This window comes from Rickettsia honei RB (assembly GCF_000263055.1).
Classification (GTDB): Bacteria; Pseudomonadota; Alphaproteobacteria; order Rickettsiales; family Rickettsiaceae; genus Rickettsia; species Rickettsia rickettsii.
Map to the genome: position 1 here is coordinate 57,672 of NZ_AJTT01000006.1, position 44,268 is coordinate 101,939.

The following is a 44,268-nucleotide window of genomic DNA, read 5'->3' on the forward strand; positions in this document are numbered from 1 at the left end:
TACCTTAGAGACGGTATCTTTAGTAGCACAAGCAAACTCTGTAGGCGGTATTATAGGCGGTTTGGTAGCAGAGGTGCTATTGGAGGAGGAGCGGAGCTAATGTAATAGGTGAAGGAGATGCTAATTTAGTGCGTATGGAGCGAAAAAAAGATAAAATAAATCAAATAAATAGTTTAAAACAGCAATAGGAAATTATGAAGATAAGAAAGACTTGCTTGAAAAAGAAAGGCAAGCAAAAATAGATACCAAAACATTAGAAGAATTTTTAACTATACCCCCTAAAATTGATCAATTAAGTGAAGGGCAGCTAAGAGAGCATTTTAATGTAACTAGAGCAAAGGTTGCAGCGAGACCTGAATTTGCTCCTCCTGCTGAAAAAACTAATTTTGAAAAAGTTAAATCGGCAGTAAAAGTAGGAGTTGGTTATTTTGTTGAATCGCAATTTGGTGATTTAAAAGAAATATACGGTAAAAAAGAAGAAATATTTCAATCTTTTATAACTCCAAATGTTAGAAAGTAAAACCTGAGCAAAATAAAGCTCATGAGCAAGCCAACATATGCAAGAGAATTTGTCACGCGGCAATGGGGTTCATTATGGTGCTAGCTCACCATCATCACAATCAACACCGAATGCTTCTAAACACCATGAATCTTCAAGAGGATTTTAATTGTTAATAAAGACTTATAAAATTATCTTATAGATTATATCTTGCCGCAGAGATGTTTAAGCGGTGCGGAAATACTAGGGGGAGCGGTGAATTTTGTAGCGATTGTTGGAAGAAGCTAGAGTTTATAGCAAGACCCTATTGTAGTATATGTGGACAAAGATTTAGTATAAAAATCTTAGATAACTGCATTTGTGGAAATTGTTATAGCAACAAACCTAATGATGAGTTTGCTCGCAGCTTATTTAAGTGTAATGAGCATAGCAAAAAAATAGTTCATCAGTTTAAATATCAAGATAAGACGATATTTGCTAAGACCTTTGCTAAGCTTTTATATAATAGATATAGCAGCGAGGATATAAAAGATATTGATTTAATCATACCTGTACCTACGAATGTATAATCCTGCTCATATTTTAGCTATGGAAATTGCAAAAGTTACCGATAAAATGTTAAAAGCTGAGATTTTAACTAAAGCAAAATCGACTAAGTCTCAGACTTTTCTCTCACGAAAACAACACAAAAATAATATAAAGGGTAGTATCAAATTTAACACAAAGTATAATATTGTAAGTAAAAAAATCTTATTAGTCGATGATGTCGTTACCACTGCTGTTACTATAAATGAATGTGCTAAAATGTTACGACAAGCCGGGGGTGGCGTCGGTAAAAGTCTTAAGTGTTGCTATGACATAACGTTATTGCAAGGGGACATGGTTGTGTGTATCGAAAAACACACTCGATGTCATCCCTTGGCTTGACCACGGGATCCAAAAAATAATAAAAATTTTTATTATTTTTAACTGGACCCCATGGTCAAGCCAAGGGGTAACACAGAAGGTAACTTATGCAAAATGAAATAAAAAAAGTTTGTGTTATCGGTGCGGGAGTAATGGGTTCAGGGATTGCAGCGTTAATTGCTAATTCCTCTTATACAGTAGTGCTGCTTGATATTATCGCTAAAGATTCCGATGATCCTAATAAAATAGTTAACACCGCTAAAGAAAATTTGCATAAACAAAAACCTCCACCTTTATCTTGTCCTGATAAAGCAAATTTCATTACCATCGGTAATTTAGAATATGATTTAGATTTAATTAAAGAATGTGATTTAGTGATTGAAGTTATTGTTGAGAAGTTAGAAATCAAACACCAATGATATAATAAAATTATTCCTTATCTTAAAGAAGATGCAATTATTGCTTCTAATACCTCTACATTACCGCTTGAAAGACTCAAAGAGAATTTACCAGATAATATTAAATCTAGGTTCGTTATTACGCATTTCTTCAATCCGCCAAGATAATATGGAACTGCTTGAGTTAATTATAGACCCTATGATAAAGGCTGAAGTAATAGAAAGAGTATCAGAGTTCTTAACGAAAACGCTTGGAAAATTATAGTAAAATGTAATGATAAGCCTGGTTTTATTGCTAATAGAGTAGGGTATTTTTTACTTGAATTAGTAGTCCGTAAAGCGATAAGTCAGAATCTTGATGTTGCTACTATAGATAAAATATTTACTACATTTTTGGGGCTGCCGAGTACCGGAATTTTCGGTTTATATGATCTAATCGGGTATGACGTAATGAAGTTAATTTCAAGTTCATTACTTGCCTCTCTTCTTGCAAATGATGCTTATCATAAAATAATATGTAAAAGATCCCTGTTTTTGATAAGATGTATAGAGAAGCAGTTAATTGGACGTAAAGGTGACGGTGGATTTTATCGTTTATCGGTATCAAATGGCAAAAAGATTAAAGAAGTTATCAATATAAACGACTTATCATATAGTCCTGTTCAAAAAGTAGATATTTTAATCTTGATGCGCTTCTTGTAAGTGATTCGGTTTACGGTAAATTTTTTACTGAAATTATCACGGAATTTTATGTTTATTTAGCAGGTCTAGTTCCGTCGGTTACGGATAATATTTATGATATCGATGCTGCTATGAAGCTTGGTTACAGCTGGAAATATAGTCCATTTGAATTTTGACTATAGCGGCTAAAAACGGTTGGAATTCGGTAATTACAAATGTCGATTTAATGCATATCCCACTTCCGCAATATTTAGCCAATAAAGAATATCAAAAAATCGATAAACAAAAATTTAATTCTCACAAAGATATTTTACAAGAAAGTCAGATAGTATTAGAGAATAGCTCGGCAAAATTAATACTTTATCAAGATGTTTTGATTTTTGTTATTACTATAAAAATGAATTGTTTAAATCATGAGGTGTTTTATTTACTACAAGAAGCAGCAAGTAAAGCCGAAAATGACGGTAAAAATCTTTATATTTATCCGCAAGGAAATAATTTTTCTGCCGGTGCTGATTTAAAACTTCTTCTTTCTTATATTGAAGATAAGAATTTTCACGATCTAGAGAATAAAGCTGGGACAGCAAACCATGCTCCACTTAAAATATTTCTCTGTACATGTTATTAGCTTGTGGTCTTGGTGTGGCACTTGGAGGTGGATATGAGCTGTTATTGCACTCAAGCTTTATTATAGGAAATCAAGAACTTAACGCAGGGCTTGTAGAACTTGGTGTTGGTTTAATACCCGGGTGGGGCGGTGTTACCGAAATGTTTGCTCGAAGTAATGGTAATAAAACTAAACTAATTGGAAATATCAGCAATATTATAGAGTAGAGCAGAATAAAACAAGTTCAGCCGGATTACTTTAAAGCAGATTATGATGTAGAGAATATGCACGTAAATATGAACAAGCATTATATTTTAGAGGAAGCTTTAAAATTAAACCTACCTAAAAAGATAGTACCGATTCCGCATAAAAAAATTACTTTGCCTAAAATAAATTTAGCAACAGCAATAGATACATCAAAATATAACGATCTACAAAATAAGGTGCTTAGCAAATTTCAAGATATTGTTGATACACATAATGAAACAAATGAAGAAGAGCTACTTGCCTATGAGCAGGAAATATTTTTAGAACTTGTAAAAGATCCAAAAACTATAGAGAAGCTGAAAGTAATTGTGGGATAAACTCCTACTATGTCATTCCTGCGAAAGCAGGAATAAAAAGTAGTCTTAATATTGACAAAATAAACCTAAAAAAACAAGTTTTTTGTAGGTTTTATTGGATTCCTGCTTTCGCAGGAATGACATAAAAACCGTGCGGGTAATGCTACTCCACAATAATATTGCCTATAACACCACGATAGTAAGTTTGAGGGTCGTACATAGCTTCACTGTAAATAGCAGGAGTAGAGAATATGCCCTTATTAACTGCTTTGATTTTATACTGATACGTCATTTTTTGATCAGAAATAGTACCGAAAATCATAACTCTATCATCACGATTATTTATATATATCGGTTTCCATATCATTACTTCCTGCGTGCGTTCTAATATATTTATGTGGTTGTTATCCGGTAAAAGCTCGAAGCCTGCCGGTAATAAATCAAGTAGCACCATATTGCTCAAGGTTTTATTACTACCTGAACGCATGGTGATTTCCACCGTAATATTATCACCTAATTTTACTTTGCTAACCTCTTTATTATTTTCATCGAGATATTTTTTTGTTATTTCTATGCCTTTAACTATCTCTTTATTTTCTGTTAATTGCTTATCATAGCCTGAAGTTAAAAGCTGATAGAAAAAGCCGTTACTTGAGGATGTTAAGTCGATATTCTTATTTTCTACCGACAGCTCAGCAATCATCACTTTATTGCCTGTTAAAGTAACTTCTTTATCTGTAGAGGTTACTTTAATAGTCGCCTCATCTACATGATTTATTTTATCGGCATAGGCAAGACTTGCCATAATAGCATAGCTTGCGGATAGGCTATTATAGTTATCTTTAGCAAAAAGAGCGATATCCTGTACAATTTTTGGGTCAAAGTCTTTTAACCGTTCTGGAAAATGCATAGAAATTAAGTATAAATACTGACTATATTTTATTAGAGGATTGTAATACTGATAGTCTGTTTTTGATATAGGTTTATTTAGAGTAAATCTGTCTAATAATTTCTCCGCTTCTTCATTCATTTGCAGCATTTTATAGCTAGCTGCTAAATAAACGCTAGTCAAATCATCTTGCCATGTATTTTTATGGTACTCGTCTAAATATTTTAAAATATTTGCAATATAGCTTGTAGTAATAACGCTGTTTTGCGTCAAGATATAAACCGCATATGCCTTTTCTCTTGCTTCATCTAAGGAGTTTATTGATCTGTTAGCCATATTCTCTAAATAGTAAATACCTTGATTAAATGTATCACTTGGAACGGCTAAATATCTAGTTGCGCCCTCGCTTAAGAAATGCATAGCATAAACGGAAATAAATGGATCGGAATCGTCATTAAAATTGTTCCAATATCTAAATCCACCGTCATAATTTTGACGTTCTGATAAAGTTTGGAATATTTTTGATAATGATTCATCCATTTTTTTACGATCAGTTTTAAGAATCTGAACTAGCTCTTGTTCATTATATAATAAAATATTGGCAAAATTTTGGCTTATTAATTGTTCAGTGCAACCATAAGGATAATTATCTAGGAAATCTTTAAAGCCAGAAATAATAGCTAGCGGTGATTTAGAAGCGGAAATTTGTAGTTTAGCAAATTCAGGATATATATCCCGTAAGATTTTTAAATTAGTCTTGTTGTCTGTAATAAAGCCTGTATTAACTGTTGTAACGCTCGGACTAGCAGGGCGAACGCTCGTAGTACTAGTTAATTCGGAGCTATGTACTACTGCCATAGATATTATATCCGGCTTTAGGTGATTTATAGAAGCCACAACCTTTAAATCTGCCGAACCGAGTTGATCAGTCGCTTTTAATTTAACATTAATAGTAGCTTCCTTATTTTCGTCTATCGGGATCTCTTTAGGATAATCTAATATTTTAAGTCCTTCACTTGTTTCAATATTTAGAAAAACCTGAGCATTTCCTGAATCTTTTAGGTTATTAAATATTGTTACCGGTACTGTAAATTCATCATTTGGAGCTACAAATAAAGGTAAATTTGGATTGATAATAAGATCGGATTGGACTAATAAATCAGCTTTGGAAGTTCCTATAGAGTCAAGGCTTGAGGCTACCCCTATAACTCTTAAAGTGCCGTTAAAATAGCTTGGTATATCAAATGTGACTTCTCTCTCATCAAGATCTGCTTCTAAAATTCCTGACCAAAATGCTACGGGAGGTTGGTTTTTTCTTTTAAACGGATTAAGGTTTCGAGCGACATTTATACAACCGTCTCCGGCAGGAGCCGCCATATAAGCTTTCATTAATAAAGGATGCTCAGGTAATATTAAATCCATGATTTGTGATGTTCGGACTTCCAAGGCTTTATCGTTAATAAAGTAATTAAGCGGATCGGGAGTCTGATAACCAGCAAATGATAATATCCCTGCATCAACAGCAAATATTATTATTTTACCGGGATTTGTAGTACGGTAACGAATTGCTAGCTTTTCTCCCGATTTGATTTTTGCAGGAAGTGTTAATCCAATATCTTGTTTATGTTTATAAATGCCCGCAGTAAACGGTACTACTGCATAACTAAACGGTGATATAAAGATTTCCGTAGCTTCTATGTCTCTTATAAATTGTACATTTACATATCCCTTACCCTCAAAGCCGTCAGGAATTTTTATTTCTTGAATGCTATTATTTTCATCAGCTTTAAACCATTCAAAATTATGTACTTTATCGGTCTCGATAGTAATTAACCCATAACCTGTATAAGGAGTTATAATATTTAAAAGAATAGTATCGCCGGCTTTATAATCATCTTTATCAAGTTTAACTTTTAAATTTGCTTTGTCTGTTAAATTAGCCGTAACATTTCCTTCACCTATTACCGAAAATTCAGCTTGGGCAAAGATTGTATCTTCTTTATCGGTTAAGTAAATAACGTAATCGCCTGCTTCTTTAGTAGGTACTTTATAAATATAACTTTCGTTTGCCGTGATATTAATTTTGTCAGAAGATATATTAGTCTCAATAGGTACTGAACTGTAAGAATAATTACCGTTACTATCTGCTACTAAGTTATTTACATAAGTAATCTTTTTTAAGTTAAGAGTTAAATTAGGTGCAGCTACTTTTTCTGCTTTATTTGATATGGCTATGAATTCTATTGCCGCGCTTGTTTTTGTCTTAATATATTTTAGATCGCTATCGCTTCTAAATCCTATAATATAAGGCAGAGGTGACACTATAAGCGATTTGCTTGCGTTTACGCTTCTTCCTGAATCAGGCTCAAATCCTTCTGCTGAAAATGTTAGATTAAAAGTAGCGTTATAATATTTCTCAAGGTTAAGGTCAAAGTTTGCCGTACCTTTAGAGTCGGTAGTAATATCTCCTAAACGTTCGTTAAAAAACTCTTTATTTCCTTTGCTACTATAAAATTTATATTCTTTAAATCTAGGTACGAAAAACTCGGTAGGTCTAATATCAATAAAGCCGCTGACTTTTCTATTTTCTGCAGGAGTGCCGTAAAGATTTATGAGATTAACGGTTGCTTTAAGCTCTTTTGGATTCGTCCATAGCTCATCTTGTGAGTTATTGAAGTTTATGTTTATTTTCATGCGGTCAGGCTGAAAATCACCAACCCTGACAGACACGCTATTAAGATAGTTATTGCTGCCTTTATCTCCTACTAAATATAAGCTTATATTGTATAAGCCGGTTAAGGCATCATCAAGCGTTGAGAATAAATATTCGCCGAATCCTTCTGCATCTAGCACTATTTTACTTTTATCTATTACTTTTCCTCTAGGGTTAGTTACTTGTATTTCTAAAGGTAAGCCGTCAAATTTTCCTTGCCAGTCGGTTTGTTTGAGCATAATGCCTATGTGACCTTGCTCGTTTGGTCTATAGATGCCACGATCCGAAAATAAATAAGCTTTTAACCCTTGATCAGAACTAACGGCTCCTGCTACATCAAACCGAGAATAATTAACTTGTCTATCAATTCTACTATACGGCATAAATGAAAAATCATCCTTAGTAGTTAATATATAAGCCACTGGAGTTTTTTCTTTTGAAAAATCATTTATATTTGATAAAACGGCATGTCCTTTACTATCGGTTTTGCTGCTTACTAACACCTCACCGTTAAGTCCTATAATATCTGCTTTTACGCCTCCAGCCGGTTTACCGTTACTGATATAAGAAACAAAGATATGATGCGTCCCGGTTTTATCGGTTTTTACTATACAACCAAGATCGGTAACTAAAATTAATCTTTTATCTTGAGATATAATGTTATTATTGTCTTTAGCATAAACTTTTGCTAGAAATAACCCCTTGGAATAGCTGCCTGCTTCTTCTAAATTAAAATATTTACTGAAATCTAAATCGGTATAATGAGGTAAATTTAAATTTTGAGAGTTCACTATTACTTCCTCTTGAAATACCTCGGAAATATTATACTCATTAAAGGTATATTCATTTATAAAAGTCGGGTTTTGGAAAATATTATATCTATTTGTTTGGCTGATTAAATGATTAACTTCTTGCTGATTAATCTTATCGATTTCTAAATATAATTTATCTATGCCAAGTGAATATACGGGAAGCTTTCTTTCGCCGGCTAATGAAAGAATAGAACCGTCGGACATTAGCTTAACTTCTTTAGGGTTACCCGGTATTTGTACGATTTGAAAATAATCTGAGCCGAGTGTTAAATTATCCGATGTTTTAACACCTTGATTTACTTTAACAAGCAAAGCTCTTGAGGCAAACGTATCTACTTTAAAACTATGCATAGTAGTAATGCTTGGGACGGAAGATAAAAGCTCAAAATTTATTTTTTCACTCGATTTAAGAATATCATCGGTTATTTCTTTCGGATTTTGCCATTTATAGTTTTTTTTGCCTGCAACTCCTAAGAAAGCCGGCTTATCCTGCGGTAATAAAAATAACTCTAAATGTTTTTTTATTTCCTCACCCGACACCGGTGTATTTGTGGTAATTATAATTATCTGTTCCGGTTTTAGTTTATCATCTTTAACAATGGTAGCAGTACTATTAGTGATTTTTAAATATGAGGATAGACTTGGAATTAATACATTTTCTTTATAAGAATATCTTATGTTATTTGGCGTCTTATTATTTTGATCTTTTACATTTTTATATGTGAAAACTTCTCCGCCATGTAGAGGTTTAACACCGTCTTTTATAATTACGGAAACTGTGTCTTCTTTATCTGTAAGCGGTGGTATATTAGTAATAATCGTAGCTTCCGTATTATTGGTATTGAATTTGATAGAAAACGGTAATTTTTCTTTAGTTGAAGATTTTATAAACTCTATTCTTTCCTCTAGAGTTTTAGGATCGATAGGATAGTTAAAAGCTATTTTAGTTTGAACGAATTTTTTGGAAATATCGATATTATCCTGTAGATAATTCATTTCTTTAATAATAGGAAGTAGTGGTAAAGTCGTGAAACTTATATTATTACTTTTTAAACCGACAAAATTAGGGAATATATAATCTTCGATAGTAATCTTATAAGTTTGATGAGTTACAAAATTGCTTTCTGGAGTAAAATTTATGTTATACCACCAGCCAAATCGCCATTCTCCTTTAATATCAGGTGAAATAGATATGTAATCATTTATTTTTTTTCCGTTAAGCCCTAGCTCTCTTTGTGGCTTTGTACACCATTCTTTAATTCTAGAGTCGCAAAGGTCAATATTTAACGCATTTTGTCCTGCTAACAGATTTTCGTTAGTTAATTTAAAATATAAAGGTATTTTTTCGTTAAAGCTTGCAGCAATTAGTTGTACATTTATTAAACATACGAAAATAGTAAATACAAATTTGCGGAAAATATTTTTCATATCTATAGCTTATTATTTATGATAACTTCAATTATATATAAATAAAATTAAGTAAAGTAATGAATAAGGATATTTTTTTCAATATTCAGCAAAAATTTTTTTGTTATTTGGACAAGAAGAGTGTTATGAGATTATCATAATACTCGGATTTACTATATTAGGAGGCAACTATTTGCACAAGCTATTTGTGTATTACTTTTCACTACAATTTTATAAATATATTGTTAAAATCTAAGTACAACGGAAAGATTTAAACGATCAGTCAAAAAGCAATATCTCAACTGGGAGATAACTCTATATAGAAGAAAAATCTTTATTTCCCGGGAATAAATGTGTTTCTTTCTTGCTTAAATCTCACTTGGTAAAGCTAAATCCACCTCGCTCAAAATATAGTCCGTTCCAGCTTACGGCATTTAACTAAGCCTTTAAGTTCTTTATCCTTTACATAGGTAATTGTGTTTAAGAAGTCAAGATAAGAGCTAACTTTTTGGCTTTTCCTTTTTTTACAAGTCTTTTATAAAAAGGTTTAACTGCAGAATTATATCTTACAGACGTAACAGTTGCCATATATAATGCTTGCTGCCCGCATCGTTTTTCTACCACCTTGAGTTTTTGCTAACCTAACACTTAAACCTGAAAAGCTTGATTTTATGCTGCGTCCACCGTTTGATTCATTCATAAAAGTGAAAGAAATTGAAGAATGGCGCACCCGAGAGGAGTCGAACCCCTAACCTTATGATCCGTAGTCATATACTCTATCCAATTGAGCTACGGGTGCCTAAGTTTGAAGTACTTATTTCTAAGCCTTATTTCTTTTTGCTAATATACGAAGAAGCATATATAAAAGCATAGCATTTGTCAAGAAACATAGAGTGTTCTTATGTTTTTCTGAATAATAAAATATAAAAAATTACAATCAATAGTTGAATTATCGTATTATATATTGTATTAGAGGTTCATAAATTGATATGAGAAAAAAATGAATAAAATAAAATTAATCATAATTTACTTACTTTGCATTAATATGACTGCACAAGCAGACAATATATCAGAAAGTGCTAAAAAATTTAGCAGTAATTAACTCTTTAAATGTTGAGGAAAAGTGGCAGAAAGGTAATGTAATAAATTGTAAGTCGGGAGAAACTTTATTAGAAGAAACAGAAAAATATAATTCTCCTAAGTTAAAGCGTTTGACTCATTGTAGTTGTTTTGCGTATGTTGCTAGTGCAGCCTTGGGGCTTCCAAATCAGTCTCTACCATCCTGAAAGCGATAAAATTTTTATACCTTACTTTATCAAATAAGCAAGCTGAGTGGCTTGAAACAGACCGAATAAAGAACGAATGGCATTTTGTTAAAGCAGGAAATCGTGATGATAGTTTTATTCAAGCACAAAAATTTGCTAATCAAGGATATTTTGTTGTATCCGTATATAACAATGCTAATCCAACAAGAGCAGGGCATATTGCCGTTGTAGTACCAAGTAGTAAGGATATAGAGAAAATAAAAAATGAAGGACCGGACACGGGTCAAGCCGGTAATATTAATTTTTCCTGTAGCTCTTTGAAAAAGGGTTTTAGGAATAAAAAAGATGCATTTAAAACAACGAAATAAAATTTTATTATTATAAAATATAACAGATATCAGTAAGGTAACCGGACAGTTTTTATTCTATGTTATTCCCGTGGGGCATTGCCTGTATGGATCGATTTCCTGTTGTCATACCGTGGCTTGACCACGGGATCCATAAATATGATAAAAAAAATACTAGTATTTTTAACTGGACCCAGCAGGTACAGGCTACGGGGTGACAATGGTGGAATCGATCTACGCAGGCAATGTCTTCCTGCAGCAGCGGGCATCCCCAGTGTTTTAAGTTATTTTTTTGGATACCGTGGTCAAACCACGGTATGACACAGTGGATTTTACTGATTCATGCAACAATATCTTGCGGGAATGACACCGATTTATGCAACAACGTCGTCCCTGGTTTGCAGGAATGACATAATCAGCTTTTTTAGTTATTGGCTATTTTAGAGATTTATGCAACAGCATCTACCCATGAAATTTCTATGCTACCGACTAGATCAACTTGAGGAGTTTCGCTGTAGCTTGGTAAGTTATCATACACAAGATGAGCTAAGCCGGCTATTCTGTTTACTATCCCTGCTGTATTTTCATAAGCAAATTTTGCTGCTTCTATTCCTGTATAAGTCGTATTTTTTAATAACTCAAATGTGTTCTCCGGCGAATATGCAAGAGCTGTTCCAACACAAATCCCCATAGCAACTGTAGGATGAGCATAAAATCTTCATCCAGCCGTTGATATTGCTGCTTTTACAAATATTCGGATGATAATCTAATATATCAAGTATTGACAAAGTACTTACATTCTTTATAACATTGAAAATGTTTGTATTATGAGTATCAAACTAGATTCTTACGAACAAGATATTGAAGATAATTTTGAAAAGCAGCAAAAAATTGATGATAGAAGTGAAATAGCTTTGCTTCAAAAATTTGCAAAAGCACATCTTAGTAAAAAAAGATCTGTTACTATTAGGATTGCAGAACATGACATAGAAGTAATAAAAATTAAAGCTTCTAAGCATGGTTTGCCTTATCAGACCTATCTTAATATGCTAATTCATTCAGACACTACTCAACTCTAAATATTATGACCAAGTATAGATATAATCATGAAAAGAACGTTAAGTTATTGAATGAGCGTGGTATAGGCTTTGAAGAAATAATACAGTCGATTGTTGACGGTAATTTATTAGATATTAAATTACATCATAATCAAGAGAAATATAAAGGTCAAAAAATTTTATATGTTCAAATGATTGCGCAAGTATATGCAGTACTTTATATAAAAGGTGATAAAGATGCTATTTGCCTTAACACTTTATTTCCTAGCAGAAAAGCAAAAAAGGAATTTTTAAAAAATAAGAAATAATATATGCGTTTTATAGAAGAATTTATAAATAAAGGATATTTCCATCAATGTACCGATTTGGATCGGTTAACTGCTATAACGAAAGAAACAAAAATAGCTGCGTATATAGGCTTTGACTGTACTGCTACATCACTCCACATCGGTAGTTTAATGCAGATAATGATTCTGCGATTGCTTCAGCAGCACGGGCATAAGCCTATTGTAATTATCGGTGGCGGTACGAGTAAAATCGGTGATCCTACTTGGAAAGACGAAGTGCGCAAAATTTTAAGCAAAGAAGATATAGCTAAAAATGCCGAAGGTATTAAAAAATCTTTGTCGAAGTTTATCAAATTCGGTGACGGTAAAAGTGATGCTATTATGTTGGATAACGCAGAGTGGTTAGATTCGTTCAATTATCTAGATTTTCTACGGGATTTCGGTAGCTATTTCTCGGTAAACCGTATGCTGACTATGGATTCGGTAAAACTAAGGCTTGAGCGTGAGCAGCATTTAAGCTTCTTAGAATTTAACTATATGTTATTGCAAGCCTATGATTTTTACTATTTAAGCAAGCATTACAATTGCAGCTTGCAGCTTGGCGGTAGTGATCAGTGGGGCAATATCGTAATGGGAGCGGATTTAATTCGTAAAATAAGCGGCAAAGAAGTATTCGGTATGACGACACCGCTACTTACGACTAGCTCCGGTGCTAAGATGGGCAAGACTGCTGCGGGAGCGGTATGGCTTAATGAAGATTTGCTAAGCCCGTATGATTATTACCAATATTGGCGTAACTGCGAAGATGCCGACATAGTTAGATTTGCCAAATTGTATAGCGAGTTCACGCAAGAAGAGCTTAATAGGTTTGAGAGTTTAGCGGCAGAAGATATTAATGCAGCTAAAAAACAGCTTGCTTATGAGCTAACTAAGCTTTGTCACTCGGAACAGGCAGCAAAATCAGCTCTAGAAACTGCAGTAAAGATATTTGAAGAAGGACAAATCGATGAGAATTTACCTACCGTTGTTTTAGAGCAGGAAGTATTACAAGCAGGTATTAGTGCATATGAATTATTTCATGAAGTAGGGCTTGCTACTTCTAAATCGGAAGCACGCAAGCTTATAAGAGGGAATGGTGCTAAGATAAATGATAGATTAGTCGAAGATGAAAATATGATAATTAACACTAATTTCTTACTCGATAAAAAAGTTATAAAGCTCTCTGCCGGCAAGAAAAGACATATATTGGTTAGGGTTTGAATATTTTTCTAGATTACCATGTTCCCTTCAGTTGCAGCATTATTGTATGGCTCAAATATATTATGTCTAATTAAAACTGTAACTTTCAATTAGGCAAATTGTATATTTTCTATCTAATGGGCCCTTATAACATAAGTTAAATTCAAATTTAAACAGTAATGACTAAAATAAGGCTTGATGAATATTTGCTGCAAAAAGGTTTTGTAACAGATATTACCATAGCACGAAGTTTGATTATCCAAGGTAAAGTACATAATAAGCATGAGCAGTTAATTAAGCCTGGGATACAGGTTAATATAAATGATACCGACATTAAGGTAAAGCTACCGCAGCATAATTATGTTTCAAGAGGGGCATTAAAATTAATTGCCGCTTTGGATTATTTTAAAATTGATCCCGAAAATTTAGTTTGTATTGATATCGGTAGTAGCACCGGCGGTTTTACGGAAGTGTTACTTGAGCGTAAAGCAAAATTAATTTTTGCCGTAGATGTCGGTTATGGCGAACTTCATCCTAAATTACGCGACAATCCACACATTAAGGTGCTTGAGAAGACTAATGCACGATATTTAACCGATAAACAAATAATAACGAAGCCTGATTTAATTGTTTGCGATGCCAGCTTTATTAGTTTAACTACTATATTACCGACTGCACTAAATTTAGTTAAAGAAGATTGCATGCTTATTGCTTTAATAAAACCGCAGTTTGAGGTCGAAAAGCATGAAGTAGAGCAGGGAGGAGTTATTAAAAATCCTCTCTTACATCAAAAAGTATGCGATAAAATCAAAGATTGGCTTGAGAAAGAGCATAATTTTAAAATATTCGGTATAATAGCAAGTCCAATACTAGGAGCTAAGGGGAATCAAGAGTTTTTAATATGCGGAAAAAGAAAAACGCTTATTTTTCTATAGTTTATCCTTAATTTGAATTGTTTTAGTAATCATTGCATCTTCTAATGTATAATTATTCAATGTTTTTATAAATGCTTCACTTGCTTCTTTAATAAAATGTTTAAATTGGCATGAATTTGTAATTCTGCAGCTATTAGTATTTTTATTGAAACATTCTACTATATCCATATTAGGTTCTAATTTTTCTATTATATCTCCCAACTTCATGGAAGAAGGGCTAAATGCTAGCTTAATTCCTCCTCCTTTTCCTTTACTACTATTAATATATCCTAATTGTGCTAATCTATGAATCACTTTCATCAAATGATTAAGGGAAATATTATGGTACTCTGATATCTCTTTTACACTACAAATTCTTTCCGGTTTTGAAGCAAGATATATAAGGCTACGTAATCCGTAGTAGGTAAAACTTGTTAACTGAACTGCATAAAAATTTTATTTATTTTTACCTTGAATAAAAAAACGTCTATATAAGTCTAGTTACTATAATATGTATTTTAAATGCATATGTATAGTAAAGGTTATATTATTCAAAAAGGAGTAATTATGTCTAGAACAACTATAGTGAGAGAAATAAGAAAAACTGCTGAGCTATTTAAGAATTTTGATATTACTAAATCTTTAAATTTTTATGGAAATTGAGCAACTAAATATGAAGCAGTGGTAAATGAATTTTTTAATAGTAAGAGTTTTAATACTGAAAAACCTGAGAAAGGAATACAGCCAAATGCAATGAAAAATTTTTTAAATCTTACCGGCAGTAGTATTCTAAAGGTTTTAAGTGCATATAGCGAAACAGATGAAGTAGATCTTTTAGAAGTGATCCAATCCAAGCATTAGAGAATGATCATAAATGTAAAAGGGCGGTATCAAAAATTGTTGGTATACATGTAGGGCGTAATATTCCTTCAGAGTTATATCAACCTGTTGCTGAAGAGCTTATATCAAATGTAGATGAGGGTAACAAGCTGGTAACGGAAATATTAAATATAGTAGGAAAGCATTTTGTAAGTGCTGAAAAGAAGCAATATGATGAATTAAAAGCAAAGTATAATATAGCGAGTTTTGAAAGTCATAAAATAAAAATCGAAATAGAAAGTGCTGATAAAAATACGGCAAAAATAAAATTTTATAGACAAAATTAACAAAAAGTAATACCGCACAAACAAACATAGGCAAATTATTACTGTTAAAGTAGGAGAAAGATACAGTGAATTTACAGTTATAAAAACCGGTCATGATGAAGAAGGTCATTATTATGAATACTTAATAAAGAAAAATCCTAATGGAACTGTAACAAATTATCTATTTGATTCTGAAAATCATCTGGTAAAAGTACACCCTTCATATATTGAATCGGATATAGAAAACAATAAAGATCTCGTTCTTATCAGTGGCGGGTCGGGAGCAAGCCATTCTATTTCTAGAATTAATAGTATAACAAATGAAGAAAATGTTAAGCTTTCCGCCGTTATGCACATTATTCACTCTACTAGAAATAAAAACAGTGATACATTTCAATTAGATGCAGCTGTAAAAAAATTAACTGATATGGCAGCAATATGCGATACTGAAATTCACTATGATAAATTTTATACTCAAGATAGTTATAATAATATTAATGAGAACGATAATATACATTATCATACCGGTAGAATAGCTGAAGAATTTTTATTAGGCCTTTTAAAAGGTGAAACTGATGAAATTTGTGGTCCTCATTCTTTTAACGATCATGTGCAGCATATATTAGAAGCGAAAATGGGGGTTAACTCAGATTCATGTAGAAGCATTTTGTTCATCAGGAGGAGACTATGATCCATCTCTAAGCGGACCAGAGGGATTATCGAGTATTTGCCCCTTTATGAATATGTAGTTTTACAAAAATATAAAGTTAAATATTGCTTATATATTCTAATTAGTGTATTTTCGTTACGGATAAGCATTATAAAAATTATAGATAGGTGGGTTTATCCCACCTTTTTTGTTATAAATATCAAATATGCAAACTATTGAACAACAAATAACAAACGTAATAGAAGAATCCTTGACAGATATGGGGTTTGAGTTAGTTCTTGTGAAGTTTAAAGGTGTTAACCATAAAGTAGTCGAGATATTGATTGATAGCTTAAACAGCGAAAAAATATCTGTGGAAGATTGTACTAAAGCAAGTAGGACTATCTCCGCTATTCTAGATGTTGAAGATTTAATAGAAGCTGCATATTCTTTAGAGGTAGCATCAAGCGGTCTTGAACGTCCGTTAGTAAAGTTTGAAAATTATAATAGATTTTTAGAAAGAGAAGTTAAAATCAAACTTAAAGAATTATTGAACGGCAAAACTCGTTATCAGGGTAAAATAATTAAAGCCGAAAATAATAAAATATATTTAAAATGTGAAGAACAAGAAGTACTAATTGATTATGATTTAATTAAAAATGCTAATCTAGTTTTAACTGAAGAAGTATTTAAAAAATTGCTAAAGCAATAAGAGATAATGTATGTCTAATATAGGTAATATAGAAATTTTACAAATTATAGATTCTGTAGCTCGTGAGAAAGGAATATCAAAAGAAATTTTGATTTCAACGGTTGAACAAGCGGTACAAGCAGCAGGACGAAAAAAATACGGTAATGAATATAATATTAAAGCTCAGATAAATAGGAAAACCGGTGAGATAAATCTTTTAAGGATCTTAAAAATAGTAGAAGATGTAGAAGATTACTTAACGCAAATCTCACTTGAAGAAGCTTTAATAAAGAATCCGGAAGCTAAAATCGGTGATGAGATATATGAATATTTACCGCCGATTGATCATGCTAGAGTATCGGCTCAAGCTGCAAAACAAGTTATAACTCAACGTGTTATAGAAGCTGAACGTGAAAAACAATATCATGACTTTAAAGATAGAAAAGGCGAAATTATAAATGGGATAGTTAAGAGAATAGAATACGGTGATATAATAGTTGATCTGAGTCGTGCTGAAGCAATAATAAAAAAAGATCAATTAATTAAGGGTGAGAATTTTAAACCTAATGATCGTATAAAAGCATATGTACAGGATGTAAGGCAAGAAACAAAAGGACCGCAGATTTTCTTGTCTAGAGTAGATAACCAGATGCTAGTTAAACTATTTAAGCTAGAAGTACCTGAAATTCTTGAATCTACTATTCAAATAAAATCAGTAGCACGTGATCCCGGTTCAAAAGCAAAAATAGCGGTATTTGCTTCGGATAGTAGTATAGATCCCGTAGGCTCATGCGTAGGTATTAGAGGTAATAGAGTAAAAGCCGTAACAAATGAATTAAACGGAGAGAAAATTGATATAGTATTATGGAGTAATGATCTTGCACAGTTTATAGTTAATGCTCTTGCACCGCTTGCACCTGGGGAAATCACAAAAATTTTGATTGATGAGGATAGGCATAAGGTAGAAGTAGTAGTTTCGCAAGAAAATCAAAGTATTGCAATAGGTAGAAGAGGGCAGAATGTTCGTTTAGCTTCTCAGCTTACAGGTTGGAATATCGATATAATGACCGAAGAGCAAGAATCAAAAAGAAGAAATGAAGAGTTCTTAACTTCTACGGCATTATTTATGGAAGCTTTAGATGTTGAAGAAGTTATAGGTCAGCTTTTATCGGTAACGGGATTTAATTCAGTAGAACAAATTGCTAGTAGTGAGATTAGTACTTTAACAAGAATTGAAGGCTTTGAGGAAGAACTTGCCGTAGAGATTAAAAATCGAGCTATTAATTACGTCGACCTTAAGAATGAAAAGATTATCAAAAAGCTAGAGGATCTAGGAGTTGAGCAAGAATTAATAGATATATTAGAATTATCGCTTGAATTAATATTACAATTTGCCGAATATGGTATAAAGACCATAGAAGATTTAGGAGAGATGAGCGTAAATGAATTTAAAAATTTAGCTCCAAATTCTAATATAACGGACGAAAATATTAAATTGCTGATTAAAACTGCTAGACAGCATGGTGCATTGAAGGATAGTTAGTGGGTTGAATGTAGGGTGTATGTCATTCCTGCGAAAGCAGGCATCCAGAATAAATAGCTTAGTAATTAGGGCGTCCTTGAAAAATAAACCTATAAAAATAAGTTTTTTTATAAATTTTAGTGGATTCCCGCTTTCGCGGGAATGACATAAACGAGCCATGCGAGCAACGCCGCTTTTAGCTAGGAATGACATAATCAAGTAGTAGACGGACAAAACAGAAACACAAAGGTTTTAAATATGACGGATAACCAGGAAATCAAACCCAAAAAGTTGACACTTGGCAATTCAAAATTATCGCTTAATAAGTCTTTTGACTCTCTTACAGGAGCTCAAAGCTTTGTTAATGCTAAAGCTAAAACGCTAGTAGAAGTTAGAAAAAGCTCTACTGGTAGTGCTACTACCCTTTCATTAAATAAAGAAAGGAATAGCGTAGATCAAATTGTTATTGATGCTAATAAGGAAGAATTTAACAGACGTTTATCTATTCTTAAAAAAGCTGCTGAGCAATCTCAATTAAATGACCCTTCAAAAATAAGCACTTTAAGCAAACTTGCAAGTATTAACCAGTCTGCTAACTCAAAAATAGCACCGCTAGAAACTGATAAAGAAGTTGAACAAAAGCAGCAAAATACCGAAGAAAATAAAGTAGAAGTTAGTGCTAAAATCGTTCAAGATGATGAAGATATACCGTCACAAATACCTAAAAAGAAAGAAGAAACTTTTGTAAAGTTTCCTTTAGTAGGAATGCGAACACGTTACGGTATAGAATCAGAGCAAGAATTAGATAAAACAGTAGATAGTAAAATAATAGCACCAAAAATTAAGCTAGAAGAGCCAAAAAAATTCAAAAAAGCCGATCTTTTCAATATGCTTAGCGATGACGAAAGCGGCAGCGGTAGAACTAGAAGTCTTGCTTCTATAAAAAGAGCTAGAGAAAAAGAAAAGCGTAAATTAGTATCACAAGCACCTGAGAAAGTATATAGAGAAGTGACGATCCCGGAAGTTATCGGAGTCGGCGAGCTTGCAAATGCTATGTCTGAAAGAGTGGCTGATGTAATTAAAGAATTAATGAAACTCGGTATTCTTGCAAATGCTAGCCAAACAATAGATGCCGATACGGCAGAACTAGTTGCAACAAATTTAGGGCATACAGTACAAAGAGTCCAAGAGTCAGATGTTGAAAATGTTTTAATTAGTGATGATAAGGTTGAGGATTTAAGAACGCGTGCTCCGGTTGTGACGGTAATGGGTCATGTCGATCATGGTAAAACCTCATTGCTTGACGCTCTTAAGTCTACAGATATTGCTGCAGGTGAGCTAGGCGGAATTACACAACATATTGGGGCTTATAGAGTAACTCTTGCAGACGGTAGAGCAATTACTTTTATTGATACTCCGGGGCATGAAGCTTTTTCGGAAATGCGGTCAAGAGGTGCTAAAGTAACGGATATAGTTATTATAGTGGTCGCAGCAGATGATGGAATCAAAACGCAAACGGTTGAGGCAATTAATCATGCGAAAGCAGCGGGCGTTCCTATAATTGTAGCTATTAATAAGATTGATAAGCCTGATATTGATATTGAGCGTGTAAAGAACGAATTATATGTCCATGAAATTATCGGCGAAGAGGCAGGTGGTGACGTTATGATTATTCCTATCTCGGCACTAAAGAAAATTAACTTAGATAAACTTGAAGAAGCAATTTTATTAATTGCAGAAATGCAGGATTTAAAGGCAAATCCTTTCGGTTCAGCTGCCGGTGTTGTAATCGAGTCAAAAATTGAACAAGGAAGAGGAACGCTAACCACTATATTAGTGCAGCGAGGTACTTTAAGAAACAGTGATATTATAATAGCTGGTACTGCTTACGGTAAAGTTAAAAAGATGACTAATGATAAGGGACTAGAAATAGTAGAAGCAACTCCGTCTGTTCCTGTAGAAATTCAGGGGTTAAATGAAGTGCCTTTTGCCGGCGATAAATTTAACATAGTAAAAAATGAGAAACAAGCAAAAGATATAGCCGAATATAGAATGCGTCTTGCTAAAGAAAAAAAAATATCTATTGCACCGCGTTCAAGTTTAGAAGATTTGTTTTTAAAAGCTTCCGGTAATAGTAAAATTAAGGAATTACCTTTAATTATTAAAGGTGATGTTCAAGGGTCGGTTGAAGCTATTTCAGGTAGCTTATTAAAATTACCGAGTGATGAGATAAAGCTCCGTATACTTCATAGCGGCGTAGGTCCGATAACGGAATCCGATGTATCTCTTGCACATGCTTCTTCGGCTATTATTGTCGGCTTTAACGTTAGAGCAGGGGCAAATGCCTTAACTGCCGCAGAAAAAGAAAAAGTCGATATTCGATATTATAGTATAATATATCATTTAATTGATGATATAAAAGCCATTATGAGCGGTATGCTTGATCCGATCGTTAGAGAGCAGTATATCGGAAGCGCAGAAATTAGACAAATATTTAATATTACCAAAGTCGGCAAAATCGCCGGTAGCTATGTAACTAAAGGGATTATTAAGAAAGGAGCGGGCGTACGCTTATTACGTGATAATGTAGTCATTCATGAAGGAAAACTCAAAACTTTAAAACGCTTTAAAGATGAAGTTAAAGAAGTTAGAGAAGGATATGAGTGTGGTATAGCATTTGAAAATTACGAAGATATTAGAGAAGGAGACACAGTTGAAGTTTTTGAGCTAATTCAAGAACAAAGACAATTATAATATACTCGTTGAACTTCAAAAATTGGCTACATTATAATACAAGTACTGCGGCGTTGTTGCATTGATACTACTAAATCGTCATTGCGAGTAGTTGTAGACTGCATGGCAATCTCATGAAATAATAACAAACTCCAGAGATTGCTTCGTCAATTACTTCGTAATTTCCTCGCAATGACGAAAAGTTAGAACCACGCAACAACGCCCTGCTTTCGCGGGCATGACATTTAGTAGAATATCCCTTTTTGATAAATTAATCAATTTTAAGTAAAATATAATAAAAAGTTAATAATTATTAGCCTTTATCTTGACCTCCTCATAATTTCTATTATAATGCAATGTTGATTATTATAATCAGAAATGAGGAAAAATTATGGCCATAACATCAATTTTTAATAAGTTACAAAATTTAATCCCAAATAATACCTCTCCAAAGTCAGCCTCCTATCTTGCTAACGATGAATTTGAGTTTATAACTTCTCCTACTAATCAAGAAGAAAATACTGATTTTTTAGCAGCGTTAGATAATTCAATTAAGCAGTATGACGAAAAAAGTGCAATATGTAATAAAAAAATAGTAGAAGATCAAGCTAAATATCCTTTTTTAAATTCTAAAATGATCTTCCAAGAAGCAGTAAAAGGTCAGCCAGATACTCTAGGCATCTCTCAAATCAGATTTACAGATCTTTTAAATAAGCTTGATGGTATTGAAAAAGTAACTAACACACCTAAAAGTAAAGGTTTTTTCAGTACATTTAGTTCATCATTAAAAACAGTTTATGATTTCGGAGTAAAGAGTTTTAATATTATAAAAAATACATCTAGTATTCTTTCTTCGAAAGTTGCTGAAACTTTTAATCTTGTGAGTAATAAAGTTTTTTCTTATTTAAATAATAACGCTGAAGAAACATTTAATCTCTTAGATCAACTAGAAACTCTTCCTGATAATGAGTTAGTAGAAGCAATTTTAAACACGTCTGAAAATGCATTAGATGAAGTTTTTGAAAAGATAACATATAAAAAATTGGTAGAATTAATTAATAATATTTCCGATGAACAAGCACAAAAATTAGTTCATTATATTTTGCCGGAGCATTTTGAAAAATTAATGCAATTTATTCCATTAGATAAATTAAATACATATATGGATACTACCCTTTCTTTAGAAAAGCTTACCGAGCAGGAACTAAAAAAATTATCAGGTGAGGATATTTCTGATGAACAGCTTGAAAATATAATTATTTTAGCAGGAGAAGAAAAGCTTGCAGAAAATTTTGATATTATTCCAAATAAAAATTTAGTAAGAATCATGAGTCATATTTCAAATGATAAGCTAGCAACAATAATTTCGCACGCCTCAGATGAAAGTCTAGTAAGAATCATTGATATTATTAACTCGGATAATCATGATTTATCGAAATCATTAGTTGGGCAAATAATAGCCTTAATATATGACAAGAAGTGTGTAAAGCAAGAATCAGGGGCAGTATCTGATAGTGATTCCGGATTCTTTGATTATGAAGATGAAATAGAAGTATCAGACAATCAAGTAGAACACTCTAATAGTGATTTTACTATGAAATTATCTTATAATTTTGGAGTCTTTAATTATGAAGATGATGTAGTATACTTATAATAAAGCTCTTATGTCATTTCGTTGATTATAGAAATCCAGTAAATGGATTCCTACTTTTAACTAGGCATGGCATAATTGATTGCGATTTTAGCATCAGGAGGGCGTATGTATAGTGGCTCGATAGAGCTATTTAATTTTACATCGCTCGACAATCTACTAGCAATATATCTACAGGTAACCCAAGCTTTAACTCGTGCAAAACGTGGCAAGGTTATTATATTCGGCAAATGCATAATTTGGTGATATATAAATTCAAGTCCGCTACCGCAACAAACTATATTCCCTTTCTCATTTGTAAGCAGTTTTATAGCATACTCGAAATCTATCAATAACGGCTCTTCTATTTGTCCTGATTTATGAAAAACTTGCATATAAAGCTGTGAGCGATAAGCGTTTAAAAAGACATATATTTTATCATAATCTTTAACTTGAGTTATGGCTCTAAAATAAGCATATTCAAAATTGCTAACCGCTACTGCTTTAATATTCTCCTTGGAAAATAATATACCTTTAGCACTAGCAAGTCCTATTCTAATGCCGGTAAAGCTACCGGGTCCGTTAGTTACCGCTAAATAATCTAAATCATCATATGAACATTTAGCTGATTTCATCACGTCTTCTATCATCGGCATTAGATTTTCTGCTTGCATAGAAGGACGTAAGTCTTCTATACATGCAAGGATATTCTCATTTTCGGATATTGCTACCGATGCAGTATTATTGGCTGTGTCAAATGCTAGTATTTTCATAGATTATTATTTGAATAAGTCACTATGTGTACTGGTATGTATATAGATAGTGTACCGGGAAATTTTTGAAAAGTCCTTATGTCATTCCTGCGAAAGCAGGAATCCAGGCTAAAAAAATCTTGATTTTAAAGATTTTTTTATTATATGACTTTCTTCTTGAGTAAAGCTTTTAAGAAGCTTTACTCAACTGGATTCCCGCTTTTGCAGGAGTGACATGGAATAAAATAGTAAAGGTTTGCAGAATCATATTAAATTAAGCTTTTTATACATTTCTTTATACGCAGAATATTTATTAATATTTAAACCTTTTGCTGATTCTTCTAATATTTTTATTGATTCTGCATTTAATGCTTTTTCCTGTGCTATTTTATGATATATCGCTTCTCTTACAAAATTCATAATAGTATCATTTTTATGTGCAGTGTGAACTTTAAGAAAATGATGTAATTTGTTTGGTATATCTATGCTTAGTCTAGTCATATTACATACTTATTTAAGTAATTACTTAAGTAAGTATATCATAAAATAAGAAAAATAAAAGTAAAAATATAGTCTCTAAAAATTATTTAAAGTATATTCAATAAAAGTTTGGCGTGCTTCAACCTGTCTATTATTATGAAATAAATATCTATTAAAAAAATAGTTTGTTAGAGCTAAAGCTTGCCGTTTTTCTTCTAATGTAATCTCACTATTATCTGAAAGTAAAAATCTTGGTAACATCAATAATTTATCTTTATAAGGTTTTCCTACTTCATATGATAATGCTCTAGCTGATTTAGGTGATACATAGATTAAATCAGTTGTAACATGGCTCACGCCGCACTTGGTAAGATCAAGCTTATAACCCGTCTCGGCAAGTAAAGCTAGCTCAAAATTAATATAATCACGAAAACAAAAATTCTTTGATAAATTATCTAAATAGTTAATTAGAAATGAAAAAAATTTAGAATGTTCTTCTCTTTCATGAAATAACTCTTTGATTAAAGATATAACAGAATTAAAGGCATATAATTTAGCTTTATTTGTGATAAAATAACCAGTGTAAGATTTAATGAGTTCACATTTAGCCATGCCAATATGTTCATGTAATCTTGCCTGCCAAAGAAAATCTATAATATTCCCTTCTTGATATATAAATTTACTTTTTTTAGTAAATTCTTTTACAACTCCCGAATATAAACCATGATTTTTAGTAAAAACCGTAATAATAAATGTATTTTCTTTCAAAGGTTTTTTAGCAATTATTACTCCTATATCTTTGATATTCATGGTTTTTTTATTAAATTTTCGTCATTGCAAGGAAAATTACGGAGTAATTGACGAAGCAATCCAGTTAAAAATGCTAATTTTTAGCATTTTTTTAATTATTTTCTGGATTGCCGTGCTCCTTTCCGTCGCTCGCAATGACGGTTTGATATCCGTACAACAACCCCCTAGCTTCCTCAGAATTCCCTGTATATGATATATTCTTATACCCTAGTTTGATTGCAGTAAATAAAGCGGCGTGATCCTCTCCTACATTTACGGTAAGATCTAAAACTTTTTCCGGAAATTCTTTACTTAGAGTTTTAAACATGTAATCAATTGCTAGCATACCGTAATATTTTACGCTAGAGGCATGATTTGTTAATATCAGCTGTTCTTCTACACTAGATAAAAAATTACGTGCTTCTTCCAAATTTCTTATTTCATAAACTATACTCATTTAATTATCTCTTTTAGGTCCTTTAAATGTGAGACGGAAGATATAAAGTCATACGTTAAATTTTCAAATTTAGAGCAGATAATCTTATTAAATCCAAGTTTTACGGCTTCTTTTATTCTTATTGCTGCTTTTGCGGTTTTTCTTATTTCACCCGATAAGCTTATTTCGCCGAAAAAGACGCTATGTTCGGGTACAGGGTTGCCGGTTGCAGCAGATATTAAGCTCGCTGTTATTGCTAAATCAGAAGCAGGATCGGCAATTTTAAGTCCCCCCGCAATGCTTAAATATACCTCATAATTAGCAAGATTCAGTCCTATCCTACTACTAAGCACAGCAAGTATCATTGATAACCTATTAGCATCCCAGCCCACCGCAGAGCGTCTAGGAGTGACCATATTTGATGGTACTATAAGGGCTTGTACTTCCATAAGTAACGGTCTTGAACCTTCGATTCCTGCAAAAATAGACGTACCTATAACGTTCTGTTCTCGCTGCATTAAAAATAGTTCAGATGGATTTGTTACTTCAATAAGCCCGCTGCCGCTCATCTCAAATACTCCTATTTCACCCACACCGCCAAAACGATTTTTATATGAGCGTAAAATACGGAAATGATTATTATGATCTCCCTCAAAATATAGCACGGTATCAACTAAATGTTCAAGTATCTTAGGACCTGCTAGTTGTCCGTCTTTAGTGACGTGACAGCTTAATAAAATAATTATATTGTTTTGCTTAGCATAATTAACAAGCTGATTTGCACATGTACGAATTTGCGAAACAGTGCCTGGAGGCGATGATAATTCTTTTGTGGTAATTGTTTGAATAGAATCAATCACTATTAAATCAATATTATTTTTATTAGCTTCTATACTCGCAATAATATCTTCCAAATTAGTAGCTGCTAAAATATCGGTATTATAGTTAGTTAGGTTTAGCCTTATGGCCCTTAATTTTATTTGGTCTAACGATTCTTCGCCCGTTATATATAAGCAATTCATCTTTGATGCAAAGTTACTTGCTGCTAGCTGTAGTAACAAAGTAGATTTGCCTATACCAGGGTCTCCTCCTATTAATATAGCAGAACCAAGCACTAAACCGCCGCCTAGTACTCTATTGAATTCACCTATAGGGGTAGGGATGCGTAACTGCTCGGTTACATGCCCTGAAAGCTTATCGAAGTCTTGCTTGCTACCGAATTTAACAATTGCTTGATTTGTACTTATTATCTCTTCGACAATACTACCCCATACACCGCAATCAAAGCACTGCCCTGACCATTTAGGACTAATATTTCCACAGTTAGAACATATGTAATGTTTTTTGGTCATGTTTGTTTTTTAATGTCTTGTTACGCGGTTCTATGTCATTCCCACGAAAGCGGGAATCCAGAAAAAATAACCTTAATACAGGTACAAAATTACATACTATTAATAAAATAAAAATATAAAAACAAGTTTTTATATTTTATATGTTTTACTGGATTCCCGCCTACGCGGGAATGACGGTAAAGCGCAAAACCAACAGCTTACTCTTACCATATAGTTTTTCACGTATAATTTCAATATTTTCATATAAAATATAATCATCTGTTTTAGCCATCTCAATAACTATAATAGCACCGTCTTTGAGCCAATTATTTTTTATCAGCAGTTTCATTACTTTAGGCACTACATTTTTATGATAAGGGGGGTCTATAAAGACAAGATCAAATGATTTATTAGACATCTTCCCAAACTGCGCTTCTAGAGGTAATTTAGACGTCGATCCGGTACTCGCATCCTCACGTACTAGTGTGTACGCTGCGGTGCTGTGTTCCCTGTCTCCTTTAGATCCCTCTCTATAAGCTGGTTTAAAAAGATGTCTAGTAGCTTTCGGTAGATTTAAAGCATTAATATTAACGAAATTAACATTATTTTCAATGTTTAGAGATTTAGCAAATCCTTCTGCTATTTTTAATGAGGATGTATCAATATCAATTAAGGTAGCAAAACCTGCTCCTCTTGATAGGCTCTCAAAAGCAAGGCTACCGCTACCGGCAAATAAATCGAGAATGTGAGTATTTTCGTTAAATAATTTATTACCGGTAAACTCACCGGAGGTTAATATACTAAATATTGCCTCTTTGAGCTTACCGGTGGAAGGTCGATATTTGATATTTTTAGCGGTAGGTATAATTTGGTTTCTATATTTACCGGATATTATTTTTAACACTTATTTAGTTATATGCTTCTTTTATTGAGCGTGATTTTTTTTCGTTTTTTATTTTTGTGGCAAATCCTTTGCCTTTAGTGTTAGGCTTAAATTTTGCTGCGAATGTATTAGATTTTGCTTGTTGTTTTTCTACAGTTGTATCTTTCTTTTCTTTGATTTCTACTTTTGGCGTTGCTTGGTTTAAATTATTTTGTGCTTGTTTTAAAAGATCTTGTTCTTTAGCTTTATCAATATTATTATTTACATTATTTAAATTTTCTTCCATTTCTTTAGATTTTTCTGTCTCAGCTTTTTGTCTTGCTTGTTGTTTTGCTGTTACTAATTCATCAATATTTTTAGGAGGCGGTGAGATATATTTATCTATACTAATAGTTAAGTTTTCAAATGACTTCTGAAGATTGCGTAAAGGTTTTTGAGTGAGTTTATAAGTTCCGGTAGCGACTAGCCCTCCGGCCAAAATACCTGCTCCTAGAATGACAGCTTTAGTAGTAAGGGCCGTGCCGGTGACCAATAACACAGGCATTGCTACGAAAGGTGCAGCTGCTACTGCAAGACCGGCTACTACGGCAAGTCCTACTAAAAATTTTTTACTTGCTAAAAAATTTGTTACGCGGCTAATTCCTGATGTAGTACTTTTAGCAAGTTTTGTACAAAGCTGTCCTACTCCGGTTTTCAGAAACCAACCGCTTTTCTCTCTTGCATGAATTTTATCTTGTAATTTAGCATGTTCGTTAACATTGACAGATGTTTTTTTACCGTCTTTATCTTGATGATCTAAATTCCCTTTAGCCTCACCTTTAGTATCATGCATCTTTGTAGCATCGTTGATTTTTGCTTTATCAAAATCTGCTCCTTCTTTATTAACTCCAGCTAGATTTGCTGCTTTTAGATTCGCTTGTTTTAGATTTGCTTCTTTAAATATAGCCTCGGTTGCTTCCACCGCTTGCATATCGGCATTTTCCAATACTGCTTTAGTGAAATTGGCTTTAGTAAGATCGGCACGCTGCATAATTGCATTTTTAAAGTTAGCTTCCTTAGCATTAATATTTTTAGCAATAGCATCCGAAATATTTAATCCCTCGGCTTCTGCTTTTTCTAAAGTAGCATTACTTAACTTAGCAAATTGTGCAGTTGCATTAGTAAGCGTAGCGTTTGTAAGATCGGCATATTCAAGATTTGCTTTATCAAGCTGTGCTTTTGTTAAATCAGCGTTCTTAAGTTTAACACGCTGCATTATAGCTTCTCTTAAGTCAGCTTCTTTTAAAGATAGTATGTTTTCAAATTCAGCATCGCTAAAATAGGCATTTCTTGCAGTTATGCCTTGCATGTTACATTGCTCTTTAAATTTTGCTTCTAATGCATGTGTTTTATTCATAAAAACATTTTCAAGATTAGTAGAAACGATATTTGCTTGATCTAGAAGTGCATTATTTAAAACTACCCCCTGCATTTGAACTCTTTGCATATCTGCATAGGCAAGCGATATACCGGTAAGATTAGAATTTTTCCATTCTGAATCTTTAATAATTAACTTTTCGGCATCGGCATTAACCATCATAACCGCATTAAATTTGCTATTTGTGACCTCTACTTCAGATAAATCTACTTTAGGCATGTAAGCTCTCGACATATCACTATTTTCAATTTTGCTCTTTTTAAGATCAGCAAAAAGAAATCCTGCGTTACGAGCCGTAACATTTTGAAAAACGGCATTTTGTAAATTAGCTCCTTCAAAATTAGTAAAATCTAAATTACAATTTGAGAGTTTGATATTCTCTAAGTTGGCTGAAGCAAATAATGTATTCTTCAGGTTAAGATTAGTAAGAGTTTTACCTGATAAATTAATCGCTGAAAGATCAGGAACTATATTTAAATCTTCTGAAAGATTTTTTTGCTTTCTAACAAATTCGGTAAGAGATAATTTTGTATTGGATTGTTTTGCTGCTTCAGCTAAATATAGATCAAATTCGGCAGAAGTTAATTTTATATATTCTTTCGGTATATCTCGTTCTTTGGCAGTCGAACCTATAATATATGATGGGTCTAGTATTATTTGTATTTCTTCGTCTTTTAACTGCTCAAAAATCCCATCTAAACCCTTACCGCAGAACATTCTAAGATTATCTAAAGCATATACTTCAGTTTCTAATTTGTTTACTTCATGCTGTAACTTGTTGATTTTTTCTAGTTCATTTTGTCGGTTTCTAGCAATAGTGTCTGTACTATTCCAAAGAGCATTTAAAAGATTGGTAGCAATCCCAGGATTATCTAAATTTTGCTTTAGAGTTTCTAACTCTTCTTGCTTAGTCTTTAGTTCTTTTGATTTGATATCCCATAAAGTTTTTTCGTCTTCTCCAGCCAAAATATATTTCTTTGTCTTCGTAGCTTCATCTATAACTATTTCTTTGATATGTTCTTTTTCTAAATCTTTATCTATATATTGATTTAATCTTTCAAGATCTGAAAAAGATAGTTTTATATCTCGTATTTTATCTTTGAGATTGGGGATTTTATAGTTATCATAATCATAATCTTTATAATTAAAATCTGTATAATGAAGATTTGCTCCTCTAAAGTCGGTACCGATAAATGTACAATCATTAAATTTTACATTTGTTAAATCTGAATCACATAATATGGTATTTATTAAGTCACAATTATTAAATATGGCATCTGTTAGTATTGTACCTTGGAAATTAGCATTGGCTAAATCTGCGTTAATTTCCATATTTTCTAAACTAGTAATGATAATGTTATCATTATCTTCAGCGAAATATTTATTTTTGATAAAATCATTTAGCGAGACACTAGGGTTATCTTTTATATAACCAAGGTAATCGTTTAGGTCTTTTTCTGCACATTTATATATATTAAGATGTGTCATATGTATTCTATATGATTAGTTAAAATGTGTTAATAATAACACATTACTAATTATTTTTCCAGTATTTTATTATTTATTTCTTTATAATCTCCGGGTTTTAGATTATCTATTGTAAAACTACCATATTGAATCCTAATTAATTTGTTAACTTTTAGTCCACAATACTCGAATATTCTTCTAATTTCACGATTTTTTCCTTCAAATAAAACTACTTCAAACCAACAATTAGTCTTATTTTGCTTAAGTAATTTTATCGAATGAGGGTTATAAAATATCCCATCAATTTCTAAATTTTTATAATTGCTTTTTAGTAGAATATCAGACTTCCCATACGCCCTAACATGATATACTCGCTTTAACCTACTTGAGGGGAGTTCAAACTGATGAGCTAAATCACCGCTATTAGTTAGCAATAATAAACCTTCGCTATTTAAATCCAGCCTACCTATTGAAATAACACGAGGTAAACCGGTTAGCTGTTCAAACACCGTTTTACGAGATAAAGGATCTTTATGAGTGGTAATTAAACCAACAGGTTTGTAATAAATCCAAAGCCTTGGTTTGTGTATATTATTGATTAATGTGCCTGATACTTCAACTTGATTACTAATATCAACATTTGTAGTCGGTGATAAAATTGTAATGCCGTCTACTTTTACCTGTCCTTCAACTATCAGCTTTTCAGCATCACGCCTAGAACAAACTCCTGCATTACTAATTATTTTAGCTAATCTATGCATTTTTAAATATAGTAATTTTCTAATAGACCTCTTCCCAAGCGTCGCTTCTAGAGATAATTTATACGTCGATTCGGTACTCGCATCTTCACGTATTTCTATATATGCTGTGGTGCTGTGTCCCGTGTCTCCGTTAAATTCCTCTCTATAAGTTGGTTTGGGAAGAGGTCTAATAAGAATATATAAAAATACCCTTAAAAAGCAATATTAATAATTTTATATAAATTATTAATATAATTATACTATACCGCTACATATGTTTTAACAAAATTATACGAATGTTAATTTTACTTATCAAAACTTTTTATTCTTTAAAATCCTTATCGTCTTTTTTTAGCTGATTTTCTTTTTAACAAAAATTAAGTCCTTTGCTTTAATCTAAATTTCATTAAATTATGCAAAAACTTATTGGTTCAATCCTGTTAATTTCAGGTGCTTGTATAGGTAGCGGTATGATAGCACTACCCCATGGTATTAGCAAAATTAGGTTATAATACCTAGTATAATATTGATGTTTGTAATTTGGTTTATAATGTATTATACTTCTTTAATTAACCTAGAGCTTAATCTTCAAGCGGGTAAAGGCTTAACACTTGGCATTGGGAAAATATTTTTCAGGACATACTGCTCAAATCATCGGTACTGTAAGCCTTAAGCTCCTTTCATATGCTTTACTTGCAGTATTGTAGTACATCATAATAATCCAACATTTTATCAACAGATGATTACCAGTAATGTAGAAGTTGGAGATTTAAGGAATTAAGTAATATAGCACGATGGCCGTTTGTACAATTATTAGTTTGGATAATTTCAACTCTTGCTATCGTTACATCAATACTCGGAGTAGGAGTAGGGCTATGTGATTCCCTTAAAACTATGTTTATGAATTCGATACCGAATGTAGTAATGCGTAATATGACCGCTTCTATCGTTACTATATTACCAGCTTATATTGTAGCAGTAGTAGTACCGAATGCTTTTATTATAATTTTAGGATTTGCTGGTATGATTCTCGTAATTATTGCAATTTTATTACCGGTTTATCTGTTATATAAAGCAAAGATAAATAATTTATTATCTTGAATTACAAAAACAATATCTAATTAATTATATGTGTAATTGTTGAAATGCTTATAATGGGCTATGAACTTGTTAATATAGTAACTAAATAATAAGGTTATTTATTATTTATAAATATACTAGTAATATTGAAAAATAGGAATTTTGTAAATATAAATATTATGATAATAGGAAATAATATAGCAACAATCAAACATGTAAGAAATAACGGGCAAATATCCGTGGGGCAGAAATATGCAGGAAAACAGATACAAGTTTTAACATCAAGTGACGGTACTATAATAATAAAGCCCGGTAAGTTCATTCCTTATAATGAGATGTGGCTTTATAGGAACAATAATAATGAGGTGCTTGATAAAGCAATAGGATAGACAGAAAAAAATAAAAGATAAACATCATCATTGCGAGGAAGGTACGAAGTAACTGACGAAGCAATCTCAGGAAAAATTCCTGAGATTGCCACGCTCACTAACGTTCGCTCGCAATGACGATTTGGTATCCACGCAATAATGACGTAAAACAATTCTGATTTAATTAGAGTTAAAAGTTCTTGTCTCCAAATTACCAAATTTAGAAAATTGACCATCATAATAAAGCGGAACATTTCCAACTGGTCCGTTACGATGTTTTGCAACAATTATATCGGCAATATTATATACTTTGTTGAGCTTATCTAACCATGCGGCATGTTTAGCATCGCCTGCTGCCGGTTCTTTTCTAGTTAAATAATATTCTTCACGATAAATAAACATTACTATATCAGCATCCTGTTCTATAGTTCCCGATTCTCGAAGATCGGATAGCATAGGTTTTTTGTCCTCACGTAGTTCTACCGCTCTTGAAAGCTGAGATAACGCAATAACCGGAATATTTAACTCTTTTGCTATTGCTTTTAAACCTTGGGTTATTTCTGAAATCTCGCTAACTCTATTTTCGGATTTACTTACTCCTCTAATTAATTGTAAATAATCAATAAATAATATACCGAGATTATGCTTGCGTTTCATTCTTCTAGCTCTTGTTCTTATAGCGGAAATAGATAGAGCAGGGGTATCATCGATAAAAAATTGTAATTCCGATAAAGTATTTGCTTCCTTGCGAAGACGGTTATATTTTTCTTCACCTAGAATCCCCGTACGAAGAGAAGTAGAATCAATTTCTGCACACATTGAAAGTAGACGTGTGGTTAGCTGTTCTGAGGACATTTCTAAAGAGAAAAAACCTACTGACTGAATTTCTTGATTATCTCTAATATTTTTAAGACGCATATTATTACAGGCATTAAGTGCAAGATTTATAGCAAATGCCGTTTTACCCATAGACGGACGTCCTGCAAGAATTATAAGATCGGAATTATGAAAGCCGCATAATTTATTATCTAGATCAATCAAACCGGTAGATATACCGATTATATGATCATTATTTTTCATAGCCCTATTAATACTAGCTAGTGATTCTGAAATAGATATACCGATTTTGGTAAAACTTTTTTCACTCAAGCCTTCGCTAGCTAAATCGTAAAGTTTAGCTTCGGCATGTTCAATCTGTTCCTTTGCTTCAACTTCTAATGAAGAATTATAGGCATTATTTACTACTTCTTCACCGATATTTATTAAATTACGCTTTATTGCTAAATCATATATTATTTTACCATAATCAACCGGATTTATTACCATCATTGACATAGTTATCAATTTTGCTAAATACTCCGCTCCTTCTACTTCTTGAAATAGTTCATCTTGAGTTAACATACTACGTAAAGTAATAGGTGTAGCTATCAGCCCTTTTTCATTAATTTTCTCAATTGCCTTATAGATTTTTTGATGAATAGGTTCAAAAAAATGTTCATCACGTAAAAATTCCGATACGTAATTTAGTAATTCGTTATTGGTTAAAATCGCCCCAAGTAGCATTTGCTCTGCTTGAACATTTGAAGGTAAAACCCTTGGTATAGGTAAATTATCTTCGTTATCAGCTAATATATTTGTTTCGTTATTTATTTTATTACGTGCCATTGTTGTTTGTTAAATTATTATATGGTTTGAAAAAAGAAGCCCTTTATGTCATTCCCACGAGGTATTGTTGTGTGGATACCGAGTCGTCATTGCAAGCAGCCGTAGGCTGCGTGGCGATAAAAAAATTCTGTAAATCAGAATTTTTACTGGATTGCTTCGTCAATTACTTATGTAATTTCCTCGCAATGACGTTAAAACCGATCCACACAACAAAGCCCAAAACAGAACATTCATTCTTTGCTTCATTCCTACGTTCAGCGATTAATTTATCTACTAAACTTTCTTCCGGTGAAAAATATTTATTAATGATATTACAGGCTTTTTTAAATGCAAGTAATAGTAAAGTTGATACTTTATTGCTCATAACTATCCCAGCGTTTAATTAAATTAGTTTCGATATCGAAAAAATCTAAAACTCTAGTAATAGAATGATTCACTATATCATCTATACTTACAGGGTTATTATAAAAAGCCGGCACGGGCGGTGATATAATGCCGCCGTAACTCGCTACTTTTAACATATTTTCTAAATGTCCGATATGCAAAGGAGTTTCACGGGTCATTAAAATAAGTTTCCTTCTGTCTTTAAGTACAACACCTGCCGCTCTACTAATTAAATTATCTTCCATTGAGTGAGCAATACTTGCTAAGGTCTTCATACTACAAGGGGCTATTATCATGCCTGAAGTTTTAAAAGAGCCGCTTGAAATAGTAGCACCTAAATCTTTATTGTCATAATAATAATTAGCCAGTAGCTTAACTTTATCTATAGAATATTTAGTTTCGAGCTTTATAGTAAGAGCTGCTCCCTCTGAAATAACCAAATGAGTTTCGATATTTTGTTGCTTTAGTACTTCAAGCAAACGAATACCGTATATTGCTCCTGAAGCTCCAGAAATTGCTATAACAATTTTTGTTTCTTTATTCATCTAGGTTTCTATAATTTATCAGTTTAGTATATAATAAAAAAAAATTATAAAATACATTATATATGCGAATAGCAAAAATATTATTACCGGTAGCAAAATTATTTCCGCTAGATTATTTAATACCTGAAGATTTGGAGCTAAACATAGGTGATCTTGTTGTAGTGCCTTTTAGAAATAAGGAATTAACCGGCATAGTATGGGAGCTTGTTTCAAATTCCGAGGCAAAAAAAATAAAAACTATTAGAGCGAAAGTACCGTTAAACTTAAATATTACTTCAGAAGTTTTAGAATTAATTAAATGGATGAGTAGCTACTATATGTCAGAGCTTGGGAGCATAGCCAAGTTAGTATTACCTATGGATATTGCTGAAAAACCGATTAAAGTTAAGGAGCAGAAAGTCAATAATAACTTTATGCTATCTGATTTGTCAGAAGAGCAGAAACAAGCAGTAACAATTTTAAATGAAAGTAATAAGCCAACACTTGTTAAAGGTGTTACGGGATCAGGTAAAACAGAAATATATTTTCATCTAATAGCAGATTACTTAGCAAAAGGCAAACAAGTGCTTGTTATGTTGCCTGAAATTGCTTTAAGTACACAAATTATTAATCGTTTTATAGAGCGATTCGGTTTTGAGCCTATCATATGGAACTCAAGCGTTACCAAAGCTCACAAGAAAATGATTTTAAGAGGTATATTAAGCGATAAAGTTAAAGTAGTAATTGGGGCTAGAAGTAGTTTGTTTTTACCTTTTAAAAATCTCGGTTTAATAGTTATAGATGAGGAACATGACGATTCCTATAAACAAGATGACGGTATATTATATAATGCTAGGGATACGGCTATCGTAAGAGGTACATTTGATAAAGCACAAATTGTTTTGTGTTCGGCAACACCGTCTATTGAAACGATACATAATATAGAAATTGGTAAATATCAATTGGTTACATTGGTTAATAGATACAAAAATGTCGATTTGCCAAATATAGAAATAATCGACATGACTAAAGAAAAGCTATCTAAGAATTCCTATTTATCCAAGCTTCTTATAGAAGCTATCAAAGGTAATTTAGATAATAAAAAGCAAGTCTTATTATTTCTTAATAGGCGTGGTTATGCTCCGCTCATGCTATGCAAAGCTTGTGGTCACAGATTGACCTGTAAATTCTGCTCTTCTTGGATGGTAGTACATAAAGCGACTAAAAAACTTGAATGTCACCATTGCGGTTATCAAAGTAAAATTTTTAGTTCTTGTCCTGAATGTCTAGAGGATGAAACATTAACTATCTGTGGTCCAGGTATAGAGAGAATAGAGGAAGAAGCAAAAGCACTTTTTCCTGAGAGTAAAATTGCGGTGATAAGTAAAGATCATGCTAAAAGCCCGGAAAAAATAGTACAGCTTCTACATCAAATGGAAAATTTAGAAATTGATATTTTAATAGGCACACAAATAATAACAAAAGGTTATCACTTTCCGAATCTTACTTTAGTTGGAGTAATAGATGCCGATCTTGGAAGCAACAATGCCGATCTTAGAGCATCTGAGCGAACTTTTCAGCTACTACATCAGGTAGGTGGTAGAGCGGGTAGAGGAGATAGTAAAGGTGTAGTATATTTACAAAGCTATTATCCTGATAATACAATTTTTAGTTATGTTAAAGCCGGTGATGAAGATAGTTTTTTTGCAAATGAACTTGAAATAAGAAAATCAGCAGATATGCCGCCATTTTCCAAAACAGCATCGGTAATTTTGTCAGGTTCCAGTGAGGCTAAAATTCTAGAAATTGCTAGGGATATAGTCCGAATTGCACCAAAAGCAAACGTGAAAATTTTAGGACCGGCAAGCTCATTAATGTCAAAGCTCGCTGGTAAATATCGTTACCGAATACTTATTATAGCCGATAAGAAATTTAATTTGCAGAAATATTTAAAATTTTGGCTAAGCCTTATAAAAATTCCTTCTTTTTGCCATCTAAAAATAGATATCGATCCTAAAAGTTTTTATTAGCTTCTATATCTTTCTCCTTGATTCTTCGACGGTGGAACATTAGATGAATGAGGAGAAGGATTGGTAAGAGATTTTTGTATTTCTGCTATAGCTTTTTTAGTATTTTGAGTAGAATTTTTATAGCATCTTTATAAAAAGCAGCTTTAGCTTTATCTCCGGTAAAAGAATATTTTATAAAATTACCAATATTTTTCCAAATAGGATTATTATCCATTTTTGTAGTTTCTTCACACTATTTACCTACCTCTTTCAGTTTTGCTTCAACTTTAGCTATAGCAGCTGGATTATGTTTATTATCATCATAAATCTGAATAATATTATTTACTTTTTCTTTAAATTCAATGTGTTTTCTACTTTGTTTCAAATGAGCTATTAATCATCATTGTTTACTAATTCTCTCAGATTATCAATTATATCAGATAGTGTAGGTGGTTCAGGTAATTTATAATGTTGATTGATTTTTTCAAATTTATCTTTGTGTGGATGATTCTTGATTAGATCATCTTCTATAAAAGAAACAAACTCTTTTTGAGGTACTCCTACTTGTTTTATTAACCGTCCTAATGATTGTTCATAAGCTTTAATAGTAACATCAAGACGCTTCCCTGCCATAGAACCGCTTAATGCTATATAGCGGCTAAATTCCGGAATCAAAGCATCTTTAGTATCAATATTATGATCTTTAAAAAATTGCTTTATTTTCTTTTTTACGGTTAAATTGGATTGTTTTTTAGGTGTTGTTTCCGGTACTTTTGTTTGTTCCGGAGCCGGTTTTGAAAAAATAATAGGCTTTTGGGTTTCAACTTGCGGAGATGGGGTGTCAACAAATGTATCAAGTGCTTGGGAATGTGTAGTTAGGTCAGTCTGTTTTTTATGTGCCTCGTTCCATGCCTTTATTTGCTCAGAAGTGGGGTTTGGAGGAACAGCCGGTTTTGTATTTTTTGGTGGGTTATTTGACATATTTTTTGATTTTTTCCCCACTCTTGTATTCTATCTTTTACTGATTTTGGAATATTATCTTGTGCCATATTAAGCTCGTTTATTTACATAATTAAACAGCTTGCTTAAATTTTTTATAAATTGCAAGCAAAATTTCTTTTTGTAATGCAATATTTTTACTATAAGATAGTTAGGTTATATATTAGAATCCAAGTTATTAACTAAAATGAGATATGAATTTTATGTACCCCCATATTAGACTTAGAAGAAATAGAAAAGCTTTTTGGCTTAGAGAGTTAGTATCAGAAAGTAATTTATCGGTTAGTGATTTAGTGTTGCCTTTATTTGTTGTTGAAGGACATAATGAAAGGCAAGAAATTAAAACTATGCCTGGTATATATCGTTTATCGATTGATCAAATAGTAGAAACGGCAAAAGAAGCAGCAGAGCTTGGTATTAATGTTATTGCATTATTTCCGAGTATTGATCAAAGTCTAAAAAGTGAAAATGCCGATGAGGCTTATAATTTAGATAATTTAATATGTAGAACTATTAGAAGCATCAAAAACGCTAATATCGATATTGGTATAATATGCGATGTAGCACTTGATCCTTATACTACACATGGTCATGATGGTATTGTGCATCATGGGGAAGTTGATAATGATAGATCAGTAAGAGCTTTGTGTAATCAGGCATTAGTGTTAGCAAAAGCTGGAGTAGATATTGTTGCACCTTCCGATATGATGGATGGAAGAATCAGGGCTATAAGGGAATATCTTGACAAAGAGGGATTTATAAATGTTGGAATTCTTGCTTATGCCGCTAAATATGCTTCAAGTTTTTATGGTCCGTTTCGCGATGCTGTTAAGAGTAATAAAAAGAATTATTTAGATAAATCAAGCTATCAAATGGATGTACGTAATATTAAGGAAGCAATGCTTGAGATTGAGCATGATATAGCAGAGGGAGCCGATATGGTAATGGTGAAGCCTGGTATGCCGTTTTTGGATGTTATTCGTGAAGCGGCAAATAATTTAAATGCTAAAATTTTTGCATATCAGGTTAGTGGAGAATATGCAATGTTAAAATTTGCAGCAGAAGCAGGGGCAATGGATTGGGAGAGAGCTTTGATGGAGTCATTAATTAGTTTTAAACGTGCCGGTGCCACAGGTATATTTACCTATGCAGCTCTTGAAGTAGCTGAAATATTAAAGAACAATAAAATTAAGTAGAAAACGGCTTCTGATATAAAATAAATAATATGTTTTATAATTATATCAAAATTATCAATGTGATGTAAATCATTATAAAGAGGCGAAGATGACGCAAAATAAGAAATCAGTATTTAAAGGTTGGAATTTTTTAAAGCCTAAAGGAGGCGGAGCTAATGAGGTAGGAGAGCATGGCGGAGTATATCAAAGCTTAGACGGTAAAATTACGGCGATGATAAAAAAAGAGGCTTCAAGCTCAAAAAATATAGCCGAGTTTTTAGGATCTCAAATTTTTGAAGCTATAAGTCCTGGAAATGGAGCAAAGGTTAATTTAATTGCTCCTGATGATTTTAATAAATCTAAAGCCGTTGATTTGCAAATATATGTCAAATCTGAATTTTTTGAGAATTATAGTAGTGATATGTATGTGGACATGGATAAACATATGTCTGCTAAAACTAAACCGAGTTCTTGGTTTAGAAAGGACGGCGGTAGACCACTTTTTATGGGGGCTAGAAATAAATTATTTAGAACCTTAGAAAATGCTTTTAAGGAAATTAAGTATCAGAACTTTGAAAACATTATGCCGGCAAGTTTATTGATCGGCGATTTTGATATACATGTTGGAAATATAGGAGTTATCAGAGATCAAAAAAATCCAAAAACTTTACCTAAATTAGTAAGAATTGATTTTGCTGGTAGTTTTGATAATTTAACAAATAATATATATCCGCATTCAAGAGCCAAACATTTGCCTGGATTCGGTCCCACTAACCATTTTAGAGAATTTCCTTCTAATTTAAGAACAAAAAATCCTAATTTTGCCGATAGCTTACTTGCAGTTTCTAAAATTGATTTAAGCAAAACTATTGATAAAAGTTTTGATGCATTAACTAAATATTATAGTAATGAAGCAATTGCAGAATTTGCAAAACAAGCGATGCCAAAGCAATTTAATAATAAACAATCTAAAGAAATAACGCCTGAAGAAATTAAGGCTAGTTTAATAGATACAATGAAAAAAAGGCAAGAATCCTTAAAGGAATACGGCTTAGAAATTAAAGTAAATAGTTTAATTTCTAAAAAATATAGTTTTCCTTATTACGAAGTGAAAGAGCAAGGATTAAAAACATTAATGAAAGAGTATCCTGATTATTTTGCGAAAATTCTTAATTATGAAGAAAGAAAAAAAGGAGGACAAAAACTTAAATTAAGAAATAAAATTACTACTAATTTTGCAAGAATTTTAGAAATACTTGGTATTAGAGATAGTGCGAAAAAACATTTAATAAAGACAATAAAAAGTTTAAATGAAGATATTAAAGATGAAAGAAATTTAGCTGGTTCTTCTGATAAAATAAAGAAAGAACCAAAACAAAAATTGGTAAAGACAAATATATATGCAAACAGAGAATATGTAGATGCTCTAGAAAAATTTCAGAAAGAAGTTGGAACGGATGATATTGTTAGTGTTACTCCAAGTCAATTAGGTCTAGCTAAAAAAGCTAAACAAAAAGACCAAGATTTATTAAAATTAGATGAAGAAGATCTAAAACATATAAAGAATCTAAAAGAAAAGGTTATGAAGCCTACTCAAACTACTGCAGTTAGTGTTGTTAATAAAAAGTCTACACCGGCTAAAATGAGATAATAAATGAACCAAGCAACAAGAAGCTTACAACTAAGTAATTAATCAGTAAAAGCCCATATTGCATCGGCAGCTTAATTATCTCAATCTTTTTAGAAAAATACATGGCTTTTACTACTTTAAGATAATAAAACGCAGCAACTACGCTGGTAAAAATACCACAATAAGCTAATGCGAATTCTTCTTGATTAATTGCTTGGTAAAAAAGGTAATATTTACCGAAAAATCCTGTAAGAGGAGGGATTCCAATCATTGAAAACATAACTATGCTAATTACGGCAGCTATAGTTTTATGATACTCTGCAATTCCTTGTATAGTTTTAAAACTAGCTTTATCGACGTCTTTACCGAGCAGTATAATTAAGCAAGTAAAAAATCCTATACCCCCTACCGCATATATTAGAATATATAGTAGAGCTGCTTTATATCCTTCTTGATTATTCAGAAGAACGCCGATTAATACATAACCGATATTTAAAATAGTACTATAAGCCATTAATCTTTTTAGAGAAGTTTGACGAATGGCTCCAAAAGCTCCAAACAGCATAGATAATATAGCAATTATCTTTATTAAATTATAATTAATAGGATAGTAATTACCTATAATTAATTTGCTGATATTGAATAAAACAATAACCATACCTATTTTTGAGGCAGCATTGAAATAAGTAACCGAAGTAATCGGTGATCCTTCATATACGTCAGGGACCCAAAAATGGAGTGGAACACTTGAGAGTTTAAAGAAAATACTACTTAAAAATAGTACAATACCGATTATTAAACCAAGATTCATTCCGGAATTATCATTTAGTTTATATAAGATATCCTCAAATTGTAGGCTTCCGCCGAATCCGTATATAAAAGAAATACCGAATAATGATAAACAACTAACTAAACTACCTAAGATAAAATATTTTAAAGCACCTTCCGATGATTTCATATCATTTAATTTGAATCCTGCAAGTGCATATGAAGTTAAAGCAGTAAGCTCCATACCGCAGAATAATAATAGAAAATTCCGTGATGAAATTGCAACAAAAATACCTACAACCGATAATAACATTAAAGTAATACATTCAAACTTTAATTCATCAGCAACAAGAATAGAGTAATCACGGTATATAATCATCGAGATAATAGTGAATAGTAGCACTATGCTTTTACTAATACCGATATTTATTCCGGTAGCAAATGAGTACCATACTCCTTCATAACTTGAGTACTTAAAGGTAAGAAAAATTGATAATATGCATAGTAAAATAATGATATTAGAAATAATTCTATTTTTATTTGGGATCATTACGGCAAAAAACTGCCCTAAAAGTGCTATTAAAGTCAAAGTTATTTCAGGAAGTAGCAGTATCATATAAAACTAATATTATTTATGAAAATATAAATATTAGTAAATAAATCATTTTTTATCAACAAACTTATATATAATATTGCACTTTAATACTACCTCTAATTAAAATTATTTTCTTCGTAAAATTATATTATACAAAAAAAAGCCTAAACATGATGAGATTGTACGTAGTGCATTTGAAAACCCTATAGTTGCTAAAGCCCTCTACAGCTTAGTTCTAATAATCCTTCTTTGTTCTTATTCTTTAGCAGGCTTCGTATCCTGTGCAAATATATTATTACCGGCTATTAAAATTCCTATGGCTAATATTTCATAACTATAAGTGCTAATTTTGTTGAGTGTATAATGTCTTATACATTAATAATTAATAGTTGCAATAAATAAAACAATAAATTATTTTGGCAATTTTAAATTGCTTAAATAAAATTAAATTCTTAAACTCACACCTATAATTGTCTAATTAGGTTTTCTAATAAAAATATACTTTCTACCATTAAGTAAAAATATGAAGTCTTCTACTTCAAAATCATTAACTGACAAGTTAAGAACCTTATATAGTTCTCACGATACTTTACCAAAGCTAATAGAAGATACGAAAAAAAAGCTCAGTCTTTAGATGAATATTAAGTAAAATTACAGATATTATTTAGTGAAGACGATGAAGCAGCTAAAGCAGCATTACGCGATAAAGTTGTCGGAGAAAAGAGATCGATAGAAATAGAGAATATTTTTAAAGCCATAGATACGGAAAGATAAGAGAGCTGTTTAATAAAAATTATCAAGTTCAAGAAGAAAAAATTGATAATATAGTTAAGTCACTAAATGAAGAACATAAGTTTGAGATACTTCGCAGAAATCTACCTAATAAAAGTGAATCAGAAATAAAAAATATCATTGAGCAAGTAAACAGAATAAAAGCAGATGTCGGTAAAGTACTGTTACTCGGTAGTGCAGGAATAGGTAAAACCACGTTAATGCATTATATATCTTATAAATGGGGAAAAGGGGAGTTATGGAGCGATAAGTTTGATTATGTTTTTAGAGTTAAAAGAATTATTAAATGAAAGTTAGAAAGACGGTTATAGTGGGTATTTTGATATTAATAATTTATCTCAAAGTAAGCTTAATTGTTTTATCCATTATTGTTTAAGCAGTAGTGAAATTACCTTAAGTGTTAAGGAAATAATGGATATCCAAAATAAAGATAAGATGTTGTTATTACTTGACGGGTATGACGAAGTAGCACATCTAAATACTCGAGATGTAAAAAGTTAATAGATAAAATATTAGAATATCAAAACGTAATAATGAGTTCTAGACCTAATGCGGTTGTAGAAGAAATGCGTAACAGGTTTGCGCGGAAAGTCGACAATACAGGACAGGCTGGGATAGTGAGGGAATAGAGCAATATGTACATAAAAATTTTGAGTATGATAAAGAGCTAGGAGTGCAATTAAAAAGCTTTTTGGATACTCATAGCCAAATAAAAGAAATATGTGAAGTTCCTATCAATACTGCATTAATATGTTTGGTTTGGAGTGATCAAGATATAAGGGATCAGTTTCACAAAAACAGCGATGAAGATTTGAATATAAGTCGTTTATATAGTGAAGTAATAAACTAGCTTAGTAATAGGCATATAGAAAAAAACAAAATATAAAAATAAAACTGAAGCTAATGATATAGATGTAAGTTATAGAACAAGGATGATTAAAAAGCAAAGGAAGTAATTATCAATTTATTCACTTAACTATTCAAGAATTTTTAGCCGCATGTTATTTAAAAAATCAGTTAACAGATAAT

At 32.1% G+C, this 44,268-nt stretch carries 40 protein-coding genes, 1 tRNA gene and 2 pseudogenes (1 of these 43 cut by a window edge); 23 read left to right on the plus strand and 20 right to left on the minus strand.

The genetic code is table 11. The features are described 5' to 3' along the window. The 5 genes and pseudogenes from WSW_RS1000000112190 to WSW_RS1000000114025 form a co-directional block, all read left to right on the plus strand. On the plus strand, positions 1-100 hold the final stretch of the coding sequence (locus WSW_RS1000000112190) for a hypothetical protein (protein WP_016917529.1). The gene continues 170 nt to the left of window position 1, outside the view; 100 of the gene's 270 nt are visible here — the last part of the coding sequence; its start codon lies beyond the left edge, outside the window; its stop codon occupies positions 98-100. Between the two features lie 111 nt (positions 101-211). Then, positions 212-520, plus strand: a complete 309-nt coding sequence (locus WSW_RS0106635; protein ID WP_016917530.1) for a hypothetical protein — start codon at positions 212-214, stop codon at positions 518-520. A gap of 200 nt (positions 521-720) precedes the next feature. Continuing rightward, a complete protein-coding gene (locus WSW_RS0106640; RefSeq protein WP_029375032.1) occupies positions 721-1,068 on the plus strand; it encodes a ComF family protein in 348 nt (115 codons plus the stop codon). Next, positions 1,061-1,426 (plus strand): ComF family protein, encoded by a 366-nt coding sequence (locus WSW_RS0106645; RefSeq protein WP_016917531.1) that lies wholly within the window; start codon positions 1,061-1,063, stop codon positions 1,424-1,426. The genes WSW_RS0106640 and WSW_RS0106645 overlap by 8 nt, the downstream gene beginning before the upstream one ends. Positions 1,427-1,512: 86 nt before the next feature. Then, a pseudogene (locus WSW_RS1000000114025) lies at positions 1,513-3,675 on the plus strand (3-hydroxyacyl-CoA dehydrogenase/enoyl-CoA hydratase family protein). 142 nt (positions 3,676-3,817) lie between these two features. Here WSW_RS1000000114025 and WSW_RS0106680 read toward each other — a convergent pair. From WSW_RS0106680 to WSW_RS0106690, 3 genes are all read right to left on the minus strand, one after another. Further along, positions 3,818-9,496 carry an alpha-2-macroglobulin family protein gene (locus WSW_RS0106680; RefSeq protein ID WP_016917532.1) on the minus strand — a complete coding sequence of 1,893 codons (5,679 nt, stop codon included), beginning with the start codon at positions 9,494-9,496 and terminating at the stop codon, positions 3,818-3,820. Between the two features lie 538 nt (positions 9,497-10,034). Then, a complete protein-coding gene (locus WSW_RS1000000114160; RefSeq protein WP_410525658.1) occupies positions 10,035-10,175 on the minus strand; it encodes a hypothetical protein in 141 nt (46 codons plus the stop codon). A 22-nt stretch (positions 10,176-10,197) separates the two neighbouring features. Then, a tRNA-Arg gene (locus WSW_RS0106690) sits at positions 10,198-10,274 on the minus strand. Positions 10,275-10,551: 277 nt separating this feature from the next. On the opposite strand from WSW_RS0106690, the gene WSW_RS1000000113350 reads away from it, so the two are divergent. Then, the gene (locus tag WSW_RS1000000113350; protein ID WP_016917534.1) at positions 10,552-10,761 is read left to right on the plus strand and encodes a hypothetical protein; all 210 of its coding nucleotides are present in this window, start codon (positions 10,552-10,554) and stop codon (positions 10,759-10,761) included. 774 nt (positions 10,762-11,535) lie between these two features. On the opposite strand, the pseudogene WSW_RS1000000109725 reads toward WSW_RS1000000113350, so the two are convergent. After that, positions 11,536-11,847: pseudogene (locus tag WSW_RS1000000109725) on the minus strand (hypothetical protein). 67 nt (positions 11,848-11,914) lie between these two features. On the opposite strand from WSW_RS1000000109725, the gene WSW_RS0106710 reads away from it, so the two are divergent. The 4 genes from WSW_RS0106710 (at position 11,915) to WSW_RS0106725 (ending at position 14,606) form a co-directional block, all read left to right on the plus strand. Continuing rightward, complete coding sequence (locus tag WSW_RS0106710; protein ID WP_016917536.1) at positions 11,915-12,166, plus strand: CopG family antitoxin; 252 nt, start codon at positions 11,915-11,917, stop codon at positions 12,164-12,166. Positions 12,167-12,171: 5 nt separating this feature from the next. Next, positions 12,172-12,453, plus strand: coding sequence for a hypothetical protein (locus WSW_RS0106715; RefSeq protein ID WP_016917537.1), 282 nt, complete (start codon positions 12,172-12,174; stop codon positions 12,451-12,453). Positions 12,454-12,456: 3 nt separating this feature from the next. Then, positions 12,457-13,692 (plus strand): tyrosine--tRNA ligase, encoded by a 1,236-nt coding sequence (tyrS, locus tag WSW_RS0106720; RefSeq protein ID WP_016917538.1) that lies wholly within the window; start codon positions 12,457-12,459, stop codon positions 13,690-13,692. Positions 13,693-13,850: 158 nt separating this feature from the next. Then, positions 13,851-14,606, plus strand: coding sequence for a TlyA family RNA methyltransferase (locus WSW_RS0106725; RefSeq protein WP_014273589.1), 756 nt, complete (start codon positions 13,851-13,853; stop codon positions 14,604-14,606). On the opposite strand, the gene WSW_RS01000000108755 is transcribed toward WSW_RS0106725, so the two are convergent. Next, positions 14,601-14,987, minus strand: a complete 387-nt coding sequence (locus WSW_RS01000000108755) for an RrF2 family transcriptional regulator (protein ID WP_050542985.1) — start codon at positions 14,985-14,987, stop codon at positions 14,601-14,603. The two genes, WSW_RS0106725 and WSW_RS01000000108755, sit on opposite strands and share 6 nt — an antisense overlap. A gap of 279 nt (positions 14,988-15,266) precedes the next feature. Here WSW_RS01000000108755 and WSW_RS0106740 point away from each other — a divergent pair, with 279 nt between their 5' ends. The 6 genes from WSW_RS0106740 to WSW_RS0106765 all read left to right on the plus strand — a co-directional run bounded on the left by WSW_RS0106740 (position 15,267) and on the right by WSW_RS0106765 (position 22,979). After that, positions 15,267-15,446, plus strand: coding sequence for a hypothetical protein (locus tag WSW_RS0106740; RefSeq protein WP_016917541.1), 180 nt, complete (start codon positions 15,267-15,269; stop codon positions 15,444-15,446). 633 nt (positions 15,447-16,079) lie between these two features. Then, a complete protein-coding gene (locus WSW_RS0106745; protein ID WP_016917542.1) occupies positions 16,080-16,421 on the plus strand; it encodes a ferredoxin reductase domain-containing protein in 342 nt (113 codons plus the stop codon). A gap of 184 nt (positions 16,422-16,605) precedes the next feature. Continuing rightward, on the plus strand, positions 16,606-17,091 hold the full coding sequence (gene rimP / locus WSW_RS0106750; RefSeq protein ID WP_016917543.1) for a ribosome maturation factor RimP: 486 nt from the start codon (positions 16,606-16,608) through the stop codon (positions 17,089-17,091). A 10-nt stretch (positions 17,092-17,101) separates the two neighbouring features. Next, the gene (gene nusA, locus WSW_RS0106755; protein WP_016917544.1) at positions 17,102-18,613 is read left to right on the plus strand and encodes a transcription termination factor NusA; all 1,512 of its coding nucleotides are present in this window, start codon (positions 17,102-17,104) and stop codon (positions 18,611-18,613) included. A 237-nt stretch (positions 18,614-18,850) separates the two neighbouring features. Further along, on the plus strand, positions 18,851-21,346 hold the full coding sequence (infB, locus tag WSW_RS0106760; protein WP_016917545.1) for a translation initiation factor IF-2: 2,496 nt from the start codon (positions 18,851-18,853) through the stop codon (positions 21,344-21,346). A 370-nt stretch (positions 21,347-21,716) separates the two neighbouring features. Then, the gene (locus WSW_RS0106765; RefSeq protein WP_016917546.1) at positions 21,717-22,979 is read left to right on the plus strand and encodes a hypothetical protein; all 1,263 of its coding nucleotides are present in this window, start codon (positions 21,717-21,719) and stop codon (positions 22,977-22,979) included. Positions 22,980-23,035: 56 nt separating this feature from the next. Here WSW_RS0106765 and tsaB read toward each other — a convergent pair whose 3' ends face one another. From tsaB to WSW_RS0106805, 8 genes are all read right to left on the minus strand, one after another. Then, positions 23,036-23,728: a tRNA (adenosine(37)-N6)-threonylcarbamoyltransferase complex dimerization subunit type 1 TsaB gene (gene tsaB, locus WSW_RS0106770; RefSeq protein WP_016917547.1), complete on the minus strand. Its 693-nt coding sequence runs from the start codon at positions 23,726-23,728 to the stop codon at positions 23,036-23,038. Positions 23,729-23,971: 243 nt separating this feature from the next. Further along, the gene (locus WSW_RS0106775) at positions 23,972-24,208 is read right to left on the minus strand and encodes a hypothetical protein (RefSeq protein WP_016917548.1); all 237 of its coding nucleotides are present in this window, start codon (positions 24,206-24,208) and stop codon (positions 23,972-23,974) included. A gap of 75 nt (positions 24,209-24,283) precedes the next feature. Further along, a complete protein-coding gene (recO, locus tag WSW_RS0106780) occupies positions 24,284-24,997 on the minus strand; it encodes a DNA repair protein RecO (protein WP_016917549.1) in 714 nt (237 codons plus the stop codon). A gap of 91 nt (positions 24,998-25,088) precedes the next feature. Further along, a complete protein-coding gene (locus WSW_RS0106785) occupies positions 25,089-25,433 on the minus strand; it encodes a hypothetical protein (protein WP_016917550.1) in 345 nt (114 codons plus the stop codon). Beyond that, positions 25,430-26,764 carry a DNA repair protein RadA gene (gene radA, locus WSW_RS0106790; RefSeq protein WP_016917551.1) on the minus strand — a complete coding sequence of 445 codons (1,335 nt, stop codon included), beginning with the start codon at positions 26,762-26,764 and terminating at the stop codon, positions 25,430-25,432. Before radA ends, WSW_RS0106785 begins: the two co-directional genes overlap by 4 nt. Positions 26,765-26,924: 160 nt before the next feature. After that, complete coding sequence (locus WSW_RS0106795; protein ID WP_029375035.1) at positions 26,925-27,647, minus strand: RsmD family RNA methyltransferase; 723 nt, start codon at positions 27,645-27,647, stop codon at positions 26,925-26,927. A 4-nt stretch (positions 27,648-27,651) separates the two neighbouring features. Then, positions 27,652-30,531, minus strand: a complete 2,880-nt coding sequence (locus WSW_RS0106800; protein ID WP_016917552.1) for a pentapeptide repeat-containing protein — start codon at positions 30,529-30,531, stop codon at positions 27,652-27,654. A gap of 50 nt (positions 30,532-30,581) precedes the next feature. Beyond that, positions 30,582-31,271: a pseudouridine synthase gene (locus tag WSW_RS0106805; RefSeq protein ID WP_016917553.1), complete on the minus strand. Its 690-nt coding sequence runs from the start codon at positions 31,269-31,271 to the stop codon at positions 30,582-30,584. 804 nt (positions 31,272-32,075) lie between these two features. Between WSW_RS0106805 and WSW_RS1000000112400 the strand changes: the two genes are divergently transcribed. Next, complete coding sequence (locus WSW_RS1000000112400) at positions 32,076-32,351, plus strand: aromatic amino acid transport family protein (RefSeq protein ID WP_238528572.1); 276 nt, start codon at positions 32,076-32,078, stop codon at positions 32,349-32,351. Between the two features lie 158 nt (positions 32,352-32,509). Continuing rightward, positions 32,510-32,719, plus strand: coding sequence for a type 2 periplasmic-binding domain-containing protein (locus tag WSW_RS0106815; protein WP_016917555.1), 210 nt, complete (start codon positions 32,510-32,512; stop codon positions 32,717-32,719). Between the two features lie 159 nt (positions 32,720-32,878). On the opposite strand, the gene WSW_RS0106820 is transcribed toward WSW_RS0106815, so the two are convergent. The 3 genes from WSW_RS0106820 to WSW_RS0106830 form a co-directional block, all read right to left on the minus strand. Further along, positions 32,879-34,363, minus strand: a complete 1,485-nt coding sequence (locus WSW_RS0106820; RefSeq protein ID WP_016917556.1) for a replicative DNA helicase — start codon at positions 34,361-34,363, stop codon at positions 32,879-32,881. A 163-nt stretch (positions 34,364-34,526) separates the two neighbouring features. Further along, positions 34,527-34,727: a hypothetical protein gene (locus WSW_RS01000000108760; protein WP_016917557.1), complete on the minus strand. Its 201-nt coding sequence runs from the start codon at positions 34,725-34,727 to the stop codon at positions 34,527-34,529. Next, positions 34,717-35,292: a UbiX family flavin prenyltransferase gene (locus WSW_RS0106830; protein ID WP_016917558.1), complete on the minus strand. Its 576-nt coding sequence runs from the start codon at positions 35,290-35,292 to the stop codon at positions 34,717-34,719. The genes WSW_RS01000000108760 and WSW_RS0106830 overlap by 11 nt, the downstream gene beginning before the upstream one ends. A 62-nt stretch (positions 35,293-35,354) precedes the next feature. Here WSW_RS0106830 and WSW_RS0106835 point away from each other — a divergent pair, with 62 nt between their 5' ends. Further along, positions 35,355-37,301, plus strand: a complete 1,947-nt coding sequence (locus WSW_RS0106835) for a primosomal protein N' (RefSeq protein ID WP_016917559.1) — start codon at positions 35,355-35,357, stop codon at positions 37,299-37,301. Between the two features lie 85 nt (positions 37,302-37,386). Here WSW_RS0106835 and WSW_RS1000000113690 read toward each other — a convergent pair whose 3' ends face one another. The 3 genes from WSW_RS1000000113690 to WSW_RS1000000112405 are packed head-to-tail and all read right to left on the minus strand — an operon-like array spanning position 37,387 to position 38,261. Next, positions 37,387-37,515, minus strand: coding sequence for a hypothetical protein (locus tag WSW_RS1000000113690; protein ID WP_274378118.1), 129 nt, complete (start codon positions 37,513-37,515; stop codon positions 37,387-37,389). A gap of 18 nt (positions 37,516-37,533) precedes the next feature. Beyond that, positions 37,534-37,665 carry a hypothetical protein gene (locus tag WSW_RS1000000113695; RefSeq protein WP_274378119.1) on the minus strand — a complete coding sequence of 44 codons (132 nt, stop codon included), beginning with the start codon at positions 37,663-37,665 and terminating at the stop codon, positions 37,534-37,536. A gap of 8 nt (positions 37,666-37,673) precedes the next feature. Next, entirely contained in the window at positions 37,674-38,261 is a 588-nt protein-coding gene (locus WSW_RS1000000112405) for a hypothetical protein (RefSeq protein ID WP_029375036.1), read from the minus strand. 221 nt (positions 38,262-38,482) lie between these two features. On the opposite strand from WSW_RS1000000112405, the gene hemB reads away from it, so the two are divergent. Both hemB and WSW_RS0106855 read left to right on the plus strand, forming a co-directional pair. Further along, positions 38,483-39,475: a porphobilinogen synthase gene (gene hemB, locus WSW_RS0106850; protein ID WP_016917560.1), complete on the plus strand. Its 993-nt coding sequence runs from the start codon at positions 38,483-38,485 to the stop codon at positions 39,473-39,475. Between the two features lie 88 nt (positions 39,476-39,563). Further along, positions 39,564-41,105, plus strand: a complete 1,542-nt coding sequence (locus WSW_RS0106855) for a hypothetical protein (RefSeq protein ID WP_016917561.1) — start codon at positions 39,564-39,566, stop codon at positions 41,103-41,105. On the opposite strand, the gene nuoN is transcribed toward WSW_RS0106855, so the two are convergent. Beyond that, on the minus strand, positions 41,092-42,468 hold the full coding sequence (gene nuoN, locus WSW_RS0106860) for an NADH-quinone oxidoreductase subunit NuoN (protein WP_016917562.1): 1,377 nt from the start codon (positions 42,466-42,468) through the stop codon (positions 41,092-41,094). The two genes, WSW_RS0106855 and nuoN, sit on opposite strands and share 14 nt — an antisense overlap. A 971-nt stretch (positions 42,469-43,439) precedes the next feature. On the opposite strand from nuoN, the gene WSW_RS1000000113360 reads away from it, so the two are divergent. Then, positions 43,440-43,529, plus strand: coding sequence for an NTPase (locus tag WSW_RS1000000113360; RefSeq protein ID WP_231567149.1), 90 nt, complete (start codon positions 43,440-43,442; stop codon positions 43,527-43,529). A gap of 383 nt (positions 43,530-43,912) precedes the next feature. Next, on the plus strand, positions 43,913-44,089 hold the full coding sequence (locus tag WSW_RS1000000113365) for an N-acetylglucosamine kinase (RefSeq protein ID WP_156793073.1): 177 nt from the start codon (positions 43,913-43,915) through the stop codon (positions 44,087-44,089). The last annotated feature ends 179 nt before the right edge of the window (positions 44,090-44,268 follow it).

Bases quoted from the DNA above. Each gene is read 5' to 3' on its own strand.
- WSW_RS0106640 (WP_029375032.1), top strand. From the start codon at position 721: ATGTTTAAGCGGTGCGGAAATACTAGGGGGAGCGGTGAATTTTGTAGC.
- WSW_RS0106645 (WP_016917531.1), top strand. From the start codon at position 1,061: ATGTATAATCCTGCTCATATTTTAGCTATGGAAATTGCAAAAGTTACC.
- WSW_RS0106680 (WP_016917532.1), bottom strand. From the start codon at position 9,496: ATGAAAAATATTTTCCGCAAATTTGTATTTACTATTTTCGTATGTTTA.
- WSW_RS1000000114160 (WP_410525658.1), bottom strand. From the start codon at position 10,175: ATGAATGAATCAAACGGTGGACGCAGCATAAAATCAAGCTTTTCAGGT.
- WSW_RS0106710 (WP_016917536.1), top strand. From the start codon at position 11,915: ATGAGTATCAAACTAGATTCTTACGAACAAGATATTGAAGATAATTTT.
- WSW_RS0106715 (WP_016917537.1), top strand. From the start codon at position 12,172: ATGACCAAGTATAGATATAATCATGAAAAGAACGTTAAGTTATTGAAT.
- tyrS (WP_016917538.1), top strand. From the start codon at position 12,457: ATGCGTTTTATAGAAGAATTTATAAATAAAGGATATTTCCATCAATGT.
- WSW_RS0106725 (WP_014273589.1), top strand. From the start codon at position 13,851: ATGACTAAAATAAGGCTTGATGAATATTTGCTGCAAAAAGGTTTTGTA.
- WSW_RS0106745 (WP_016917542.1), top strand. From the start codon at position 16,080: ATGCACATTATTCACTCTACTAGAAATAAAAACAGTGATACATTTCAA.
- rimP (WP_016917543.1), top strand. From the start codon at position 16,606: ATGCAAACTATTGAACAACAAATAACAAACGTAATAGAAGAATCCTTG.
- nusA (WP_016917544.1), top strand. From the start codon at position 17,102: ATGTCTAATATAGGTAATATAGAAATTTTACAAATTATAGATTCTGTA.
- infB (WP_016917545.1), top strand. From the start codon at position 18,851: ATGACGGATAACCAGGAAATCAAACCCAAAAAGTTGACACTTGGCAAT.
- WSW_RS0106765 (WP_016917546.1), top strand. From the start codon at position 21,717: ATGGCCATAACATCAATTTTTAATAAGTTACAAAATTTAATCCCAAAT.
- tsaB (WP_016917547.1), bottom strand. From the start codon at position 23,728: ATGAAAATACTAGCATTTGACACAGCCAATAATACTGCATCGGTAGCA.
- WSW_RS0106775 (WP_016917548.1), bottom strand. From the start codon at position 24,208: ATGACTAGACTAAGCATAGATATACCAAACAAATTACATCATTTTCTT.
- recO (WP_016917549.1), bottom strand. From the start codon at position 24,997: ATGAATATCAAAGATATAGGAGTAATAATTGCTAAAAAACCTTTGAAA.
- WSW_RS0106785 (WP_016917550.1), bottom strand. From the start codon at position 25,433: ATGAGTATAGTTTATGAAATAAGAAATTTGGAAGAAGCACGTAATTTT.
- radA (WP_016917551.1), bottom strand. From the start codon at position 26,764: ATGACCAAAAAACATTACATATGTTCTAACTGTGGAAATATTAGTCCT.
- WSW_RS0106800 (WP_016917552.1), bottom strand. From the start codon at position 30,531: ATGACACATCTTAATATATATAAATGTGCAGAAAAAGACCTAAACGAT.
- WSW_RS0106805 (WP_016917553.1), bottom strand. From the start codon at position 31,271: ATGCATAGATTAGCTAAAATAATTAGTAATGCAGGAGTTTGTTCTAGG.
- WSW_RS0106815 (WP_016917555.1), top strand. From the start codon at position 32,510: ATGATAATAGGAAATAATATAGCAACAATCAAACATGTAAGAAATAAC.
- WSW_RS0106820 (WP_016917556.1), bottom strand. From the start codon at position 34,363: ATGGCACGTAATAAAATAAATAACGAAACAAATATATTAGCTGATAAC.
- WSW_RS01000000108760 (WP_016917557.1), bottom strand. From the start codon at position 34,727: ATGAGCAATAAAGTATCAACTTTACTATTACTTGCATTTAAAAAAGCC.
- WSW_RS0106830 (WP_016917558.1), bottom strand. From the start codon at position 35,292: ATGAATAAAGAAACAAAAATTGTTATAGCAATTTCTGGAGCTTCAGGA.
- WSW_RS0106835 (WP_016917559.1), top strand. From the start codon at position 35,355: ATGCGAATAGCAAAAATATTATTACCGGTAGCAAAATTATTTCCGCTA.
- WSW_RS1000000113690 (WP_274378118.1), bottom strand. From the start codon at position 37,515: ATGGATAATAATCCTATTTGGAAAAATATTGGTAATTTTATAAAATAT.
- WSW_RS1000000112405 (WP_029375036.1), bottom strand. From the start codon at position 38,261: ATGTCAAATAACCCACCAAAAAATACAAAACCGGCTGTTCCTCCAAAC.
- hemB (WP_016917560.1), top strand. From the start codon at position 38,483: ATGTACCCCCATATTAGACTTAGAAGAAATAGAAAAGCTTTTTGGCTT.
- WSW_RS0106855 (WP_016917561.1), top strand. From the start codon at position 39,564: ATGACGCAAAATAAGAAATCAGTATTTAAAGGTTGGAATTTTTTAAAG.
- nuoN (WP_016917562.1), bottom strand. From the start codon at position 42,468: ATGATACTGCTACTTCCTGAAATAACTTTGACTTTAATAGCACTTTTA.
- WSW_RS1000000113360 (WP_231567149.1), top strand. From the start codon at position 43,440: ATGCATTATATATCTTATAAATGGGGAAAAGGGGAGTTATGGAGCGAT.